Annotated in this window: 50 protein-coding genes (1 of these 50 running past the window's edge); 31 read left to right on the top strand and 19 right to left on the bottom strand. The window is 73.9% G+C overall.

All coding sequences use genetic code 11. From position 1 onward, the window contains the following. The 9 genes from IH00_RS0129400 to rfaE2 form a co-directional block, all read left to right on the top strand. A protein-coding gene (locus IH00_RS0129400; protein WP_031078885.1) for a glycosyltransferase family 2 protein crosses the window boundary here: on the top strand, positions 1 to 663 show its 3' portion. 204 nt of this gene lie to the left of the window's left edge; 663 of the gene's 867 nt are visible here — the last part of the coding sequence; its start codon lies beyond the left edge, outside the window; the stop codon is at positions 661 to 663. After that, positions 660 to 1,556, top strand: coding sequence for a glycosyltransferase family 2 protein (locus tag IH00_RS0129395; RefSeq protein WP_031078883.1), 897 nt, complete (start codon positions 660 to 662; stop codon positions 1,554 to 1,556). Before IH00_RS0129400 ends, IH00_RS0129395 begins: the two co-directional genes overlap by 4 nt. Before the next feature lie 22 nt (positions 1,557 to 1,578). Further along, a complete protein-coding gene (locus tag IH00_RS0129390; RefSeq protein ID WP_031078882.1) occupies positions 1,579 to 2,673 on the top strand; it encodes a carboxylate-amine ligase in 1,095 nt (364 codons plus the stop codon). A 161-nt stretch (positions 2,674 to 2,834) separates the two neighbouring features. Further along, positions 2,835 to 3,794: a UDP-glucuronic acid decarboxylase family protein gene (locus IH00_RS0129385; RefSeq protein ID WP_031078880.1), complete on the top strand. Its 960-nt coding sequence runs from the start codon at positions 2,835 to 2,837 to the stop codon at positions 3,792 to 3,794. 150 nt (positions 3,795 to 3,944) lie between these two features. Then, positions 3,945 to 5,621, top strand: coding sequence for a carbamoyltransferase family protein (locus IH00_RS0129380; RefSeq protein ID WP_031078878.1), 1,677 nt, complete (start codon positions 3,945 to 3,947; stop codon positions 5,619 to 5,621). 16 nt (positions 5,622 to 5,637) lie between these two features. Then, a complete protein-coding gene (locus IH00_RS0129375; protein WP_031078877.1) occupies positions 5,638 to 6,603 on the top strand; it encodes a glycosyltransferase in 966 nt (321 codons plus the stop codon). Beyond that, complete coding sequence (locus tag IH00_RS0129370; protein ID WP_052411712.1) at positions 6,600 to 7,865, top strand: glycosyltransferase; 1,266 nt, start codon at positions 6,600 to 6,602, stop codon at positions 7,863 to 7,865. Before IH00_RS0129375 ends, IH00_RS0129370 begins: the two co-directional genes overlap by 4 nt. Before the next feature lie 93 nt (positions 7,866 to 7,958). Continuing rightward, positions 7,959 to 8,618: a D-sedoheptulose-7-phosphate isomerase gene (locus IH00_RS0129365; RefSeq protein ID WP_031078872.1), complete on the top strand. Its 660-nt coding sequence runs from the start codon at positions 7,959 to 7,961 to the stop codon at positions 8,616 to 8,618. Then, positions 8,615 to 10,015: a D-glycero-beta-D-manno-heptose 1-phosphate adenylyltransferase gene (gene rfaE2 / locus IH00_RS0129360; protein ID WP_031078871.1), complete on the top strand. Its 1,401-nt coding sequence runs from the start codon at positions 8,615 to 8,617 to the stop codon at positions 10,013 to 10,015. The genes IH00_RS0129365 and rfaE2 overlap by 4 nt, the downstream gene beginning before the upstream one ends. A gap of 74 nt (positions 10,016 to 10,089) precedes the next feature. On the opposite strand, the gene IH00_RS0129355 is transcribed toward rfaE2, so the two are convergent. Beyond that, positions 10,090 to 11,349: an MFS transporter gene (locus IH00_RS0129355; protein ID WP_031078869.1), complete on the bottom strand. Its 1,260-nt coding sequence runs from the start codon at positions 11,347 to 11,349 to the stop codon at positions 10,090 to 10,092. Between the two features lie 433 nt (positions 11,350 to 11,782). Here IH00_RS0129355 and IH00_RS0129350 point away from each other — a divergent pair, with 433 nt between their 5' ends. Continuing rightward, positions 11,783 to 12,538, top strand: coding sequence for an SDR family oxidoreductase (locus IH00_RS0129350; RefSeq protein WP_031078867.1), 756 nt, complete (start codon positions 11,783 to 11,785; stop codon positions 12,536 to 12,538). A 27-nt stretch (positions 12,539 to 12,565) separates the two neighbouring features. Here IH00_RS0129350 and IH00_RS42925 read toward each other — a convergent pair whose 3' ends face one another. The 4 genes from IH00_RS42925 to IH00_RS0129330 form a co-directional block, all read right to left on the bottom strand. Continuing rightward, positions 12,566 to 12,709: a hypothetical protein gene (locus tag IH00_RS42925; RefSeq protein WP_158827967.1), complete on the bottom strand. Its 144-nt coding sequence runs from the start codon at positions 12,707 to 12,709 to the stop codon at positions 12,566 to 12,568. 98 nt (positions 12,710 to 12,807) lie between these two features. Further along, positions 12,808 to 13,146, bottom strand: a complete 339-nt coding sequence (locus IH00_RS0129340) for a DUF3140 domain-containing protein (RefSeq protein WP_031078866.1) — start codon at positions 13,144 to 13,146, stop codon at positions 12,808 to 12,810. Positions 13,147 to 13,206: 60 nt separating this feature from the next. Beyond that, a complete protein-coding gene (locus IH00_RS0129335; protein WP_031078863.1) occupies positions 13,207 to 15,657 on the bottom strand; it encodes a SpoIIE family protein phosphatase in 2,451 nt (816 codons plus the stop codon). Positions 15,658 to 15,716: 59 nt separating this feature from the next. Continuing rightward, the gene (locus tag IH00_RS0129330) at positions 15,717 to 18,146 is read right to left on the bottom strand and encodes a SpoIIE family protein phosphatase (protein ID WP_039947556.1); all 2,430 of its coding nucleotides are present in this window, start codon (positions 18,144 to 18,146) and stop codon (positions 15,717 to 15,719) included. 802 nt (positions 18,147 to 18,948) lie between these two features. Here IH00_RS0129330 and IH00_RS0129325 point away from each other — a divergent pair. Further along, a complete protein-coding gene (locus IH00_RS0129325; protein ID WP_031078860.1) occupies positions 18,949 to 19,902 on the top strand; it encodes a MurR/RpiR family transcriptional regulator in 954 nt (317 codons plus the stop codon). 323 nt (positions 19,903 to 20,225) lie between these two features. On the opposite strand, the gene IH00_RS0129320 is transcribed toward IH00_RS0129325, so the two are convergent. Further along, entirely contained in the window at positions 20,226 to 20,438 is a 213-nt protein-coding gene (locus IH00_RS0129320) for a DUF5133 domain-containing protein (RefSeq protein ID WP_031078858.1), read from the bottom strand. A gap of 240 nt (positions 20,439 to 20,678) precedes the next feature. On the opposite strand from IH00_RS0129320, the gene IH00_RS0129315 reads away from it, so the two are divergent. The 3 genes from IH00_RS0129315 to IH00_RS40670 all read left to right on the top strand — a co-directional run bounded on the left by IH00_RS0129315 (position 20,679) and on the right by IH00_RS40670 (position 22,635). Next, complete coding sequence (locus IH00_RS0129315) at positions 20,679 to 20,870, top strand: DUF2795 domain-containing protein (protein ID WP_031078851.1); 192 nt, start codon at positions 20,679 to 20,681, stop codon at positions 20,868 to 20,870. 257 nt (positions 20,871 to 21,127) lie between these two features. Next, positions 21,128 to 22,144, top strand: coding sequence for a glycosyltransferase family 2 protein (locus tag IH00_RS39085; RefSeq protein WP_078888019.1), 1,017 nt, complete (start codon positions 21,128 to 21,130; stop codon positions 22,142 to 22,144). Next, complete coding sequence (locus IH00_RS40670; RefSeq protein WP_031078849.1) at positions 22,141 to 22,635, top strand: GtrA family protein; 495 nt, start codon at positions 22,141 to 22,143, stop codon at positions 22,633 to 22,635. The genes IH00_RS39085 and IH00_RS40670 overlap by 4 nt, the downstream gene beginning before the upstream one ends. On the opposite strand, the gene IH00_RS0129300 is transcribed toward IH00_RS40670, so the two are convergent. The 4 genes from IH00_RS0129300 to IH00_RS0129285 form a co-directional block, all read right to left on the bottom strand. Then, on the bottom strand, positions 22,610 to 24,130 hold the full coding sequence (locus IH00_RS0129300; RefSeq protein ID WP_031078848.1) for a DUF6056 family protein: 1,521 nt from the start codon (positions 24,128 to 24,130) through the stop codon (positions 22,610 to 22,612). The genes IH00_RS40670 and IH00_RS0129300 overlap by 26 nt on opposite strands. 112 nt (positions 24,131 to 24,242) lie before the next feature. Further along, positions 24,243 to 25,091 carry an ATP-grasp domain-containing protein gene (locus IH00_RS0129295; protein ID WP_031078846.1) on the bottom strand — a complete coding sequence of 283 codons (849 nt, stop codon included), beginning with the start codon at positions 25,089 to 25,091 and terminating at the stop codon, positions 24,243 to 24,245. A gap of 78 nt (positions 25,092 to 25,169) precedes the next feature. Then, a complete protein-coding gene (locus IH00_RS0129290) occupies positions 25,170 to 25,895 on the bottom strand; it encodes a class I SAM-dependent methyltransferase (RefSeq protein ID WP_031078845.1) in 726 nt (241 codons plus the stop codon). Between the two features lie 28 nt (positions 25,896 to 25,923). After that, the gene (locus IH00_RS0129285; RefSeq protein ID WP_052411711.1) at positions 25,924 to 26,577 is read right to left on the bottom strand and encodes an NADPH-dependent FMN reductase; all 654 of its coding nucleotides are present in this window, start codon (positions 26,575 to 26,577) and stop codon (positions 25,924 to 25,926) included. A gap of 145 nt (positions 26,578 to 26,722) precedes the next feature. Here IH00_RS0129285 and IH00_RS0129280 point away from each other — a divergent pair, with 145 nt between their 5' ends. Continuing rightward, positions 26,723 to 27,577 carry a helix-turn-helix domain-containing protein gene (locus tag IH00_RS0129280; protein WP_031078840.1) on the top strand — a complete coding sequence of 285 codons (855 nt, stop codon included), beginning with the start codon at positions 26,723 to 26,725 and terminating at the stop codon, positions 27,575 to 27,577. A 67-nt stretch (positions 27,578 to 27,644) separates the two neighbouring features. Here the strand turns inward: IH00_RS0129280 and IH00_RS0129275 are convergent, their stop codons facing one another. Further along, a complete protein-coding gene (locus tag IH00_RS0129275) occupies positions 27,645 to 30,443 on the bottom strand; it encodes a SpoIIE family protein phosphatase (RefSeq protein WP_078888018.1) in 2,799 nt (932 codons plus the stop codon). A gap of 122 nt (positions 30,444 to 30,565) precedes the next feature. Between IH00_RS0129275 and IH00_RS0129270 the strand changes: the two genes are divergently transcribed. Then, positions 30,566 to 31,330: a carbonic anhydrase gene (locus IH00_RS0129270; protein ID WP_420710937.1), complete on the top strand. Its 765-nt coding sequence runs from the start codon at positions 30,566 to 30,568 to the stop codon at positions 31,328 to 31,330. A 31-nt stretch (positions 31,331 to 31,361) separates the two neighbouring features. Here IH00_RS0129270 and IH00_RS0129265 read toward each other — a convergent pair whose 3' ends face one another. After that, entirely contained in the window at positions 31,362 to 31,988 is a 627-nt protein-coding gene (locus IH00_RS0129265) for an alpha-ketoglutarate-dependent dioxygenase AlkB (RefSeq protein ID WP_031078835.1), read from the bottom strand. Positions 31,989 to 32,716: 728 nt separating this feature from the next. Here IH00_RS0129265 and IH00_RS0129260 point away from each other — a divergent pair. Further along, positions 32,717 to 33,787, top strand: a complete 1,071-nt coding sequence (locus IH00_RS0129260; protein WP_052411709.1) for a hypothetical protein — start codon at positions 32,717 to 32,719, stop codon at positions 33,785 to 33,787. Positions 33,788 to 33,852: 65 nt separating this feature from the next. On the opposite strand, the gene IH00_RS0129255 is transcribed toward IH00_RS0129260, so the two are convergent. The 3 genes from IH00_RS0129255 to IH00_RS0129245 form a co-directional block, all read right to left on the bottom strand. Beyond that, positions 33,853 to 35,025, bottom strand: coding sequence for a polyprenyl synthetase family protein (locus IH00_RS0129255; RefSeq protein ID WP_078888016.1), 1,173 nt, complete (start codon positions 35,023 to 35,025; stop codon positions 33,853 to 33,855). Further along, entirely contained in the window at positions 35,022 to 36,068 is a 1,047-nt protein-coding gene (locus IH00_RS0129250) for a tetratricopeptide repeat protein (protein WP_031078832.1), read from the bottom strand. Before IH00_RS0129250 ends, IH00_RS0129255 begins: the two co-directional genes overlap by 4 nt. A 347-nt stretch (positions 36,069 to 36,415) precedes the next feature. After that, positions 36,416 to 37,219 (bottom strand): class I SAM-dependent methyltransferase, encoded by an 804-nt coding sequence (locus tag IH00_RS0129245; RefSeq protein WP_234334994.1) that lies wholly within the window; start codon positions 37,217 to 37,219, stop codon positions 36,416 to 36,418. A 332-nt stretch (positions 37,220 to 37,551) separates the two neighbouring features. On the opposite strand from IH00_RS0129245, the gene IH00_RS0129240 reads away from it, so the two are divergent. Continuing rightward, entirely contained in the window at positions 37,552 to 38,913 is a 1,362-nt protein-coding gene (locus tag IH00_RS0129240) for an MFS transporter (RefSeq protein ID WP_078888015.1), read from the top strand. 16 nt (positions 38,914 to 38,929) lie between these two features. Continuing rightward, the gene (locus IH00_RS0129235) at positions 38,930 to 40,126 is read left to right on the top strand and encodes an anhydro-N-acetylmuramic acid kinase (protein WP_031078822.1); all 1,197 of its coding nucleotides are present in this window, start codon (positions 38,930 to 38,932) and stop codon (positions 40,124 to 40,126) included. Positions 40,127 to 40,132: 6 nt separating this feature from the next. Here the strand turns inward: IH00_RS0129235 and IH00_RS0129230 are convergent, their stop codons facing one another. Further along, positions 40,133 to 41,227 (bottom strand): S1 family peptidase, encoded by a 1,095-nt coding sequence (locus IH00_RS0129230; RefSeq protein WP_052411708.1) that lies wholly within the window; start codon positions 41,225 to 41,227, stop codon positions 40,133 to 40,135. A 221-nt stretch (positions 41,228 to 41,448) separates the two neighbouring features. Here IH00_RS0129230 and IH00_RS0129225 point away from each other — a divergent pair, with 221 nt between their 5' ends. From IH00_RS0129225 to IH00_RS0129180, 10 genes are all read left to right on the top strand, one after another. After that, positions 41,449 to 42,144, top strand: a complete 696-nt coding sequence (locus IH00_RS0129225) for an ester cyclase (RefSeq protein WP_031078818.1) — start codon at positions 41,449 to 41,451, stop codon at positions 42,142 to 42,144. Between the two features lie 160 nt (positions 42,145 to 42,304). Further along, complete coding sequence (locus tag IH00_RS0129220; RefSeq protein ID WP_031078817.1) at positions 42,305 to 42,652, top strand: tetratricopeptide repeat protein; 348 nt, start codon at positions 42,305 to 42,307, stop codon at positions 42,650 to 42,652. Between the two features lie 338 nt (positions 42,653 to 42,990). Continuing rightward, positions 42,991 to 44,475 carry a sensor histidine kinase gene (locus tag IH00_RS0129215; protein WP_031078815.1) on the top strand — a complete coding sequence of 495 codons (1,485 nt, stop codon included), beginning with the start codon at positions 42,991 to 42,993 and terminating at the stop codon, positions 44,473 to 44,475. Beyond that, positions 44,472 to 44,873: a roadblock/LC7 domain-containing protein gene (locus tag IH00_RS0129210; protein ID WP_031078813.1), complete on the top strand. Its 402-nt coding sequence runs from the start codon at positions 44,472 to 44,474 to the stop codon at positions 44,871 to 44,873. Before IH00_RS0129215 ends, IH00_RS0129210 begins: the two co-directional genes overlap by 4 nt. After that, positions 44,870 to 45,250 (top strand): DUF742 domain-containing protein, encoded by a 381-nt coding sequence (locus IH00_RS0129205; RefSeq protein WP_031078805.1) that lies wholly within the window; start codon positions 44,870 to 44,872, stop codon positions 45,248 to 45,250. The genes IH00_RS0129210 and IH00_RS0129205 overlap by 4 nt, the downstream gene beginning before the upstream one ends. Then, a complete protein-coding gene (locus tag IH00_RS0129200; protein ID WP_031078804.1) occupies positions 45,231 to 45,863 on the top strand; it encodes a GTP-binding protein in 633 nt (210 codons plus the stop codon). The genes IH00_RS0129205 and IH00_RS0129200 overlap by 20 nt, the downstream gene beginning before the upstream one ends. After that, positions 45,860 to 47,293 carry a cytochrome P450 gene (locus IH00_RS0129195; RefSeq protein ID WP_031078803.1) on the top strand — a complete coding sequence of 478 codons (1,434 nt, stop codon included), beginning with the start codon at positions 45,860 to 45,862 and terminating at the stop codon, positions 47,291 to 47,293. Before IH00_RS0129200 ends, IH00_RS0129195 begins: the two co-directional genes overlap by 4 nt. 158 nt (positions 47,294 to 47,451) lie before the next feature. Then, on the top strand, positions 47,452 to 48,537 hold the full coding sequence (locus tag IH00_RS0129190; protein WP_031078802.1) for a selina-4(15),7(11)-diene synthase: 1,086 nt from the start codon (positions 47,452 to 47,454) through the stop codon (positions 48,535 to 48,537). Beyond that, a complete protein-coding gene (locus tag IH00_RS0129185; RefSeq protein ID WP_234334993.1) occupies positions 48,534 to 49,880 on the top strand; it encodes a cytochrome P450 in 1,347 nt (448 codons plus the stop codon). The genes IH00_RS0129190 and IH00_RS0129185 overlap by 4 nt, the downstream gene beginning before the upstream one ends. A 248-nt stretch (positions 49,881 to 50,128) precedes the next feature. After that, a complete protein-coding gene (locus IH00_RS0129180; RefSeq protein WP_052411707.1) occupies positions 50,129 to 51,343 on the top strand; it encodes an extracellular catalytic domain type 1 short-chain-length polyhydroxyalkanoate depolymerase in 1,215 nt (404 codons plus the stop codon). Here IH00_RS0129180 and IH00_RS0129175 read toward each other — a convergent pair. Both IH00_RS0129175 and IH00_RS0129170 read right to left on the bottom strand, forming a co-directional pair. Further along, the gene (locus IH00_RS0129175) at positions 51,299 to 52,579 is read right to left on the bottom strand and encodes a cytochrome P450 (RefSeq protein ID WP_039947549.1); all 1,281 of its coding nucleotides are present in this window, start codon (positions 52,577 to 52,579) and stop codon (positions 51,299 to 51,301) included. The two genes, IH00_RS0129180 and IH00_RS0129175, sit on opposite strands and share 45 nt — an antisense overlap. Beyond that, positions 52,576 to 53,352 carry an alpha/beta fold hydrolase gene (locus IH00_RS0129170; protein WP_031078798.1) on the bottom strand — a complete coding sequence of 259 codons (777 nt, stop codon included), beginning with the start codon at positions 53,350 to 53,352 and terminating at the stop codon, positions 52,576 to 52,578. Before IH00_RS0129170 ends, IH00_RS0129175 begins: the two co-directional genes overlap by 4 nt. 198 nt (positions 53,353 to 53,550) lie before the next feature. On the opposite strand from IH00_RS0129170, the gene IH00_RS0129165 reads away from it, so the two are divergent. Continuing rightward, positions 53,551 to 55,098 (top strand): MFS transporter, encoded by a 1,548-nt coding sequence (locus IH00_RS0129165; RefSeq protein ID WP_199819830.1) that lies wholly within the window; start codon positions 53,551 to 53,553, stop codon positions 55,096 to 55,098. A 95-nt stretch (positions 55,099 to 55,193) separates the two neighbouring features. On the opposite strand, the gene IH00_RS0129160 is transcribed toward IH00_RS0129165, so the two are convergent. After that, complete coding sequence (locus tag IH00_RS0129160) at positions 55,194 to 55,790, bottom strand: type-2Aa cytolytic delta-endotoxin (protein WP_031078796.1); 597 nt, start codon at positions 55,788 to 55,790, stop codon at positions 55,194 to 55,196. Positions 55,791 to 55,952: 162 nt separating this feature from the next. On the opposite strand from IH00_RS0129160, the gene IH00_RS0129155 reads away from it, so the two are divergent. Then, positions 55,953 to 56,426 (top strand): Hsp70 family protein (locus IH00_RS0129155; RefSeq protein ID WP_158827965.1); only part of this gene is annotated, 474 nt, incomplete at its 3' end.

The following is a 56,426-nucleotide window of genomic DNA, read 5'->3' as shown; positions in this document are numbered from 1 at the left end:
CGCACCCTGGGGGTACGCCGCGCCCGCACCCCGTACGTGGCGTTCAGCGACGACGACTCCTGGTGGGAGCCGGGGTCGCTGGAGCGCGCCGCGGAGCTGCTGGACCGGCACGAGCGGCTCGGGCTGATCGCCGCCCGGATCAGCGTGGGCGCCGACGGCGCGCCGGACCCGCTGAACGGCCTGCTGGCACGTTCCCCGCTCGGCCGGACGCCCGATCTGCCCGGGCCCCAGGTGCTCGGCTTCCTGGCCTGCGCGGCGGTCGCGCGGCGCGCCGCGTACCTGGAGGCGGGCGGCTACCACCCGGTGCTGTTCTTCGGCGGTGAGGAGACCTGCCTGGCGTACGACCTGGCGGCGCGGGGCTGGGGCGTGTGCCACGTCCCGGACGTGGTGGCGGTGCACCGTCCGACGGGCGGGGTACGGGCCGGGCGGCCGGCGCGGCAGCGGCGCAACGCCGTGCTGACCGCGTGGCTGCGGCGCCCGCTGTCCGTCGCGCTGCGGCACACGGGCACCCTGGCCGCCGAGGCGCGGCAGGACCCGGAGGCGCGGGCTGCGCTGCGCGAGCTGCTCGCACGGCTGCCGGCCGCGCTGCGGGCGCGCAGGCCGCTGCCCGCGTCCGTGGAGGCCGCGGCCCGCCGCCTCGAACTCGAAGGAGCAGTGGCGTGACCGATCCCCGCACCACCGTCGTCGTCATCACCCACAACCGGCGTGAGGAGCTCCTGCGCACCCTCGACGAGCTGGCCCGGCTGCCGGAGCGTCCGCCCGTGATCGTCACCGACAACGCCTCCACGGACGGCACCGCCGACGCGGTCCGCGGCCGCCACCCGCGGGTCACCCTGCTCACCCCCGGCCGCAACCTCGGCGCCGTGGGCCGCAACCTCGCGGTGCGCCGCGCCCGCACCCCGTACATCGCCTTCTGCGACGACGACTCCTGGTGGGAGCCGGGGTCGCTGGAGCGCGCCGCGGACCTGCTGGACCGGCACGAGCGGCTGGCGGCGGTCACGGCCCGGATCCTGGTGGAGCCGGGCGGCCTGGAGGACCCGATCGTGGCCGAGCTGCGCGACTCCCCCATCCAGGGGCCCGACTGGCTCCCCGGCCCGGCGCTGGGCTCGTTCCTGGCCGCGGCGACGGTGATCCGCAGGGACGCGTTCCTGGACGCGGGCGGCTTCAGCCCACGGCTGTGGCTGGGCGGCGAGGAGGAACTGCTCGCCACCGACCTGGCCACGCGGGGCTGGTGGCTGGCCTACGTGGCGGAGCTGACCGCGCACCACGCGCCGTCGCCGACGCGTGACGCGACGCTGCGGCGGGTGCACGGGCTGCGCAACACGCTGTGGTTCTGCTGGCTGCGCCGCCCCTTCGGGCCCGCGCTGCGCCGAACGCTGGACCTGGCCCGCACCGTGCCGCACGACACGGCGTCGCTGCGGGCCTTCGGCCAGGCCGTCGCGGGGCTGCCGTGGGTGCTGCGGGAGCGGCGGGTGGTGCCGCCGGACGTGGAGGAACGGCTGGGAGCACTGACGCAGGCGCAGCGCGAGTCGACGGCGCGGCGTTATGTCGGCTGAGGGCACGGGTACCCGGCCCGGCATGATCACCATCGGGGTCGAGGAAGAGTATCTGCTGGTCGACCCGGACACCTGTCTGCCCGTCCCGCTCGGGGAACGGGTACGGGCGGCCGCCGGGCTCGAACCGATCCTGGACGACCAGGAGGTCCAGTCGGAGCTGCTGCAGGCCCAGGTGGAGGTCGCCACCCCGGTGTGCACGGACCTGGAGGAGGTCGGCGGGCACCTGCTGCGGCTGCGCCACGCGGTGGGCACCGCGGCGGAGAAGAACGGCTGCCGGATCGCCGCGTGCGGCACCGCGCCGTTCCGCGAGGCGGTGCCCGTACCGGTGACCGAGAAGGCCCGCTACCTCGCCATGCGCTCCCAGGCGCCGCAGCTCGTCGCCGAGCAGCTGGTCAACGGCATGCACGTGCACGCGGCGGTGCCCGACCGGGCGATGGGCGTCGCCGTGATGAACCGGGTCCGGGTGTGGCTGCCGGTGCTGGTGGCCATGTCGGCCAACTCTCCCCTGTGGGACGGCCACGACACGGGGTTCGCGAGCTGGCGCACGGTGATCTTCGGCCGGTGGGCGGTGAGCGGGCCGCCGCCGCAGTTCGCGGATCCGGGGGACCACGAGGCGCGGATCCGCAGGCTGCTGGACTCCGGGGTCATCACCGACACCGGTCAGCTGTACTGGCAGGCCCGGCTCTCCGACCGCTACCCGACGATCGAGGTGCGCTGCGCGGACGTGCAGCTGCGTGCCGACTCGGCGGTGATGTTCGCCGGGATCGTCCGCGCCATGATCGCCACGGCCATCCGGGAGGAGAAGGAGGGCGCGCCCGTCCCGCAGTGCCCGCCCGAGCTGCTCCAGGCGGCCAACTGGCACGCGGCACGGCACGGGCTGAGCGGCCTGCTGGTGGATCCCGAAGGGGTGTCCCGCAGGGCGGGCGACGTGCTGTGCCGGCTGCTCGACGCCCTGACACCCGCCCTGGACGAGACCGGCGACAGCCGTGAGGTGACCTCGCTCGTCCACCGGCTGCTCCAGGAGGGCACCCCGGCCGACCGGCAGCGCCGCGTCCTCGCCGAGGGCGGTCTGCCGGCCCTGACGGACCTCCTCGTCACGGAGACCGTCGCTCCCTGAAACCCGCTGGTCACAGGCTTACGGAGCCTGATCTCACCCTCCGTGAACCACTCGTACGGCCCATACCACCGCGCCCCGCGACCCCATTCGGCCGAGTCTGGTCGCAAGGCGCGGGGAGCCGGTCCGTCGTCGACGGTTCGCACACCTACGGAGGAGATGCGATGAACACCGCTTTCTCACGCAGCTGGGAACACGCCGTCGTCACCGGCGGCGCAGGCTTCGTCGGGTCGCACCTGTGCACCGCGCTGCTGGACTCGGGCGCGGCCGTCACGTGCGTCGACGACTTCAGCACCGGCCGGCCGGAGAACATAGCCGGCCTGCACGGCCGCCCCGGCTTCACCGTGATGGAGGCGAACGTCTCCGAGCCGTTCACCGTCGAGCGCGACCCCGACCTGGTGCTGCACTTCGCCTCCCCCGCGTCGCCCGCCGACTACCTGCGGCTCCCGCTGCACACGCTGGAGGCCGGCAGCCTCGGCACCCGGCACGCGCTGGCCCTCGCGCACCGCTCCGGCGCCCGCTTCCTCTTCGCGTCCACCTCCGAGGTGTACGGCGACCCGCAGCAGCACCCGCAGAACGAGCGGTACTGGGGCAACGTGAACCCGGTCGGGCCGCGCAGCGTCTACGACGAGGCCAAGCGGTTCTCGGAGGCGCTCACCACCGCCCAGGCCGAGGCGCACGGCACGGACACCGGCATCGTGCGGCTGTTCAACACCTACGGCCCGCGGATGCGCGGCCACGACGGCCGGGCCGTCCCCACCTTCGTGCGCCAGGCCCTGGCCGGCGAGCCGCTCACCGTCACCGGCGACGGCAACCAGACCCGGTCGCTGTGCTACGTCGACGACACCGTCCGCGGCATCCTCGCCGCCGCGGCGCACGGGCTGCGCGGCCCGGTGAACATCGGCAACCCGACCGAGATCACCATGCTCGAGCTGGCCCGGCTGGTCATCGAGCTGACCGGTTCGGCGTCCGAGATCCGCTTCATCGAGCGCCCGACGGACGACCCGGCCGTGCGCTGCCCGGACATCACGCTCGCCCGCGACAAGCTGCAGTGGGAGCCGCGCGTGGGCGCCGCGGAAGGGCTGCGGCGCACCATCGACTGGTTCCGCGCCCACAGCTCCTAGCGCCCCCCACGGCTTGCGGCCGCCCGACCGCCGGCCCCTCGTCGCCCGGTCCGCCTCACGTCCTCCGCGACGGCCACCGAATCCCCTCACCCGCCGTGCGCCCGCACTCCACGGGCCCGGACTCCCGACTCGCCGAAAGGCATGGGAACCATGCGCATTCTCGGAATCAACGCCCTCTTCCACGATCCCGCCGCCGCGCTGGTCATCGACGGACGGACCGTAGCCGCAGCGGAGGAGGAGCGGTTCTCCCGGCGCAAGCACGGGAAGCGCCCGCTGCCGTTCTCCGCCTGGGAGCTGCCCGAGAAGGCCGCGGCATGGTGCCTGGAGCGAGCGGGCCTGCGTCCCAAGGACCTCGACGCGGTGGCGTACTCCTTCGACCCCGAACTCTCCCTGCCGGCCGACCGGATGGGCCTGCACGACCCGTGGGACCACCTGCGGGTCACCTACGCCCGCGAAGCCCCCGGCTTCCTGAGGACGGCCCTGCCGGGCCTCGACCCGGACATCGTGCGGTTCGTGCCGCACCACATGGCGCACGCCGCCTCCGGCGCGTTCGCCGCCGAGGGCGCCGACACCTCGTCCGTGCTGGTCCTCGACGGCCGCGGCGAGCGGGCCTCGCACCTGGCGGCGCGGCGCGTGCACGACCGCCTGGAGCCGCTGTACGCGCAGGAGCTGCCGCACTCGCTGGGCCTGGTCTACGAGGAACTGACCGAACACCTCGGGTTCCTGCGCTCCTCCGACGAGTTCAAGGTGATGGCGCTCGCCTCGCACGGCCGGCCCCGGATGCTGCCCGAGCTGCGCCGGTACGTCTTCCCCACCGGCGACGGCGGCTTCCACGCGACCGGGGTGCCGTGGGCGGAGCTGTGCCCGCGGCGCCGGCCCGACGAGGCGTGGACCCAGGACCACGCGGACATCGCCGCCAGCGCGCAGGCCGTGCTGGAGGAGGTGCTGCTGGACCTGGTCCGCTGGCTGCAAGGCCAGACCCACGACCGGCTGCTCACGCTCGCCGGGGGTGTCGCGCTCAACTGCGTGGCGAACTCGCGCATAGCCCGCGAGGGACCGTTCGACCGGGTGTGGGTGCAGCCCGCGGCCGGTGACGCGGGCACCGCGCTGGGCGGCGCGCTGCTGCTGGCCGCGTCCGGCGGTGACGACCCCTCCCCGATGCCGGGCGCGGACCTGGGCCGGGACTGGTCGGACGCCGAGCTCGGCGCCTGGCTGAAGACGGCCGCGGTGCCGTTCGACCGGCCGGCCGACATCGCGCGGACCGTCGCGCAGTCGCTCGCCGACAACCAGATCGTCGCGTGGTTCCAGGGGCGTTCGGAGTACGGGCCCCGGGCGCTCGGTCACCGCTCGCTGCTGGCGCACCCGGGCCACGCCGGGAACCTGGAGCGGCTCAACGACGTCAAGGGCCGCGAGCAGTTCCGGCCGGTGGCCCCGATGGTGCTCGCCGAGCGGGCCGCGGACATCTTCACCGGTGTGCTGCCCAGCCCGTACATGCTCTTCGTGCACGACGTGGCGCCCGAGTGGCGCGACCGCATCCCGGCGGTGGTGCACGTCGACGGCACGGCCCGGATCCAGACGGTCGACCGGCAGGCCGAGCCGCTGGTGGCGCGGATGCTGAGCGATTTCGAGCGGCTGACCGGGCTGCCCGTGGTCGTCAACACCAGCCTCAACACCGCCGGGCGCCCGATGGTGGACGATCCGCGCGACGCCCTGGAGTGCTTCGGGTCCTCCCCCGTCGACCTGCTCGCCATCGGGCCGTACGCGGTCCGGCGCGGGGCGTTCTTCTCCCACGACGCCGACGACGCCGCACGGCGACCGGCGCGGTGAGCCGAGGAGCCGGCCGATGAACATCCTGCTGTGGCACGTGCACGGTTCCTGGACGACGGCGTTCGTCCAGGGACCCCACACCTACCTCGTCCCCGTGACACCGGACCGCGACGCCGACGGCCTGGGCCGGGCCCGTACCTTCGTCTGGCCCGACTCGGTGCGGGAGGTCACCCCCGAGGAACTGCGTGACGCCCCGGTCGACCTGGTGGTCCTCCAGCGGCCGCACGAACTCGGCCTGGCGGAAGGCTGGCTGGGCGGGCGGCGCCCGGGACGCGACGTACCGGCGGTGTACCTGGAGCACAACGCGCCCGACGGGAACGTCCCCGAGACCCGCCACCCCTGCGCCGACCGGGACGACCTGACCCTGGTCCACGTCACCCACTTCAACCGGTTGTTCTGGGACAACGGCTCGACGCGCACCGAGGTGATCGAGCACGGCATCGTCGACCCCGGCCACCAGTACACCGGCCGGGTGCCCCGGGCGGCCGTGGTGGTCAACGAGCCGGTGCGGCGAGGCCGTTACACCGGTACGGACCTGCTCACCGAGCTGTCCGCGGCCGCGCCGCTGGACGTCTTCGGGATGCGCACGGAGGGCCTCGCCGCCCATCTGGGTCTGTCCGAGGAGCGGTGCCGCACCGCCGACCTGCCGCAGCGCGACCTGCACGCGGCGATGGCGGAGCGCCGGGTGTACCTGCACCCGGTGCGCTGGACGTCGCTGGGGCTGTCGCTGCTGGAGGCCATGCACCTGGGCATGCCGGTGGTGGCGCTGGCCACCACGGAGGCGGTCGAGGCGGTGCCACCCGGCGCCGGGACGCTGTCCACCCGGCCCGAGGTGCTCGCCCGGGCCGCCCGCCACTACCTGCACGAGCCGGAGGCCGCTGCGCGGGACGGCGCGCGGGCCCGGCAGGCGGCTCTCGAACGGTACGGGCTCAAACGCTTCCTGGACGACTGGGAGCGCGTGATGACGGAGGTGCGCTCATGACATCGACATCGACGACCTCGCTCGACGACGGCACCGGTGCCACCGACCTCGCGATCGCGCTCGTCTCCGAGCACGCCAGTCCGCTGGCCGCGCTCGGCGGTGTGGACGCGGGCGGCCAGAACGTCCATGTCGCGCACCTGGCGGCGGCCCTCGCGGACCGCGGCCACCGGGTCACCGTCTTCACCCGGCGGGACACGCCGGACCTGCCGGACCGGGTGCCGCTGCGCCCCGGGGTGGAGGTGCACCACGTCCCCGCCGGCCCCCCGGAGCCCGTGCCCAAGGACGAACTGCCGCCGTACATGCCCGCGTTCGGCCGCTACATGGCCCGTGAGTGGCGCATCCGGCCGCCCGACGTGGTGCACTCGCACTTCTGGATGTCGGGCGTGGCCTCCCTGCAGGCGGCGCGGGGGCTGCGGCTGCCACTGCTGCACACGTACCACGCGCTCGGCACGGTGAAGCGGCGCCACCAGCAACAGGCCGACACCAGCCCGCCGGAGCGCATCGCCTGCGAGCGGGAGGTCGGCATGGGCTGCGACCGGGTGATCGCCACCTGCCACGACGAGGTCCTCGAACTGGCCCGGATGCGCATTCCCCCCGACAAGGTCGGAGTCGTGCCCTGCGGCGTCGACACCGATCTGTTCCGCCCCGAGGGGCCGGTCGCCGAGCGGGGCCCGGCGGTGCGCCACCGGCTGCTCCAGCTGGGCCGGCTGGTGCCCCGCAAGGGTGCCGCCGTGTCGGTCGAGGCCCTGTCCCGGCTGCCCGGCACCGAGCTCCTCATCGTCGGCGGCCCGCCGCCGCACCTGCTCGACGCGGACCCGGAGGTCCGCCGGCTGCGCGAGCTCGCCCGGGCGGCCGGGGTCGCCGACCGCGTCCGGTTCACCGGCGGGGTGGCCGGCGAGGACGTGCCGCCGCTGCTGCGCAGTGCGGACGTGGTGCTGTGCCCGGCGGACTACGAGCCGTTCGGCATCGTGCCGCTGGAGGCGATGGCGTGCGGCAGACCGGTCGTCGCCAGTGCGGTCGGCGGCCAGCTCGACACCGTCGACGACCCGGTCACCGGGCGGCTGGTGCCGCCGGGCGACCCCGAGGCGCTGGCCGCCGCCGTCGGTGAGCTGCTCGCCGACCCGCAGCGGCGGGCGGCGTGCGGCGAGGCCGGCCGCCGGCGGGTGCTGAGCCGGTACGGCTGGACCAGGGTCGCGGCCGCCACCGAGGCGGTGTACGGCGCGGTGCTCACCGCACGGACCGCCGTCACGGAGGTGGCCTGAGACTCCTCCGCCTTCCGCCCCCGGCCCCACTGAACCTTCGAAGGAGGTGCGGGACCGCCGCCGTCCGCTGGGACGCGCCGCGCCCGGAAGCCCATGACAGATCCCCTCGTTCCCCTCGCACTCGAGGCCGCGCAGCGCCACTGCCGGTCGCTGCAGGACGCGCTCGGCCGGTTCCGCCGGCAGAACCTGGACCGGATCGCTCAGTGGGGCGGCGAGCTCGCCGCCGTCCTGCCCGTGGGCGGCCGGCTGCTCGCCGCGGGCAACGGCGGCAGCGCCGCACAGGCCCAGCACCTCACCGCCGAACTGGTCGGGCGCTACAAGGACGAGCGCCCCGCCTACTCGGCGATCTCGCTGCACGCGGAGACGTCCAGCGTGACCGCCATCGGCAACGACTACGGGTTCGACCAGGTGTTCGCGCGGCAGGTCGCCGCCCACGGCCGCCCCGGTGACGTCCTGGTCCTGCTGTCCACCTCGGGCCGCAGCGCCAACCTGATCGCGGCGGCGGTCACGGGCCGGGCCGCCGGGCTGCGCGTGTGGGCGCTGACCGGCCCGCGGCCCAATGCGCTGGCCGAGGCGGCGGACGAGGCGCTGTGCGTCGAGGCCGACGCGACGGCGACCGTCCAGGAGACCCATCTCGTCGCCGTGCACCTGCTGTGCGCGTGCTTCGACGCGGCGGTGGCCGGGGCCACCGGCCGGCCCGCGCGGGCGGCGGGCGCGGCGGCGCCCGTCGCGGCCCATCGGAGGATGTCATGACCGGACGCAAGCCCCTCGTCGTCGTCGGCGACGTACTGCTCGACGAGGACATCGAAGGTGTCGCCACCCGTCTCTCGCCGGACGCGCCCGCGCCGGTCGTGGACGTCACCGGCGACCAGCGCCGCCCCGGCGGCGCGGGTCTGGCGGCGCTGCTCGCCACCCGTGGCGGCCGGGACGTGATGCTGGTCACCGCGCTCGGCGACGACCCGGCCAGTGAGGCGGTGCGCCGCACGCTGCGGGGCCGCGTCCGCGTGGTGGAGCTGCCGCTCAACGGCACGCTGCCGGTGAAGACGCGGGTCCTGGCCGGCGGCCGGCCCCTGGTGCGCATCGACCGCGGGGGCGGCGACCCGGGGGAACCCGACGGTGCGGTGCGCGACACGCTCGCCGGCGCGCACGCCGTGCTCGTCGCGGACTACGGCCGGCACACCGCGGGCGCGGTACGCGAGCACCTGGCCGCCGTCGCTCCCAAGGTGCCGGTGGTGTGGGACCCGCACCTGAAGGGCGACGCCCCGGTGCCGGGCTCCCGGATCGTGACGCCGAACGCCGCCGAGACGCGCGCGCTGTGCCGAGGCGACGACGAGTCCCTCCGGGCGTACGCCGAGCGGGGCGGGGAGCTGGCCGAGCGGTGGCGGGTGGCGACGGTGGCGGTGACGCTCGGCGAGCGCGGGGTGCTGCTGACGCGGCCGGGAGCCGGTACGCCGATGCTGGTCCCGGCTCCGTACCGGGCCCAGGGCGACCCGTGCGGCGCGGGTGACTGCTTCGCCGCCGCGACGGCCGCGGCGCTCGCGGACGGCGCGCTGCCCGAGGAGGCCGTGCAGCAGGCGGTCGCCGAGGCGGCGGCGTTCGTGGCGGCCGGCGGCTCGGGCAACCCCGGGCTGTGGCGCACCGCTCCGCCGGTCCGGGGCCGCGAGGCGCCGGAGACGGACGCCTTCGCCCTGGCGGACCGGGTCCGCGCGCAGGGCGGCACGGTGGTGGCCACCGGCGGCTGCTTCGACCTGCTGCACGCGGGCCACGTCGGGCTGCTGGAGAGCGCCCGTGGCATCGGCGACTGCCTGATCGTGTGCGTGAACTCCGACGAGTCGGTGGGCCGTCTGAAGGGCCCCGGTCGGCCGCTCAATCCGCTCGCGGACCGGGTGCGGGTCCTCGCGGGTCTCGGCAGCGTCGACGCGGTCGCGGTCTTCGACGGCGACACGCCCGTGGAGCTGCTGGGCCGGCTGCGCCCGGACGTGTGGGTCAAGGGCGGGGACTACTCGGCGGAGGACCTCCCGGAGGCGGACGTCCTGCGCATGTGGGGCGGCCAGGCGGTGGTCCTGCCGTACCTGGACGGCCGTTCCACCACCCTGCTGGCCCGCCGCGCGGCCGAGGCCGCGGCGCCCATCCGGCCTCCGGGCCGCTGAGGGCGGCGGCTGCCGCCGCGCCGCGCCCCGGCTCCCCGGGCGGGGGGGCGGGGGGCGGCAGCCGGTGCGGGAGGCTACGCCGCGGTGCTCAGGGCGGGGCGGTCCGTGAGAGCCGGGGCGGGGACGAGCACCGGCGCGGGGACGCGCCGGCGGTCCTGCAGGACGTAGCCCGCCGCGATCGCGCCCGCGATGACGAGACCGCCGGTGACGAGGGCGCCGCGGGCACCGGCGAGCTCCATGAGGAGGCCGAGCGCCGGGGGGCCCGCGAGGGACCACACGGTGCGGATGCTGCCCCACACGCCGAGGACGCGGCCGCGCAGGTGGGCGGGGGGATCGGTCTGGAGGACCGTCGTGCCGGCGGTGTCGGAGACCGACTCGGCGACGGCCATCGGCAGCACCAGCACCAGGAGGACCGCGAGGGACGGCGAGAGGCCCGCCGCCACCTGGAGCAGGGCGCCGGCGGCGGCCAGCAGGCCCACGACCCGGACGGACGGCTTGCGCAGCCGGGCTCCGACGACCGCTCCGACGATGCCGCCGATGGCGAGGACCGTGGAGACGGTGCCGAAGGCGCCGGCGCCGCCCGCGAGCGGGCCGGTGACCAGTACGGCCAGGGTGAGGCCGTAGTTCCGGCCGAAGACGGCGCTGATGCCGGTGATGCCCGCGAGGGCGACCAGCCGCGGACGGCGCGCGAAGAAGGCCAGGCCCTCCCGCACCGTCATGCCGTCCGCGCCGTCCGGCAGGGTCGCGGCGGCCGGGACGGCCGCGGGCGACGGCCCGGCGACCGCCGCCGGGACCGGGCGCAGGAACGGGATCACCGCGGTGACGAAGAGGAACGACAGACCGTTCGCGGCGTACGCGGCGGCCGTGCCGAAGACCCCGACGGCGAGTCCCGCGAGGCCGGCGCCCGCGAGGCGTCCGGCGTTGTGCACCAGGGAGCCGACACCGATCGCGGACGGTACGTCCTCGGGGCGGACCAGGTCGTTGCCGAGCAGCGCGCAGGCGGGGCCGTCGACGGTGGCGATGAGGCCCGTGACGGCGGCCAGCACCATCAGGACGCCCACGCTCAGCTGGTCGAACGCGACGAGGAACGCGGTGACGAAGGCGACGGCGCCCAGCAGGGACTGGCTGACGGCGGCGGTGAGCTTGCGGGGGAAGCGGTCGACGGCGGCGCCGCCCGCGAGGCTCATCAGGAGCCCGGGCGCGGCCTGCACCGAGAGGGAGAGGCCCGTCGCGGCGGCGGACCCGGTGATCTGGAGGACCAGCAGGTTCTGGACGGTGAGCTGCATCCACGTGCCGGCGTTCGAGACGAAGTTCGCCACGGACCACCAGCGCATGCTGCGGTACTTCAGCGAACGCCACGGGGAGCGGTCGGCGGGGACGGGGGCGGGCGCGGAAGGCGCGGGAGCCGTGGAAGGCGCGGAGGAAGGAGGCACGGTGAGGTACGGGGTGACGAGCCGGTGGACTCGGATGGCGGAATCGGCGGAAGGGGAGGCTTCCTGCTGCTCTGCAAGGGCCGGTCCACCGGATCTGTCTGCTGCTGCGCGCCTCTTCGGAGGCGGTCCCGCAGCGTCGACCATGGTGGCAGAAGTGGGGCGCGCGCCGGGTCGGGCGATGACCCCGCCCGACGGCACCGGGGACCGTCGTGTACCGCTTGACCTGCTGGTTCGCCCCTCCTGGTGTGCTTGCTCACAGTGACCGCCCGACGTGCCTTCCGTAGTGGCGCGGGCCACAGTGGAGGGCAGCGAGCAGCAGCACGAGGAGGCAGCCATGAGCGGCAGCGGAGAGCGGGTCGCCCTTCGGGGCAGGCAGGCGCTGGTGACCGGCGGCGCGCGCGGGCTGGGTGCGGCGATCACCCGGCGCCTGGCCGGTGCCGGGGCGTCCGTCCTGGTGGCGGACGTCCGCAAGGAGCAGGCGCGTGAGCTGTGCGAGGAACTCGACCGCAACGGCGCCCCGGGCGAGGCCCGGTTCGTGGAGCTGGACGTGCGGGACGCCACGGCGGTCGCGGACGTCTTCCGGGAGCTGGAGCAGGACGGGCAGGCCGTGGACATCCTGGTCAACAACGCCGCCGTGGACGTCTCCAAGCCCATCGAGCACCTCACCGCCGACGAGGTCACACGGGTGGTCGCCACGAACCTGCTGGGGCCGATGTACCTGTGCCTGGAGACCTACCGCCGCATGATCGCCCGGGGCGGTGGCCACATCGTGAACATCCTGTCCACCGCGTCGAACCGCACCTGGACCGAGGCGGGCCCGTACTCCTCGGCCAAGTCGGGTCTGCGGGCCTTCACGCACACGCTGTTCAAGGAGGCCCAGCGGGACTGCCCGGGCATCGGCGTCACCGGGATCATCGCGGGCGGCATGGAGACCCCGTTCATCCTGGAGCGCTTCCCGGACGCCGACGTCTCGCTGCTGCAGAGCCCGGACATCGTCGCCGACACGGTGCTGTACGCCCTGTCGGTGCCGGCGGGCAGTGCGGTGTCGGAGCTGGTGGTGGTGCCCCGCAGGGAGCCGTCCTGGCCGTGAGCCGGCGGGTCCTCGGCCCGGGTGCGCTCAGGCTCTCTCCGGCGGGCGCCCGATGCGCAGGACGGCCCGCTCGGCGGGGCCCTGCGTGGCCGGGATGCCGAACGCCCCCTCGTCCCCCAGGTGGGGCAGCGCCGCCTCGACCGTGACGCCCTCCTCGTACGGCTCGATCACCCGCGGGTTGATGGAGGAGGCCCATTCTCCTCGGGCCGCTCGGACGGCCGCTGGAGGGTCCGCGCAACGCCGGCGCCGGTGCCGGTGCCTGACGGACGCTAGACGGGCTTCAGCGGGTCGTGCCCAATGTCCATGAGGCCGTGGCGCCATCCCTCGCCGCCGGCCGTGGGTTCCAGGTCCGGGCCGCGCTGGGTGCGCACGATGCCGCAGACGCGCTCCATGACGGCGACGTCGTCCTCCGTCAGGTCCGTACGGCGCTTGCCGAGGATTTCCAGGACCCGGCGGCCGGTGGCCTTCCCGGCCCGGTCGGGGACCTCCTCGGTCTCCTCGCCGGCCGACGCGACGTTCAGCCACTCCTGGAGTTCGCGCGAGGTCATGTTGACGACGGTGTGGAACTCGTCCCACAGTTCGGCGCTGATCTGTCCGGACGCTGCCATGGCATACCTCCCGACGTTGCGGACGCCCCCCGGGTTTCCGGCCCGCGCGGGGGACAAACGTCACGGCGGGAGAGTCTGCTCGGCCCAGATCGTCTTGCCCGTGGCGGTGTAGCGCGTGCCCCACTGCTGGGTCATCTGCGCGACGAGGAACAGACCGCGGCCGCCCTCGTCGTCGCTGCCGGCGCGGCGCAGGTGGGGTGAGGTGTGGCCGGTGTCGGAGACCTCGCAGATGAGGGTGCGGTCGCGGATGAGCCGCAGCTGGACCGGCCCGGCGGCGTAGCGGATGGCGTTGGTGACGAGTTCGCTGACGACGAGCTCGGTGGTGAAGGCCACCTCGCCGTCGAGGCCCCAGGCGCCGACCTGCCCGGTGGCCAGGGAACGGGCGCGGCCCACCATCTCGGGGCTGTCGGCGAGCTCCCAGGTGGCGACCTGGTCGCGGTCGAGGAGGTGCGTACGGACGAGGAGGAGGGCGGCGTCGTCGTCGACGGGGCCGGGCAGCAGGGTGGCGACGGCCCGGTCGCACAGCTCGTCCAGGGGTCCCTGGTGGTCGGCGAGCACCGCGCGCAGCGCGTCGAGCTCGGTGTCGCGGTCCCGGCCGCGGCCCTGCACGAGGCCGTCGGTGTACAGGGCTAGGAGGCTGCCTTCGGGGAGGGTGATCTCCGCGCCCTCGAAGGGCAGTCCGCCGAGGCCGAGGGGCGGGCCCGCGGGCAGGTCGGGGTGGCTGACGGAACCGGTGTCCGGGTCGACGACGGCGGGCAGCGGGTGACCCGCGCGGGCCATGCTGCACCGGCCGGTGACGGGGTCGTAGACGGCGTACAGGCAGGTGACGCCGAGGGCGGCGTCGTCGGGCACCGGGTCGGCCTCCGTGTCGCCGGCGGGCGCGCCCTCGGCGCTCGCGGCGACGGCGGTCCGTTCCTGGGCCGTCTGGGTGATCAGGTCGTCGAGCCGGGTGAGGAGCTCGTCGGGCGGGAGGTCGAGCTGGGCGAGGACGTGGACGCTGGTGCGGAGCCTTCCCATGGTGGCGGCGGCGCGCAGCCCGTGGCCGACCACGTCGCCGACGACGAGACCGACGCGCTTCCCGGACAGGGCGATGACGTCGAACCAGTCGCCGCCGACGCCGGTCTTGATGTCGGCCGGCAGGTAGCGGTGGGCGATCTCGACGCCGGACAGCCGGGGCAGGTTCCGCGGCAGCAGGCTTCGCTGGAGCATGAGGGCGGCGGTGTGCTCCCGGGTGTAGCGGCGGGCATTGTCGATGCAGATGGCGGCGCGGGCGACGAGTTCGTCGGCGACGGGCAGGTCCGCGGCGCCGAACGGGTCGGGGTGGTGGTCCCGGACGAAGGTGACGACACCGAGGGCGGGGCCCTTGGTGCGCAGCGGCACCACGAGCCGGGAGGAGGCCGGGTCCGCGTCGGGCGGGCTGTCGAGCACGGGGCGGCCGGTGGCGAGGGAGCGCGCCTGGGGCGAGTCGGGCGGGTAGTCCACGGGCCGGCGGGGGGCGGCCCCGGGTGCCGGGGCGCCGTCCACGGGTCCGTCCCACACGCGCACGACGCGGCGGGCGGGTGCGGTGCCGGGGGCCGGCTGGTCCCCTTCGAGGACCGCGTCCAGGAGGTCGACGGTGACGGCGTCCGCGAACTGCGGCACCGCCACCGCGGAGAGCTCCTGCGCGGTGCGGACCATGTCGAGGGTGGTGCCGACGCGTCCGCCCGCCCGTACGAGCAGGTCGAGGCGCTGCTGGGCGAGGTAGCGGTCGGTGATGTCGACGGTCTCCTCGCACACGCCGAGCGTGACGCCGTCCGCGTCCTGGAGGCGGTAGTACGAGCACGACCAGACGTGGTCGTGGAGGGGGTCGATGGGCGGCCGGCCCCGGTAGTGGAGCTCGATGACGGGTTCGCCGGTGGTGAGGACCCGCTGCATGGTCTCCTCCAGCGTGGACGGGTAGCCGGCGGAGAGGACCTCGCCGTCCTCGACCATCTCGTCGGGCCCCAGGCCCGCGTACTGGCTGGTGCCCATCTCCTGGAACAGGGCGTGGTTCGTCCACACGACCCGCAGTGCGGTGTCGTAGATGGCCAGCCCGACGGGCGACTGGGTGGCGAGCCCGCGCAGCATCGACTGCAGGGCCTCCCAGTGCTCGGTCTCGTCGGCGTCGGCCAGTGCCAGGAGCCGGGCGGGGCGGGCGTCGGCGCCGGGTCCCTCGCTGATGTGGAAGAGCGGCAGCGTCGCGGACGTGACCCGGATGATGCGGCCGTCCCAGTGGCGCATGTGCAGGATCCGGCGGCGGGCGCCCGAGGCGCCGGGCAGCCGGGCGGCTCTGTGGTAGGTACCGGCCCGGTCCACCACGAAGGTGCCGAGGGGGCGGCCCACGGCCTCGTGCGCCGGGTAGCCCAGCAGCGCATGGGCCGCCGGGCTCCAGCCGACGACCGTGTCGTCGGCGTCCAGGACGGCCGTCGCCGCTCTCGTGACGTCGAGGGGGCCCCGGAAGTCGGCACCCTCGGCCGCGTTCACCGCGCTCATGGCACCTGCCTTCGTCGTCTCCTGATGATCGCCCGGTCGTGCGGGGGCCACAACCGCGCTCACCGCGCACGGGGCGCGGCGCCCGGTTCCGGGCGCGCGGCGAGCAGCAGCGCGATGTCGTCGGGACGGTCGGTGGCGGCCGTGGCCTCGTGGATGAGCCGGTCCGCCGCGTCGGCCAGGGAGGCGCGGCCGACGGCGGCGAGGGCGCCGCGGAGTCGTTCGATGCCGAGGTCGATGTCGGTTCCCGGCCGTTCCACCAGCCCGTCGGTGAACAGGGCGAGGACGGCGCGGGGCGGCAGGCGGAACTCGCTGACCGGGAACGGGGCGTCGGGGTCGATGCCGAGGACGACGCCGCCGGCCAGGTCCAGGACCTCGGTCCGGCCGTCGGGATGCCGCAGCAGGGGCTGCGGGTGCCCGGCGCGGACGGCCCTGACCACGCCGGTCGCGGGATCGAGGTCGACGTAGCAGCAGCTGGCGAACTGCCCGGGGTCGAGGTCGATCAGCAGGCTGTTGGTGCCGCTCATCACCTCCTCGGGGTCGTGCCCGCTGAGCGCGAAGGCGCGGACGGCGCTGCGCAGCTGGCCCATGGTGGCCGCGGCGGAGACCCCGTGGCCCTGGACGTCGCCGATGACCAGGGCGATCGCGCGCCCGGTGTCGATGACGTCGTACCAGTCGCCGCCGACCTCCATGCCCTGGGTGCCCGGCAGGTAGCGGCCGACGGTCTCGACGCCGCGCAGGCGGGGCAGCCGGTGGGGCAGCAGTGCGTCCTGCAGGCCGCGGGCGAGGGCGGCCTCGGAGTCGTAGCGCTGGGCCCGCTGGAGGGCCTGCGCGATCAGTCCGGCGAGGGCGGTGAGGACGGTGCGCTCCTCGGGGCTGAAGCCGCGCGGCTGGTCGAAGCCGAGGATGCAGGAGCCGATGGGGCGGCCGGAGGCGATCAGGGGGAGGAAGGCGCGGGCGCCGACGTGGGCGTCCAGGGGGATGCCGGGGTAGGCGTCCGCGAGGTGCTGCATGGACTCGAAGAAGATGGGCCGGCCGGACGTGAGGGTCTCGACGCCGGGCAGCCGGGCGTCGAGTGGGACGCCGTCGAAGCGGTCCAGGAAGCCCTGCGGGAAGCCGGTCTCCCAGGCGAGGCGGAGGTTCCGTTCGTCCAGGAGGTAGATGGCGAGCTGGCGGCCGCCGAAGGCGGGCAGCAGTTCCTCGGTGACCACCGCGGAGACCTGGCGGATGGTGACCGCCTCGGTGAGTGCGATGGCGAGGGCGACGGGCCGGTAGAGCACGGAGGCCTGGTCGGCCAGCGAGCCGAGGCCGGCGGCCGGGCCGCCGCCGGGTGCGGTGACCGGGCCGGGCGTGAGCACGGGCGGTTCCTCGGCGGCGAGGACGATGGTCAGCCCGTCGTGGCCCGGGTGGAGGGAGACGGACAGCCGGCTGCCGGTGGGGACGTGGGCCAGGAAGTGGACGGGGTCGTCCGAGAGCAGCGCGGCCCGGAAGTGCTCCTCGTGGGCGGGGTGGCCGAGCCACGGCAGGGCCTCGTACAGGGAGCTTCCGACGAGCTCCTCGCGGGGGCGGCCGAGCAGGGCCCCGGCCGTGCGGCTGGCGAAGGTGACCCGGCCGAGCCGGTCGGCCGAGACCATGCCGCGCGGCAGGCGGTCGGCCGCGGCGGCGGCGACGGGGCCGTTGCCGGGGTCGACGAGGGAGCCGGACAGCCGCCGGCGGCCGTGTGCGGTCAGTTCGAGGAGGCAGGGCCGTCCGTCGGGCCCGCGCACCCAGATCCGGCGGGGCACCGGCTGCCCGGACTCCGCCGCCTGACCGGCCAGCACGCGCAGTCCGTGGGCGTCCTCCGGCGCCAGCAGGGCCATCAGCTCCTCGGCGGTGCGGAGGAAGACTCCTTCGGGCGGGCCGCCCGGCCCGGCGCCCAGGAGGATGGTGCGCAGTTCCTCGTCCCCGGTGACGGCCCCGCTGTCGAGGTCCCACTCCAGGTGGCCGACGCGCACCGGTGGCGTGCCGGTCGCGGGGAGCTGTACGCAGTCGGGCTCGCGGTCCCAGGTGACGGGGACCTCCCGCGCGGCGAGGTGCGCGAGGCGGCCGGCGAGGCGCTGCGCGATGTGGGCCATCCGGTCGAGGTCGGCCGCCCCGACACGGCGCCCCGCAGCGGCCGGGCGCAGCACCACCAGCACGCCGAAGCGGTCGCTGCCGTGGGTGACGGGGGTGTACAGGGAGCCGAAGGGGAACGGCAGGCCGGCCATCAGCTGCGGGAAGCGGCGCATGGCGTCCTCGGCGTCGGCGAGGGCGACGGTCCGGCCGGAGCGGTAGGCCTCGGCGATGGGGAAGGGGCGGTTCACGTGCATGCGCCACCAGGGCCGGAACAGCGGTCCGGGCAGGCCGCTCAGGACGGCCAGCCGCAGCAGTCCGGGGGTCCCGGAGCGCAGGTAGGCCCCTCCGGCGAACCCACCGACCGCCTCGACGGCGCTCACGGCGGCCTGCGCGAGCACGGCGCCGAGCTCGTCGGAGCCGGCCGGCTTTCCCCCGGCTCCACGAGGGGTCGCCCCGCCGCCCACAGCCGTCCCGCCGCCCGCAGGCGTCCTGTCCGCAGGCGTCCCGCCGGCCGACGGCTCGTCGGAGCCGGGCCCGCCCGGCACACCGGCCCCGTGCCCGTCGCCACCGGACACCGCACCCGCCCCCGCACCTGCCCCCGCTCCCGGACCCGCTCCAGGGGCGACGGGCGCGCGGGCGTCGCGCGGCCGACCGGGCGGGCCGTCCTCGGCAGCGGCGGGTCCGCTGTTCCCGGGCCGGGCCGCCGGCCGGTCGTGCGCGACCGGGTCGACGGGACCGCGGCCGCCCGTCACCGGCTCGTGGGACACCCGCCCCTGGGGCGCCCGGAAGTCCGGAGCCGCGGACGGCGCGGAAGGCGCGGAAGGGCGGCCGGCGGACGCGGCGCCGGTCGCGCGGGGCGCGGGGTACGAGGGCGCGGGCGGCCCGCCGCCGTCCCGGGTCCCGGCCTCACCGACGCGCTCGCCGGTGGCCGCCCGGCGGTCCGCCGGGCGGGGATCGCTGTGCGGTCCGTCTGGCATTGTCGTCCCCCCTCACTCGGCGGGATCCGGCCGGAGGCGCCGCGCCCCGCGCCTGCCGGGACGGACGGGACACCCCCAGGATGCTCCCCGCCGGACCGGTCGCGCACATCGGTGGGCGTCACGGCGCCGTCCGGTGCCGCTCACGACGCCGCTCACGACGCCCTCGGCGGCTGCGGACGGTGAAGTATGTTGAGGACGATCGGGACTGGAAGGAGGCACGCCGGTGCCATCAGGGCAGCAGGCACGCGCACAGGCGGCCGCGATCCGGCGGGGCCTGGAGGCTCCTCCGGGGCAGGGTGGCGGTGAGGACGGACCGGGCGCGCAGCCGACGCCCTCCGACCGGGTGCTGGCGCTCTTCGGCGGCCACCGCCTCTCCCCCGCGCAGCGCCGCATCGCGCAGTACATGATCGACCACCTCACCGAGGCGGCGTTCCTGTCGATCACGGATCTGGCGGAGCGCGTGGGCGTCAGCCAGCCCTCGGTGACCCGGTTCGCCACCTCCCTCGGCTACAGCGGCTTCCCCGCGCTGCGCGAGGCGCTCCAGCCCATCGCGCTCAGCGCGGTCGCCGGGGTACCGGACGCCGGCGAGGAGGTCCGGCGCAACGAGTTGCAGGCGGCCGTCGACGCGGAGATCGAGAACCTGGAGGCGCTGCGCCGGCTCGTGGCGGACCCGGGACAGATCCTCGACATCGGGCGGGAGCTGGCCGGCTCGGTGCCGCTGACGGTGCTGGGCCTGCGGATCTCGGTGTCGCTGGCGGAGTACTTCGCCTACGCCGCGCGCCGTATCCATCCCGACGTACGGCTGGTGACCCGCGGCGGCAGCGTCGCCTACGACGCGCTGCTGCAGTCGCGGGAGGCGGGCGGTACGTGGGTGCTGGCGTTCGCGATGCCGCGGCACGCCAACGAGACGCTGGCGGCGCTGCGGACGGCGCGGCGCACCGGGCTCCGGGTGGCGCTGATCACCGATCTGACGCTGGGGCCGCTGGTGGAGGAGGCGGATGTGACGCTCACCGCGGGGACGGGATCACGCCTGGTCTTCGATTCGTACGCGGCGCCGGGTGTGCTGTCGGCGTCCGTGCTGCAGGCGATGGCCGATGCCAATCCGGAGCGGACGCAATTGCGCCTGGAAGGGTACGAACAGGCCGCGGAACAGCACAGTTTCTTCCTGGACGACTGACCCCCGCCGACGTCGGAGCGACGCCTCGCCGGGGGTGTTTTCACGCCACCGGCCCGCATGAAATTTTTCATGCACTTGCTTACTCGACGGTAAATATATTTACTTCTCGAACGACCGGGGGCCCGCCGGATGACAGTCATGGCAGGCACCCCCGGCACACCCCTCAAAGCCCTGCCAGCAGGGCCTTGAAACAGAACACGGCCCGATCGGCGCTCCCTCCTCGCGCCGGTCGGGGGGTGTTCCCACCGGGCACTCCGTCTCCCCTCGGATGCCCGTGGCGGCCCCGGTCAACCCCTGGACCGGGGCCGCCTCAATTCGACCGGTCAGGTACTTGCGGCCGCGGCGGCAAGTCGGGCCCGGGCGGCAGCCAGCGCCTGATCGAGCTGGCGCGTTCCTGTCGTCACGCAGAGCGTGTACGTCACGTCCTCGAGCCGGCGTTTGAGGTCGGGGGCGATGGACAGCCCCTGAGCGGCGGTGCACAGGGATTCGTAACGGGCCACGAGTTCCTGAAGCACTGCGGGATGCGCCAACAGCATGAACGTACCTGCCTTTCCACGCCACAAAGCACACGGTGGGAGGGATGCCGGTACCGGCCTCCCGAGGCCGGCTGCGCCAGTCCCCTGCCGGGACGCCATCCCCGCACTTGGATGTGCCCGCGCGCTCCGCTCCTCAACCGACATTGTGATGCAACCGTGACGGATCCGCGCAGCATGGACACAGCAGGTGATCATCCGTTTTCCGGTGATGTTTCCTAAGACGTGGGGTATTCGTCGCATATGAACGTGAACCCCATTGAAATGCAGAAGGCTCTCGGCGGTGTGCACTACCCCGCGTCGAAGCAGGACATCGTCGGCACGGCGCAGAAGCACAAGGCCGGCCGGGACGTCATGGAGGCGCTCAAGTCGCTGCCGGAGAAGGAGTACGACTCGCCGGCCGCCATCAACAGAGAGGTGAGCAAGGATTCCTGAGCCGAACCGGACCGTCCGCCCCGCCGCCCGCCACGGGACCGCGGGGCGGAGCCGTGTCCGGGGGTCACCCGAGTGGACGGCGTGGGACTGTGCCGCGCCCTTCCGCGCGCTCCACTGGGGAGGAACGTGGCGGCGCATGTGCCGAAGTCCTCCGCACGGCAAGGCAACCCCGACCGGCCGATCACCATCCTCCATGTGCGGTGGGCACCGATCGTGCGTCCGCCGCCCCGCACACCGGTGCATGGAGTGAGTAGGCAATGGTCCATATTTCGGTCGTCGTCCCGTGCTTCGACGAGAGCGAGGTGATCGAGGCGTTCCACGCCGCCCTGACCGCGGCGCTCGAACCGGCCGGCGCCACCTTCGAGGTCTGTTACGTCGACGACGGCAGCGGCGACGGGACGATGGACCGGCTGCGCGGGCTGGCGGCGACGGACCCGCGGGTGCGCTACACCTCCTTCAGCCGCAACTTCGGCAAGGAGTCGGCCATGCTGGCCGGCCTGCGCATGTCCCGGGGCGACGCCGTGGTCCTCATGGACGCCGACCTCCAGCACCCGCCGGAGCTCGTCCCCCGCATGCTGGAACTGCACCGGCACGGCTACGACCAGGTCATCGCCCAGCGCGACCGCACGGGCGAGGGCGCCGTGCGCAGCTCGCTCAGCCGCGCCTACTACCGTCTGGTGCGCCGCTTCATGGACGTCGAGGTCGTGGACGGGGCGGGCGACTTCCGCCTGCTGTCGCGCCGCGCGGTCGACGCGGTGCTGTCCCTGCCGGAGAGCAACCGCTTCTCCAAGGGCCTGTTCTCCTGGATCGGCTTCGACACCGTCAGCTTCACGTACCAGAACGTCGAACGGGCCGCGGGGCGGTCGAAGTGGGGCGGCCGACGACTGCTCAACTACGGCATCGACGGGCTGCTCTCCTTCAACAGCCGCCCGCTGCGGCTGGCGATCCACACCGGCCTGTGGCTCTTCCTCTCGGCCTTCGCGTACGCGCTGTGGATCATCGCCAACGTCATCCTGGACGGCGTCGACACCCCGGGTTACGCCACGCTCATCACCGCCATCGTGGCGCTCAGCGGCGTCCAGCTCGCCACCCTCGGCGTCATCGGCGAGTACGTGGGCCGGATCTACCACGAGTCCAAGCGGCGGCCCCATTACGTCGTCCGCGAGACGAACGAGCCCGCCGGAGCCCGTACCGCCCCCGGCACCGTGGACCGTGCCGCCGTCCGCACCACGCCCCGGCTGGAAGCCGCCGGACGCACCCGGCCGGAGTCGTGAAGCACCGTCCGGCCGGCCGGGCGGTGCCGCGCCCGCCGAGCGCGGCCGGCCTGCGCCAGTTCGCGACCTTCGCGGCGATCGGCCTGGCCAACACGGCGGTCTACTACGCCGTGTACGCCTTGCTGAACATCTGGCTGCCCTATCTGGCGGCGCACGCCGTGGGGTACGCGGTGAGCGTCGTCGGCTCGTTCCTGCTCAACTCGTACATCACCCTGCGCACCCGGCCCACCTGGCGGGCCTTCGCGCGCTATCCCCTTTCCGGGGCCGTGAACGTCGTCGGCAGCGGCGTCCTGCTCCACCTCGCCGTGAGCCGGCTCGGCATGAACGAGAACCTCGCCGCGCTCGCGGCCGGCGTCGCCGTCACGCCGCTGTCGTTCCTGCTGGCCCGATGGGCCATCACCTCCGGGGCGGCCGCGACCCGTCGGTCGGGTTCCCGGCCGCCGCGGGCGGAGGAAGCGGCTCAGGTCACGGAAGGCGCGTCCCGTAAGTGACCTTCTCCAGGTCGTAGTAGTCGGCGACGCACTGCGCGGGCCACACGTTGCGCCCGTTGTTGCCGAACGGCTCCAGCATCCTGCCGACGGGCAGCGGCTTGTACGGGGCCGTGGTGGCGCCGCCGGCGGCCTGCTCGCGCAGCCAGCGGTCCTGGCGGTCCCACTTCTGGGCCCGTGCCTTCATGTCGTGGCCCAGGTCGTACAGCGGGGCGACCAGGCCCAGGACGGACACCGCGCACACGGCCGCGGCGAGCGCCGTCACCAGACGGTTGCGGCTGCCCGCCGGGGCGGTGCGCACCCGCAGCGCGCGGCCCGTCAGCGCGCCGAGGCCGGTGAGCAGCGCGACGTACACCAGCAGCCAGTCGTTCCAGGTCCGCTCGGTGCGCACCACGCGCTCGCCGAAGGCCGGGTAGGTGATGGCGGTGCACAGGTAGCCGCAGGCGAGGAAGGTGAGCGTGCCGAGTGCGGCGAGCAGCAGCGGGCGGCACGGCATCAGCACCGGCCGGTGGCCCGCCCGGCGGCGCGCCAGCAGCCCCAGCAGCACTCCGGCCGCGACCGCGCCCACGTACTCCCAGGTCGTGAAGACGGTCTCCAGGATGCGCAGGTACGCGCGCAGCGACCCGATGAGCGATTCGGGGGCGAGCATGGAGACGGTCTCGGCGTCGTACCGCCGGCGGCGGTTGCGCGAGCCGGGGGAGGTCACGAGCAGCAGCGTGCCGATGGCGACGCCCGCCATACCGGTCACCGCCCAGACGCGGACCAGGGACCGCACCCGCGTGGTGAACAGCAGGTTCGCGCACAGGAGGGCGACGGCGAGCACCACGAGCGCGACGACGGACGCCTCCTCGGAGAGCGTGCCCATGAAGACGCCCGCGACCAGGACCACCGCCAGGGCGGCGATCCTGCCCCGGCGGCCGCGGGCGCGCATCAGCGGCACGGCCGCCGCGCACGCCAGCACGGGGGCCAGCGTGTGCGATACGGAGGCGGCCGGCCAGAAGAAGGTCTTGTAGGTGTTGGGCGTGGCGAAGAGGAACATCGCCGTGATCATCGAGGCGACGAGCAGCGGCACGCCGCGCGGTACCTGCCGGCCGGTGGCACGCAGGGCGTGGACGGTGACGGCCCACAGCAGCACCAGCATCAGGACGCCGCTGATCACGGCGTACCACTGGTGGCCGGCCACGGGGAACTCGGCGTACAGCCCGACGAGCAGGCCGTTGGCGATCCGCCCGTTGTCGGTGGAGTAGAACTTGTCGACGAGTCCCCAGATGCCGCCGTCCCGTACGACGGGCAGGAAGCACCACTCGTCGGCGCTCGGCCGGACGTAGCGGCCCAGGTACGAGGCCGCGGCCAGGAGGCCCAGCGGCAGCAGCGCCAGGCCCGTCGTCCAGATGGTGGTCCACGACCGGCGCGGTCCTCCCCCGTCCTTCCCCGGGCCCGCCCCCGGGCCGTCGCCCGGATCCCGGGGGATGGTGACACTCGTTGCGCCGACGGACATGCTCTGTTCACTGCCTCTCGGAAAACCACTGGTCCGACACCCAAGAGGGGATTTCTCGCGGTGCCGTTTCCATTCGCCCGGACGTATTGCCGGATCGCAACCTCAGGGGCGCTCAGGCGGCCGAGGTTGCGCCGAGGAGGCGGTGCAGGGACGCGGTCATCCGCGTGACGAAGGAGTCGCGGGTCCGCTCGTCGAGGAGGTCGAGGGAGAGGTAGGGGTTGAGGTCCTCCAGCTCGACCAGGAGGAGTTCGCCGCCGGGGGCACGGCAGGCGTCGACCCGCTGGATGCCGTGGTCGATGGCGTTCCAGTCGACGAACCACTGGGCGAAGGCAAGGTCGGCGGCCGTGGGTTCGTACGGGGCGAGGTCCCAGCGCCGGTCGGGGCGGGGGGCGAAGAGGGCGTACTGGAAGGTGCGGTCGATGAAGTAGAACGACACCTCGTAGCGGAAGTCGACGCGGGGCTGGACGAGGACGTCGCCGCCGGCGGCGAGGCGGGACAGCCGGTCGGGGGTGACGAACTCCAGGCCTATCGAGTCCGCGCCGGTCCTGGGCTTGACGACGTAGGTGTCCGCCCGGGGCAGGCGGTGGAGGTCCTCCGGGCGGTCGACGGTGGGGATGACCGGGTGTCCCGCGGCGCTCAGGTCGAGCAGGTACTGCTTGCCGGCCATGTCGCCCTTGCCGGTGAGCTGGTTGTACACGGGGACACCGGCGGCGAGGGCGCGGGCGCGGAAGTCGTCGTACGCGGCGCGGTAGTGCAGCACCGGGCCGCTGTTGCGGACGACGACGGCGTCGAAGGAGGCCATGAGGGCGGCCGCGTCGGCCGGGTGGCACAGGGCGAGGTCGAAGGTGTCGCGCAGCCGGGACGTGAGGAAGATGTCCTCGTCGCAGTAGCGCCGCCCGCGGGCCTGGTAGGCGAGGTCGGTGACGTACAGCAGCCGGGGCCGGGGCGCGGTGGCGGACACGTTTCTCCTGGGGGTGGGCGGCCCGACGGGGTCGGTCGGGGCGAGCTCCCGCGGGGCGGGGGCGCGGCGCCGCCCAACCTACCGGCGTGCCACCACCAGCCGGCAGCGGGGAGCGCCGTCGGGGCGGGTGCCGAGCGCCGGGAGCGCCGTCGTACCGGCCGTGAAGCCGGCGCGGGCCAGGTCGTCGAGGACGTCCGGGAGGCGGAAGGTGCGGTAGTACATGATGAAGCGCGGCCGCCACAGGAGGTTGCGCACCCGCATCACGGTGTCGAAGCCCCACAGGGCCCAGTAGGGCAGTGAACCGACCGGTGGCGGGGCGGGGACGGGGAAGGCGAACAGTCCGCCCGGCCGCAGCGCCGTGTGCACCTGACGGAAGAGGACCGGGCGCTCGCGGGGCAGGAAGTGCCCGAAGGCACCGAAGCTGACGGCCAGGTCGAAACCCTCCCGGAACGGCAGCGCGCGGGCGTCGGCCCGTACCCAGTGCGGCACCGGCCCTTCGGCGGTGCGCGGGTGGGCGGCGCGGGCCCGGGCGAGCATCCCGGCGCTGAAGTCGACACCCGTGACCTGTTCGCGGCACACCTCCCGCAGCACGCGCAGGCCCGCCCCGGTGCCGCAGCACACGTCGAGGCCGGCGCGGAACGGCCCGAACGGCCGCAGCGCGTCGGTGACCGCGTCGAGCAGCCGGTCGGGGGTGCGGAAGGGCGTCCGGTCGAACGAGGGGGCCAGCAGGTCGTAGCCGCGCTCGGTGGAGGAGAGCGCCTGGACGGCGAGTTCGCGGAGGGTCGGGCCCTTGGCTGTGAACATCGCCGTCCAGCGTATCGGCAGGCGGGGGCTACCGGCCGGCGTAGGGGCGCTCGCGGCGGGCGTCGCGCAGGACCCGGCCCCACCAGTCGAGCTGGTCGAGCATGGCCTTCGCGGCGGTGGCGTGCTCCTCGGGGTCCGTGAGCCGGCCGTCCGCGTCGAACAGCAGGTAGTAGCGGGGGAAGCTGACGTAGTCGCGGACGGTGTGGGCGTGCAGCTCGCCGAAGACCTGCCGCAGCTGCTCGATGGCGAGGAGCCCGCCGCTGGCGCCGCTGTATCCGACGAAGCCGATGGGCTTGGCGCGCCACTCGGTGCAGTGCCAGTCGATGGCGGCCTTGAGGGAGGCCGGGAAGCTGCGGTTGTAGTCGGGGGTGACCACGACGACGGCGTCCGCCGCCGCGATGCGCCGCGTCAGCCCGGCCATTCCGGCGGGGCGGGGCAGGTCCGGGTCCATCGCGGGCGGTACGGGAGGCAGCGCGAGCGGCAGCTCGACGTCGGCCAGGTCGACGACGTCGACCTCGAACCCGCCGTGCTGCTCGGCCTGCTCGGCGAACCAGCGGGTGACGACGGGGCCGAAGCGGCCTTCCCTGACGCTGCCGACGACGACCGCGAGGCGCAGGGGGCGGGAGGAGCCCGCGGTGGGGGCGGAGGACGTGGCGGAGGGCGTGGCGGAGGACGAGGACATGTCGGGGCTCCTTGGGAGTGGTCACGGGCGACCGTGCGGTCACGTCCTCCAACCTGTCGTGGCAGCGGCGCGGCGGGGAGGCCGGGCCGGAGCTGGTAGGGAGAGGGCCACCCTCCGGGCCGCCGGGGTTGCTACCTTCGGCCGGATGAGCGACAACGAACTGGGACTCTTCCTGCGGACGCGCCGCGAGGCGGTCACCCCCGCCCAGGTCGGCCTGCCGACCGGCCCGCGCCGTCGTACGCCGGGGCTGCGCCGGGCGGAACTGGCCATGCTGGCCGGGGTGAGCGTGGAGTACGTGACGCGCCTGGAGCAGGGCCGTGACCGGCGCCCGTCGGTGCAGATCGTGGTCGCGCTGGCGGACGCGCTGCGGCTGACGGCGAGCGAGCGGGTGCACCTGCACCGGCTGACCAAGGGCGCCGACGGCACGTTCATGTGCGCGGGCGCGGCGGCGCCGGAGCGTACGGTCCGGCCGGGCCTGCGGGTGCTGCTGGAGCGGCTGGAGCCGGCCCCGGCCGTACTGCTGAACCGGATCGGCGACGCACTGGCCTGGACTGCCGGGTACGAGCGGCTGGCCGGACCCGCGGGCCTGCTCGACGGCGACCCGCCGAACCTCACCCGGTTCGTCTTCACCGACGAGCGGGCCCCCGGCGTCTTCCCCGACCGGGACCGGGTCGCCGACGAGCAGGTGGCCGCGCTCAAGCAGGGGCCGTTCCGGGCCGATCCCCATGTCGCGGCGTTCGCCGACGAGCTGACCTTCACGGCCGGGGCCGACTTCGCCGACCGGGTGCGCACGCTGCCGGGGCTCCCGGCGGCCACGGGGGTCACCCGGCTGGCGCACCCGGAGGCGGGGATGCTGCGCCTGGCGTACGAGACGCTGGAGTTGCCCGGCGACGTCGACCTGAGGCTGGTCGTCCACCTCCCCGCCGACGACGCCACTGCCGCGGCACTGGACCGGCTGACCGGCCGGCGTCCGGGCGCCCTGCGGGCGGTGTCCGGCTGAGACGGTCCCGGAGGTCACCGGGGTCACCAGGGTCACCGGGAGGGGGCCCGGGAGCGGGGTGTCGCCCCTAGATCGGGTCGGCGTCGAGGATGTCGAGGAACAGCGCGCCCTCGGCGGCCGTCTCCCGGGTCGGGTCGGGAGGTGGCTGTTCCGCCCAGATGACCTTGCCCTGAGGGGTGTAGCGGGTGCCCCAGCGTTCGGAGAGCTGGGCGACGAGGAAGAGGCCGCGGCCTCCCTCGTCGGTCGTGGCGGCGTACCGCAGGTGCGGGGAGGTGCTGCTGGTGTCGGAGACCTCGCAGGTCAGGCCGCGGTCGTGGAGGAGGCGGACGCGGACCGGCGGGGCGCCGTAGCGGATGGCGTTGGTGATGAGCTCGCTGAGGACGAGCTCGGTGGTGAAGGCCAGGTCGGACAGGCCCCACTCGTCGAGCTGACGTACGGCGGCGGCGCGCACCTTGGCGACGGCTCCGGGGTGGAAGGGGACGTCCCAGTCGACGACCCGGTCGGGGCCGAGGGCGCGGGTACGGGCGATCAGCAGGGCCACGTCGTCCTTGGGGTGGGCCGGCAGCAGTGCTTCGCAGACGGCGCGGCAGCTCTCGTCGGGAGTCCGGTCCGGTGCCGAGAGGGCCTGGCGGAGCAGTTCCAGGCCGACGTCGATGTCGCGGGTGCGGTCCTCGATCAGCCCGTCGGTGTAGAAGACGAGCTGGCTGCCCTCGGCGAGTTCCAGCTCGGCGGTCTCGAACGGGATGCCGCCCAGGCCCAGGGGCGGGCCGGCGGGCAGGTCGGGGAACTCCACCAGCCCGTCGGGGTGGACCAGCGCGGGCAGCGGGTGCCCCGCGCGGGCCATGACGCAGCGGCGCGAGACCGGGTCGTACACGGCGTAGAGGCAGGTGGCGCCGGTCATGCCGGCGTCCGGCGGGTCGCCGGCGGGCCGCCCGGTGACGGGGTCGCTCTCGTCCTGGTCGATGCGGCCGACCAGGTCGTCGAGGCGGCCGAGGATCTCGTCGGGCGGCAGGTCGAGGGTGGAGAAGTTGTGCACGGCGGTGCGCAGCCGGCCCATCGTCGCGGCGGCGTGCAGGCCGTGCCCGACGACGTCCCCGACGACCAGGGCGACGCGGCTGCCGGGCAGCGGGATGACGTCGAACCAGTCGCCGCCGACGCCGGACTGGGCGGGCAGGTAGCGGTGGGCGACGTCGAGCGCGCTGTGCTCGGGCAGCGCGCGCGGCAGCAGGCTGCGCTGGAGCGTCACGGCCATGGCGTGTTCGCGGGTGTAGCGGCGGGCGTTGTCGATGCAGACCGCCGCCCGGGTGACGAGCTCCTCGGCGAGTGCGAGATCCTCCTCCTCGAACGGCTCGGGCTTCTCGGAGCGCCAGAAGTTGGCGACGCCCAGCACCACTCCCCTGGCCTTGAGGGGCACCGCGATGAGCGAGTGGATGCCGTACTCGACGATCCGGCCGGCCCGCTCGGGGTCCTGGGCCTGCCACCCGGGTGCCTGGGACAGGTGGGGGACGAGTTCGGCGCGGCCGCTGCCGAAGCCGCGGGCCTGCGGCGTGGACGGCAGGAAGCCGATCATCCTGCCGCGCGGGTAGAGGGGGTGGTCGTGGCGGATGCCGGCGACGGCGGTGCGGCGCATGTCGGCGCCGGTGCCGGTGGGCTCCTCGCCGCGCAGTACGGCGTCGGCCAGGTCGACGGTGACGAAGTCGGCGAACCGGGGGACGGCCACCTCGGCGAGTTCCTCGGCGGTGCGGACCACGTCGAGGCTGGTGCCGATGCCGACGCCGGCATCGTAGAGGAGGTTGAGGCGCTTGCGGGCGCCCTCGGCACGGCCGGTGAGGGCGCGCAGTTCGGTGGTGTCGCGGATGGTGGCGACGGTGCCGGCGGGGCCGCCGTCGCGGTCGGTGGGGCGCTGGTTGACGGCGAGCAACCGGTCGGCGGCGAGGACGACCTCGTCGGTGGCGACGCGGCCGGAGGCCAGCAGCTCGGCGATGCCGGGGTCGAGTCCCGGCAGCTCGCCGATCTGGCGGCCCTCGGCGTCGACGGGCAGTTGCAGGAGGCGGCGGGCCTCGTCGTTGGCCAGGAGGAGGCGTCCGTCGCCGCCGACGATGACGACGCCCTCGCGGACGGCGTGGAGGACGGCGTCGTGGTGTTCGTACACCCGGGTCATCTCGGCGGGGCCGAGGCCGTGGGTCTGGCGGCGCAGCCGTCCGGCCACCAGGGCCGTCCCGGCGGTGGCCAGGCCCAGGCCGGCCGCACTGGTGGCGAGGATGACGGGGAGCTGGCGATTGACCACGCCGGTGACGTTCTTGACCTGGAGTCCGGCGGAGACGAGGCCGATGATCCGCCCGTCGTCGGAGTCCCGGATCGGCACTATGGCCTGGACCTCGTCACCGAGGGGGCCGTTGACGTTCTCGGTGTGGACGCGGCCTTCGAGGGAGGGCTCGATGGTGCCGACGAAGCGGCCGCCGATCCGCTCGGGCTGGGGGTGGGTGTAGCGGATTCCCTGGGTGTCCATGATGACGATGAAGTCGACACCGGCCGCCTTGCGGGCGGCTTCGGTGAGGGGCTGGAGCACGCGGGACGGATCGGGCGAGGCCAGTACCTCATCGATGCCGGGGGCGTGGGCGAACGATTGGGCGACCGCGACGGAACGGTTGCGCGCCTCGCGGTCGCTGTCGCTGCGCGACTGGAGGAGCAGCGCGAGGACCGCGCCGAGGACGAGCAGTACGACAAGCGCCACCTGCAGGACGAAGACCTGCCCGGCGACACTCCGCGGACGCCTTTCGGCCAGTGACCGAACCGAGGCACCACGGAATCGGTCGCGAACGTTGACCACGCTCCTTTCTAACACCGCAGACCCGGCCGCGACCATGCGTGACCGTCGGTCGCCGGCCGGACACGGAACGCCAGCGGAGTCCAGGATTCGCCCAACACCGACCCAACGATGATCAAAATCGAACAGAACGGATCATGGTCAGGCGTACGTTCCCGGGCGTGACCTCGACTCCAGGAGACATATCCACACGGCCGGCCGATGCCGTGACCACGGCCGGAACGCGCCGGCGGAGCCTGCTGCGGGCGGCGTTCGGCGGCACCGCGGCCCTCACCACCGGCCTCGTCGCCGGCGCCCCGTCCGCGGCCGCGCGGACCGGGGGAGGCGCCCGCGGGAAGCGGCCCGCCACCCCCGCCGCGGCGCTGCGCGCCCTGGCGCACGGCAACGAACGGTGGCGGGCCCTGCACCAGACCCATCCCCACGAGGCCAGGGCCGACCGGGTGGCGGCCGTATCCGGCCAGCACCCGTTCGCCGTCGTCCTGGGCTGCATCGACTCGCGCGTCCCGCCGGAGCTCGTCTTCGACCAGGGACTGGGGGACCTGATGACCGTCCGCTCCGCGGGCGAGGTGCTCGACGAGGCCGTGCTCGGCAGCATCGCCTACGGCGTGCTGGAGCTCGGCATCCCGCTCGTCATGGTGCTCGGCCACCAGTCCTGCGGGGCGGTCGGCGCGGCGGTGCACGCCGATGAGACCGGTGAGGAGCTGCCCGCGCACATCGCGTACGTCGCGGAGCAGATCCGGCCCGCGATCGACCGCGGCCGGAGCGGGCCTGCCCGCGTCGACGCGACGATCACGGCGCAGGTACGGCTCGTGACGTCCCGGCTCGCCGCCGAGCCCGACCTGGCGGCCCGGGTGGAGACGGGCGCGCTCGCCGTCGTCGGCGCCCGGTACGAGCTGGCGAGCCAGCTGGTCCACCGCGTCGCCTGACCCGGCGGCCGGGGCGCCGGCCGGCGGGGGCTCAGCGCACTCCCCGGGGCCGGAACTGGACACTGATCCGCGGTCCGACGTCCTTCGTGGTCTTGGGGACGGCGTGCTCCCAGGTCCGCTGGCACGACCCGCCCATCACGACCAGGTCGCCGTGGCCGAGAGGCAGTCGCATGGGCGCGCCGCCGCCGCGGGGCCGCAGCGCGAGGTGCCGCGGTTCGCCGACCGAGAGGATGGCGACCATGGTGTCCTCCCGCGCGCCCCGGCCGATGCGGTCGCCGTGCCAGGCGACGCTGTCGCGGCCGTCGCGGTAGTAGCACAGCCCCGCCGTGGCGAACGGCTCTCCCAGCTCGGCGCCGTAGTGGGCGGACAGGGCGGCGCGGGCCTCCTGGAGCACCGGATGCGGCAGGGGGTCGTCGGCGCCGTAGAAGGCGAGGAGCCGTGGCACGGCGACCTCGTGGTCGTACATGTGCCGGCGCTCGGCCCGCCAGGGCACGGTGGAGACCAGTTCGCCGAAGAGGGCGTCCGCTCCCGACAGCCAGCCGGGAAGCAGGTCGATCCACGCCCCTGCGCCGAGGACGGTCCGCCGGACGCCGGTGAGCGGGCCGAGCCGGATGTCGTCGCTCTGGTCGAAGAGCGAGCTCTGGAGGTGCTGTGCCATGCCCTCCAGCGTAGACCGGCATCGAACACATGAGCTATTCATGATCAGGGCGGCAGGCCTGCCAGCAGCCTGTACGCCGTGGCGGCGAACGCGTCGCCCGGCCGCTGTTGCGGCGGGTGGAGGCGGCGGCCGGGGCCGTCGCCGTGGCGGGGCGGAAGCCCGGGAACGCCTGCTGCCCGCCGGCCGCGCCGGCGTGGAAGCACATCGGCCCGTGGTCGGTGGGGTGCCGGAACCAGGTGAGGGCGTGCACGCGCCGTGGGCCGAGGCCGCGCTGCAGGACGGTCGCGCGGGACGGGCGGGGGCGGCGCCGTACCGCCGCAGCGGACCGTGCGGCGGCCGTGGCGCGACAGGGCGAAGACGGCGTCGGGGACCTCGACGGCGCGGACTGCCTCGTCGAGCCGGCCCTCCGGCTCGACCCGCTCGCCGGTGGTGGGGCCCGCCGGCGGCCGGTGCGGCGTGGCGCTTCAGCCGGCGCGCCCTTCAGGCCCCGTGGCGCGCCGTCGAACCAGGTGGCGCCCATGTGCGCCACGTACACGCCGCTGTCAACCAAGTGACGTGGCCTTCGGCCACCCGCACGCCCAAGGCGGGATCGCCGCCCCCTGAATCGGCGCGGTCGCGGCATACCCCCTTCCGCTGCTCCCGGATGGCGCAATGGGGCCAAATGCCCCTTAGATGGTCCAACGACACGGTGTGTGCCTCACCGAACGTTCGGCGAATGGAGCCGCGCCATGACCACCGACCATCCGGCAACACCCCCCTCCCCTCCCCCGCCCGAGGCCGGCGAAGAGCAGGTCGGACAGCCCGCGGAAGGGACCGACGAGCCGATACGCACCCTGCTGTGGACCGCGGCCACCTATCGGCCGCTGGAAGAGGTCGCCGCACTGGTGAGCCTGCTCAAGCGGACCAAGGAGGTGTCCAGCCCGGGCGACGAGGCGCTGCGTGCCGCCGCCGTGGCCCGGCCGCTGGAGGAGGTCCGGCAACTGGTCGCCATGCTGGGGGAGCCCCCGCATCACCTCGACGAGGCCGACACGACGCTGCGCGCCGCTGCCGTCGGCAGACCCATCGAGGAGGTCGCCCAGCTGGTCGACATCCTCTGCACCGAGGACGGCGGGGGCCGGCCCCGGTCCGCCGCCACCGCCGGGGACATTGCGCGGGATGCGGCCCCGGCACCCGCGGGCGACAGCCCGGCGGGCGCGGCGAAGGCCGCCGACGGCAGGACCACCACCCTCCGGGCGGGCGACAAGAGGGTCTTCCTCCGCAAGCCCGGCGACAGGAAGGCCGAGGGCGGGGAGTCCTCCGGCCGGAAGGACGACGCCAGGAGGGCCGAGGAGCGCAAGCGGCCGGCGGCCGCGGCCGCCCGGGTCCACGCCGGCACTCCGGGCGACGCCGACGCCATCGCCCCCGGCCTGCGTTCCGTCCTGCGCTGGCCCGCCGCCTTCGTGCTCCTCGTCTGCGGCCTGGTCCACCTGCCCTCCGACCTCCCCGGCCTGCGGTCCGCCGACAGCACCGGCCTGCTGGCGGTCGGCGTGACCGCGCTCTGCCTGGGAGTCGGTGCCTGGCTCACCCTGCGCGACACGGTACGGATCTGGGCGGCCGCGGCCGCGACCGGAGTCGGCATCGTCGCGCTGCACGCCACGGCCGGCGTCGGTGACACGGACCTGCTGACCAGCAGCCTCGGCGGTCCGTACGCGTGGGCGAGTGCCGTGGCGGTGGTGTGTGCCGCGCTCGCCGCGGGACTCGCCGCATCGGCCCTGCTGCGCTGGCTGCGGGCCCTCGACCCGACGGCGGACAGCTGCTGACGGTCGGGCCGACGGCCGACACCGGCCGCACGGCCGACGCCCGGCGGTGCATCGGCCGACGACTTTCAGCTGACGCGCCCGACGGCGAACGGCAGCAGGGCGAGCAGTTCCGCGGCCGGAGCCGGCGCCAGGGGGACGCTGTTCAGCGCCTCCGCGGCGAGGTCCAGGCGGCGCCGCGCCTCCGCCAGCGCGGCCTCCCGTCCCCCCGCCTCCGCCACCAGGGCGGCCAGCTCCCGCAGCACGGCGTCGCCCGGCTCCCCGCCTCCCGGCCCCATGGCCGTGAGGCGCGTGGCGAGCCGGGCGGCCGCGGGGTGAGGCGCCGCCAGGGCCATGAGCACCGGGAGGGTCTTCTTGCGGCGGCGCAGGTCACCGTGGGCGGGCTTGCCCGTGACCGCGGGGTCTCCCCACAGTCCGAGCACGTCGTCGGCGGCCTGGAAGGCCACGCCCAGATGGCGCCCGGCCACGGACAGGGCGTCCACGACCGGCGCGGGCGCCCCGGCCAGCAGCGCTCCGAGCGCCGACGCGCAGCCCAGCAGCGCGCCGGTCTTCCGCTCGGCCATCCGCAGGTACGCTCCGACCTCCACGGCACCGGGCCCGGTCCACGGCCGGCTCTCGAAGAGGAGGTCCTCGGCCTGGCCCTCGACGAGGTCGGCCATGTCCCGGGAGAGCCGGCGCACGGCCGCCGCGCCGTGCGGGGCAGGTGCTCCGGCGAGAACCTCGAAGGCGAGGGCGAAGAGCGCGTCCCCGGCGAGCACCGCGGGGCCGGTGCCGTACGCCTTCCAGACGGCCGGGCGCTGTCTGCGCGTGTCGTCGCCGTCCATGATGTCGTCGTGCACCAGGGAGAAGGTGTGCACGAGTTCGACGGCGACGGCGCCGTCGACCGCGAGGTCACCGGGGGCTCCGGCGGCCTCGGCGCACAGGATCGCGAGCGCCTGGCGCAACCCCTTGCCCGCCGCGCCGGCACGGGGTTCCCCGCCGACCTCGCACCAGCCGAACGCATAGCCGGCCATCTCCGCGGGCCAGCTGTGCAGTCCCCCGACGCGCTCCCGCAGGGCGGGCTCGACCAGCGCGCGGCAGCGGGCCAGCGTCTGCGCGGGGGCCGTGGTCGCGGCACCGGGGGTGACGGGGTCCGTGGCGACACGGTTCGTGGTCGCTGCGGTCGTGTTCGCGGTCGTCGCGGCGGTCGTGGTGGCCGTGTTCGCGGTCGTCGCGGTGTGCGCGGTCACGGGCCGGGTCATCGGGCGGTCACCGGTGTCGTGTCGAGGCCCAGCTCCGCGCGGGCCCGGTCCACCATGGCGCGGGCGTGGTGGAGGCCCAGACGGTCCAGTACGCCGCGCAGGTCGGCGAGTTCGGCGGCCGTGTGCGCCGGGTCGGCACCGAGCCGCGCCCGGGCCTTGGCGGCACCGAGGCGGGAGAGGGCCTCGCCGCGCGGCTCGCCCATCTCGCGGAACTCGGCCAGGGCGAGGTCGTAGGTCTCGCGCGCCTCCTCGTACCGTCCCGCCCGGTAGAACACGTTGGCGCGCATCTTGTGGTTGTAGGCCAGCGCGCTCGACAGGTTCATCTCGCGGCAGGTCGCCTCGGCGCGGGCGAGCAGGTCCAGGGCGCGCTCCGGATCGCCGTCCCGTACGGAGACGATGTCCGCCAGGCCGCGCAGGGCCCAGGCGTGGCCGCGGCGGTCGTCGGCGCGCTCGGCGATCCCGGCGGCCTCCTCGAAGAGGGCGTAGGCACTGTCGTAGCGGCCGGTGTTGCGGTGGATCTGCGCGATGCCCTCCAGCGCCCAGACGGTGTGCCGGGCCTCGCCGCGGCGGCGGGCCTCGGCGAGCAGTTCGTCGTGGAGGGCCTCCACGGCGGCGTAGTCGCCCTGGATGCGGCCGGTTTCGGCAAGTCCGGCGAGGGAGTAGCCGTGGGCGACGACATCGCCGCCGCGCTTGCCGGTGTCGGCCGCGTACCGCAGGAGCCGGAAGGCGAGCGCCAGGGCACCGCGCTGGCGGGCGAGGGTGCCGCCGCTCCACAGGGCCCAGGCCATGCCGGAGAGGTCACCGGCCGAACGGGCCGTGCGGTAACCGCTCTTCCACGCCCGGTCGGCGGCCCGGACGTCGCCGAGCCGGCGGTGGGCCTCGGCGACGGCGAGGGCGGCGCGGGCCGTCTCGCGGGCGTCACCGGCGCGCTGGGCGGCGGCCAGCTGCTCGGTCGCGGCGGCGAGGACGTCGGTGAGCGAGGAGTTGACGGACAGGGCGCTGAGGGCCCCTTGGTACTCGGGCGCGAGGGCCTTGCTGAACATGGCTGTGCTCTCTTCGTACGGTCGTCTCTTTCAGCTGGCAGCGCGCGCGTGTCGGGAGAGAAGAGGGACAGCAGTGGCCAGAGGTTCCACTTCCCGTGGTCTTTTGTCATCCGCCCGGGCCGCACTCCCCCGCCGGTCGCGCGGTGTGCCCGCATCGACGCTCCGCGAACCCACCTGCTTCGCGGGCTTACTGGCGGAAGGTCAGGCTCTGCCGACACGGCACCTGTTGGTGCGCCGGCGCCTGCGGTCCGGGCCCACCGGTGGCGCTCCGGGCGCGGGCGGGAATGGAGGGGCCGGCCGGTGAGGGGCCGGAGCGGGGAGCCGCCCGGCGAACGGGACGCGCTCCTTCACCCGGGGCCGCCCGGCTGAGCGCGCTCCGGCCGGAGCAGCACCATGCCCGTGTCCCCGTGGTCCGGCAGGCCGGGGTCCTTGTCGACACGTGCGAGGTGCAGGTCGGCGGTGTGCGGGCCGAAGACCTCCCGCAGCGTCGTGGAGTCCACCGGGAAGGCCGGCCACTCCAGCCCGGCGCCGATCCGGTAGCTGGGCATGTTCTCCATGAAGGCCGCGACCAGGTGTCCGCCGGGCCGTACGGCGCGGATGAAGAGGCCGCAGAGTTCGGCGAACTCGTCCGCGTCCTCGGTGACGCTCTCGGCGACGAAATTCATCGACGCGAGGTCGTAGGCGCCCTCGGGCACGGCGGTCGCGTCGGCGTGGAGGACGCGGACCCGGGACAGCGCCTCGGTGAGGGAGACCGGCAGCCGGGGGTCGAGCTCGCGGCACAGGTCGTAGAAGGTCCGCCAGCTCTCGTCGGGTCGTTCCAGCTGGCCCGCGAGGTAGGCGACGTTGCCGGCCCCCGGCTCCAGCGCGTCGATGACACGGACGACGGCGGCGGCCGGCATCAGCGGGTAGAGGTTCGGCCCCGCCCCGAACTCCAGGGACCGGCCGACGCTTCCGGCGGCGAACTGCCGGTAGAAGGCGGAGTGGTGGCGGATGACCGTGGCGTCCGAGCTGTGCATACGCCGGTAGTTCTCGGTCAGGTAGGCGGTGACGGGCCACCGGTCCCAGTCCGCGTCGGCGTTGAACCGGTGCTCGTGTCCGTCGTCGTCGTGCCCCTCGGGGGCCGGCGGGCCCGGGTTCCTGTCCGCGCTCATGTCCGCCACCCGGCCGTCGTCCCCGCTCCCGCGACTGTCATGTTCTCCACCATCAGAGACTGCGTGCGGCAGCTGGAGCGTCCGTCGGGGCGGAGCCACTTCTCACGACGGGTGATCGTCTCCACGCCGACCTGCCGGTGGTCTCGCCTCCAGAGGACCCGAATACGCCATACGGGCTGCCTTTACACCGTATATGCACCTTTGTGCCTGCGCATCGCGAGCGCCGGACCGTCCTGCCGCCGACGTGCGGTGCCGCACCGTCCGAAGGTGCTCCGCACCGCGCCGGTGAAAGTAATTGACAGCGAACGGCTGTGATGATGTAACGAACTTTCATGGAGAGCCGGCGGACGACCACCTCCTCACCGCCCGGAGGGACCGGCGGAGCGGCAGCCGTGCCGCCGCGGTCGCGCGGTTCACTGGTGGCGGGCTCGGTCGGCAACTTCATCGAGTGGTACGAGTTCGGCGTCTACGGCTGGTTCGCCACGATCATCGCCGCCCGGTTCTTCGACCCCGCGGGCACCGGCGGCGCCGAGGCCCTGGTCAAGACGTACGCGTCCTTCGCGCTGGCGTTCTTCTTCCGCCCGGTGGGAGCGGCGCTGTTCGGCCGGATCGGCGACCGGGCCGGCCGGCGGCCGACGCTGATCCTCGTCATCCTGCTGATGACGGGCGCGACCACCCTGATCGGCCTGCTGCCCACGTACGCGACGCTGGGCGCCGCCGCACCGTGGATGCTCACCCTGCTGCGCGCCGTCCAAGGGCTCTCCGCGGGCGGCGAGTTCGGGGGCGCCGTCTCGGTGATGACCGAATGCGCCCCACCGGGCAGGCGCGGCCTGTACGGGGCGTGGCAGTCGTTCACCGTGGCGCTGGGACTGCTCGGCGGAGCCGGGGTGGCCGCCCTGCTGGCCACGATCCTGACGCAGGACCAGCTGGAGGGCTGGGGGTGGCGGGTGCCGTTCCTGCTGACGCTGCCCATGGGGCTGGGCGCCCTGTGGCTGCGGCTGCGCCTCGAGGAGACGCCGTCGTTCCGGCGGCAGGAGGCGGCCCGGTCCGTAGCCGCCGCGCCGCGGAAGGCGCCCCATCCCGTCACCGCCGCGCCCGGAGAGGCGGCGCGCGCGATCGTGCTCGCGGCCGGCCGGCTGATGGGCTGGTCGGCGGCCGGCTACACCTTCCTCGTCGTCCTCCCGTCATACCTCCAGAGCAGCCTGAACGCCTCCTTCCGGCAGGCGCTGGTGGCCACCGTCCTGGGCAATCTGGGCTTCGCGGCCACGATCCTCCCGGCGGGTGCGCTCAGCGACCGCGTGGGCCGGCGCGCGGTGATGGTGGCCGGTGCGGCGCTCGCCGTCCTCCTCGCCTTCCCACTGCTGGGCGTGTTGCGGGACCCCTCCACCGGGGCGGTCGCCAAGGGCCTCGCGGTGTTCGCCGCGGGCGCGGTCGTCGGCCTGATGGCGGGGCCGGGGCCGGCGATGCTCGCGGAGATGTTCCCCACGCACGTCCGGTACACCGGGCTGGGCCTGGCGTACGCGCTGTCCAACGCGGTGTTCTCCGGCTGCGCGGGCCTGATCGTCACCTGGACGATCGAACGGACCGGCAGCGTCGACGTCCCCGCGTACTACGTGGCCGCCACGTGCGCCGTGAGCGCGCTCGCCCTGGCCACCCTGCCCGGCGACGGCCACCGCCACGCCCTGCGCGACTGAGGAGGAGAGCAGCACCGTGCGGATCATCGGCATGATGTCGGGCACGTCGTACGACGCGGTCGACGCGGCGGCCGCGGACCTCACGTTCGACGGGGACAGCGTCGTCCTGCGCCCGCTCGGCATGGTCAGTGCCCGGTACGACGACGGTCTGCGGTGCGCCCTGGCCGCCGCACTGCCTCCGGCGGCCACCACCCTGAAGGACGTCTGCCTGCTGGACACCTGTATCGGGCAGGCGTTCGCGGAACTCGCCGTACGGGCGGACCGTGAGCTGTGCGGGGGCCGCGCCGAGCTGGTCGTCTCCCACGGGCAGACCGTCCACCACTGGACCGAGGGCGGGCGGGTACGCGGCACCCTCCAGCTCGGCGAGCCGGCCTGGATCGCCGAGGCGACCGGCCGTCCCGTCGTCTCGGGCCTGCGCACCCGGGACGTCGCCGCCGGCGGGCAGGGCGCGCCGCTGGTGAGCATCGTGGACGTGCTGTGGCTGCGCGGGCGCCCTGGCGTGCCCGTCGCGCTGAACCTCGGCGGCATCGCCAACATCACGGCGGCCGCCGGCCCGGCCGGGGCGCCGCCGCTCGCCTTCGACACCGGTCCGGCCAACGCGCTGGTCGACGCGGCCGTGCACCACTTCACGGGCGGCAGGCTGGCCTACGACGCCGACGGCGCCCTGGCGGCGCGCGGCAGGGTCGACGCGGAGCTGCTGCGGCGGCTGCTGGACGAGCCGTACTACACGGCCCCGCCGCCCAAGACGACCGGCAAGGAGGTGTTCCACCTGCCCTACCTGCTGGCGGCGCTGGAGGGGCGGGACGCCCTGCGTCCGGCGGACGTGGTGGCCACCCTCACCGAACTGACCGCCCGTACCGTCGCGGACGCGGTCCGCTCCGTCGGGGCGACCGAGGTCTTCGCCTCGGGGGGTGGCACCCGCAATCCGGTGCTGATGGACCGGTTGCGGTCGGCGCTCGGCGGTGTTCCGCTGCGCGGCTCCGGCGAGCTGGGGCTGCCGTCGGCGGCCAAGGAGGCGTACGCCTTTGCGGTTCTCGGTTTCCTGACCGCCCACGGACTGGCCGGTACGGTACCGGCATGCACCGGTGCCCGGCATGCGACCCTGCTGGGCTCGATCACCCCGGGCCGGCACGCTCTGCGGTTGCCGGAGCCCGCCCCGACCGTGCCCGTACGGCTGCGGCTGACGCCGCCCCCGCCGTACGGGCACGGGTGAGCACGGTCAGGGGATGCGGGCGCCGACCGCGTCCAGCGCGGTCGTCACGGGCTGGAAGAACGTCTCGCCACCCACGTCGCAGTTGCCGCTGCCGCCCGAGGTGAGACCTATGGCGGCCCCGTCACGAGTGAACAACGCGCCTCCGCTGTCCCCCGGTTCGGCGCAGACATCGGTCTGGATCAGACCGGTGACCGTGCCCTCCGGGTAGTTCACCGTGGCGTTGAGGCCGGTGACCTGCCCGTCCCTGAGGCCGGTGGTGCTGCCCATCCGGAACACCTGCTGGCCGACTGCGGCCTCGGCCGCGCCGCGGATCGGTACCGTCTGACCGCCGCCCACGTCGACGACGTCGGGGGCGTCGGCGCCGGGGTCGTCGTACGTGACGAGGGCGAAGTCGCCCTCGCCCGGGAAGGTGGCGGCCTGGACGGTGCCCAGCTCCGCGCCGTTCTCGTCGGTCCACCGGTCGGCGGCGACACCGCAGTGGCCGGCGGTCAGGAAGCCGCGCCCGCCGTCCTGGGTGGTGACGTTGAAGCCGAGGGAACAGCGGGAGCCGCCGCCGAAGATGGCGTCGCCGCCGTCGGCGAAGGGCTTGAACTCGCCCTTGGACTTCTGGATGCGCGCGACACCGTCACCGAGGGCCTCCACGGCCGTCTCCAGCCGGTCCCACCTCTGGCCGGTGACCGTGCGGTCGGCCGTGACGAGCACCTGGTTGGTGCGGGGGTCGACGGCCCAGGCCGTGCCCGGGATGGCGGCCCGGCGGGAGAGCGTGCCCGTGGCGGACTTCAGGGTGGCGGTGCTGTTGCGCACGGCGCGGGGCACCGCGCCGGCCTGTGCGACCGCGGCCTCGGCGTCGTCGTCGCCCCCGGCGACGTTGACGACGAGCTGCTGCTTGCCGGCGTCGTAGTACGCCCCGCCGTACGCGTCACCGAGCCGGTCGCCGAGCTTCTCGGCGACGCCTGCGGCGGAGGCGGCGGTCATCTTCTGGGCGACGACCGGTCCGGAGCCGGCTGGGGACTGCGAGGCATTGGCGTTGGGCAGCAGGATCGCCGCGGCGACGATGCCGGTGGCTCCGGCTCCTGCGAGGACTGCTTTTCGCTTGGTCATGCGCCTGTGGGTCAACTCGGTGGCTCCTGCGGGTCGTTCGGACTCCGGCGGCCGACGGCGGCCGGGGGGACGCGTCCGCCCCTTCGTACGGACGGCGGGCCCGTCGCGTTCAGCGGCCGCGGACCGGGCCGTGACGGAACGCCCGCACCATCGAGTCGAACATCCATCTCATATCGGGCATATTCTGAAATTGCTCCAGCGTTCGAGCAGTAGGAGGGACCATGTCATTCGTCCAGGTCATCGACCTCAAGACGGACCGGGTCGATGAACTACGCGGGTTGATGGACCAGTGGATCCAAGCGACCGAGGGTAAGCGGACGGCCACGCATTCGATCGTCGGACGGGACCGCTCCGACAGCACCCATGTGGTGGAGATCGTGGAGTTCCCGTCGTACGAGGAGGCGATGAAGAACTCGAACCTGCCCGAGACCAACCGGATCTACGAGCAGCTGATGGCGCTCTGCGACGGCGAACCGTCGTTCACGGACCTGGACGTCGTCGGCGACCAGCAGCTCAACAAGCTCATGGTGCAGCGCTTCGTCGATGACGTGATCAACGGAGGGAACGTCGACGCGGCGGACTCCCTGTGCAGCGCCGACTACCGCGAGCACGACCCCTCGCTGTCGTCGTACGACGTGGACCTGGAGGCCGCCAAGGCCGAGAACCGGGAGATCATGGAGGCGTTCCGGCCGACGTGCACCATCGAGAGCCTCGTCGCCGAAGGCGACCTGGTCTGCCTGCGGATGTCGTACACCGGCCGCCACGTGGGCGAGTACCGCGGCCTGGAGGCCACCGGCCGCGATGTCTCCGGCACGGGCCACGCGACGTTCCGCTGCAAGGACGGCAAGATCGCCGAGAGCTGGTGGAACATCGACGATCTCGGGCTGATGCAGCAACTGGGGGCCCTCGAGGGCTAGGAGATCCCCGCACGGCCCCGTCCGCCCGGCGATCGGAGCGGACTCGACCGGAGCGGACTCGACCGACGTCGCGGTCCGGCACCCTCGCACACGAGCCACACCGGTCAACAGTGGAATTTTCAACCGGAGTGGCTCGTCGACGGCGCCGAGGAGGTCAGGAGTGCACGCGACGTACTACGACCACGGGTCCCCGGCCGAGCGCTGGGAGCGGGCGCGGCTGTTCTTCGACGCCAAGGACCACACGGCCGCCGCGCGCGTCCTGCGCGCGCTGGTCGACGAAGCGCCGGAGCAGACGGGACCGAGGCTGCTGCTGGCGCGCTCCTCCTACCACTCGGCCCAGCTGCGCAGCGCCGAGACCGAGCTGCGCGCCATCGTGGAGAGCGATCCCGTCGAGCACTACGCCCGGCTCATGCCGGGGCGCACGCTCCAGCGGCAAGGACGGCACGAAGAAGCCGAAACGCATCTGCGCGTCGCGGCTGCCCTGGCGGGCGATTTCGACCGGCTCTGATGCGCCGGCCGCGCCGGGGAACCGGGATGCCGGGCCGCCGCCGATCCCGGACGGCGGCCCGGCACCCGGGCGCCCGGTCGCTCGCGCAGCCTGCCGACCGCTCCGAGCGGGCCACTCCCGCCACCTGCCCGGCGCCGTGCCGACGGCCTCCTGCCCCGCCCTCGCAGGCCGATCCCCGGACGTACGACAGCCGGGGGCGGAGGTACTCAGTCCACTTCGATGGGACCGAACAGATCTCGCCAATGCGGTGACCCGCCGTCAATCCCCTTGACTTCAACGGGCTATGCTCCCGCCCGTCGTCATATGATCTTTCTCGTTCGATGGGTTTGATGGTGCTGATGGTCCGTGAGACATCGTCGCCCGGAAGTGGAAGCCCGCGGTCCGCGGCCTCTTTCGTGTGGCTCCTGCCCGCCGCTCTGACCGCCGTCGCCGCCGGTGTCACGGTGGCCGTGGTGTCCGCTCCCGCGCGCGTCCCGGTCGGCGTCATCGGGGCCCTGGCCGCCCTCGCGCTCGCCGTGACAGGCGCGGCGGCCGCCCGCCGGGGGCGGGTGATCGAGGAACTGCGGCGCACCGTCGCCGCCCGCGACACCGCCCTGGCCCGGCGGCACGCCGAGACCGCGCATCTGGCCGGAACGTTGCTGCCGGACGCCATCGAGCGGCTGCGGCGCGGTGAATTCCCCGAGGACGTACTGGGTTCGCTCACCGCGCCCGACGAGCACCAGGCGGTCGTGCGCGTGGTCGTCGACGCGGTCGTCGCCGAGGAGGACCTGCGCGAGTCCGCGCAGCGCGCCTTCGTGAACATCGCCCGACGGGTCCAGGCCATCGTGCACCAACAGGCGCAGGAACTGCGGGAGATGGAGGACCGCCACGGCAACAGCCCGGAGGTCTTCGGCGATCTGCTCCGCATCGACCACGGCACCGCGCTGATCGGGCGGCTCGCCGACTCCATCGCGGTCCTCGGAGGCGCCCGCCCGGGCCGCCAGTGGAGCCGCGCCGTCCCGCTGTACAGCGTGCTGCGCGGCGCCATGTCCCGCATCCTCGACTACCAGCGCGTCGAACTGCACTCGGTCACCGAGGTCGCCGTCACCGGCCCGGCCGTCGAACCGCTGATCCACGCCCTCGCCGAGCTCCTCGACAACGCCACGCGCTACTCGCCGCCGCAGACCAAGGTCCATCTGACCGCCGTCGACGTGCAGTCGGGCATCGCGGTGGAGATCGAGGACGGCGGTGTCTCCATGAGCGAGGAGGCCCGCAAGCGCGCCGAGCGCATGCTCCGCCAGGCCCAGCAGGGCATCGACCTGAACGACCTGGGCGAGACCCCGCGCCTCGGGCTCGCCGTGGTGGGCCGGCTGGCGCAGGCGTACGGCTTCCAGGTCTCGCTGCGCCCGTCCGCGTACGGCGGTGTCCGGGCCGTCGTGGTCGTGCCCCAGGAGCTGATCACCACCGTCGCCTCGGCCAGCGGCCTCGCCCACGGCATCGGTGCGTCCTCCGTGCCCCGTGCGACCGTCCCGGCCGCGGAGGCCCTCCCGGGCCCGGCCGCCGACCCGGCGCCGCGTTCGGCCACCGGCCCGGTCGCGGACGACCACGCGCCGGTCGTGACCGAGCGAACGCCCAACGGGCTGCCCCAGCGCCGCCGCAAGAAGCCGGTGACACCGCCGGCCGCGGCGGCCGCCGCACCCTCCGCGCCGGCCGCGCCGGCGCCCACCGCCGCTCCGGACGCGGAGCCCTCACCTCAGGTGCAGCCCGGAATGTGGCTGGCCGCCTTCCAGAGCGGCCTGACCGGGGAGCCGAACGACGCAAGCAAGGGGAACACTCAGCCATGATCAAGCAGCAGGCCAATATGGACTGGATGCTCAAGGACCTCGCGGAAGGCGTGCCGCAGACCAGGCACGTTGTCGTGCTCTCCGCCGACGGTCTGCGCATGGCCCAGTACGGCACGGACGACGACACCGCGGACCGGCTGGCCGCCGCCTGCGCCGGACTGCAGTCGCTGGCAGGCGCCGTCGCCACCGAACTCCCCGGCAGCGACGGCCGGATGCGGCTGGTGGTCATAGAGATGAACGGCGGCTTCTTCTACCTGATGGCGGCCGGCACCGGCGCGTACCTGGCCGTGCTCGCCGGGGAAGGCGTCGACGCCGGGCTGATGGGCCAGCGCATGCGCGATCTCGTCCTGCGGATCGGAGAGCACCTGAGCAGCCCGCCGCGCCGGGACGCCGAGTGAGCGACGCGGGCAACGGGGGCGGCGGGACCGGCGCGCACTGGGAGGAGAGCAGCCCCGAGCGGCTGTACGTCATCACGGGCGGACGCAGTGGTACGTCGGCGCCCGCCGCGCTCGACCTGGTCACGCTGATCGTGGCCAGGTCGGGCGTCAAACCCGGGATGCAGCCGGAGCACGCGGCGATCGTCCAGCTGTGCCAGGCGCCGCTGTCGGTCGCCGAGATCTCCGCGTACCTCGGTCTCCCGGTCAGTGTCGTCACCGTCCTGCTGGGCGATCTCCTCGCCGACAACCGGGTCATCGCCCGCGCACCCGTCCCACCCGCCCGACTCCCCGACCGCGCGTTGATTGAGGCAGTGATCGATGGACTTCAGAAGCTCTGAGCCGGCCGGCGCGCTCGCGCGCGGGCCGCGGAGCGAGGACGTGCTGCCGGCGACGGCCACCACCGCGGTCAAGGTGGTGATCGTGGGCGGCTTCGGCGTCGGCAAGACGACGCTCGTCGGCTCCGTCAGCGAGATCCGGCCGCTGACGACCGAGGAGACGATGACCCAGGCCGGGGTCGGCGTGGACGACACCGCCGGGATAGGCGGCAAGACCTCGACGACCGTCGCCATGGACTTCGGCCGCATCAGCATCAACGAGCAGCTGGTGCTGTACCTGTTCGGCACCCCCGGGCAGGAGCGCTTCTGGTTCCTGTGGCGCGGCCTGTTCGAAGGCGCGCTGGGCGCGGTCGTACTGGTCGACACGCGCCGCCTGGAAGTCAGCTTCGACGTGATCGGGCGACTGGAGGAGCGCGGCGTGCCGTTCGTGGTGGCCGTCAACTCCTTCCCGGACGCCCCGGCGTACCCGGTGGAGGAGCTGCGCGGCGCGCTCGACCTGCCGCCGTCGGTGCCGATCGTGCCGTGCGACGCGCGGGAGCGCAGCTCCGGCAAGGACGTCCTGATGACGTTGATGCGCTACCTCCAGACCATTGCCACGACGCAGGAGGCGTCATGACGACTTCCGACACCGGCGCGTTCCCCGCCCCCGTGCCGCCCCCCGGGTGCCCTGCCCACGGCATGGCGCCCGATGCGCTGCGGAGGCTGTACGGTCCGACCGCCGAGGCCGACCCCGGGGCGCTGTACGAAGCCCTCCGCAAGGAACACGGTGCGGTGGCGCCCGTGCTGCTGCACGGGGACCTGCCGGCGTGGCTGGTGCTGGGTCACCGGGAGATCCTCGAAGTCACACGCTCCCCCTCACGCTTCACCCGTGACTCCCGGCACTGGAACATGTTCCGGGAGGGGAAGGTCGCCCCGGACTCACCGCTGCGTCCCATGGTGGAGTGGCAGCCCAACTGCATCTTCGTCGACGGCGAGGAGCACCGGCGGTTGCGGGCGGCTGTGACGGACAGTCTCGAGCAGTTCGACCGCCGCGGGATCCGGCGCTATGTGATCCGGTACACCGACCAGCTCGTGGACGGTTTCGCCGCGAACGGTGAGGCGGATCTGATCGGCGACTTCGCGGAGAAGTTGCCGATGCTGGTGATGACCCAGCTCCTGGGCATGCCCGAGGAGTACGGGGCACGGCTGGTGGACGCCGCGCTGGACCTGATGAAGGGTACGGAAACCGCCCTCGCGAGCAACGACTTCGTCGTGGCGACGCTGCGGACCCTGACCGAGCGGAAGAAGGCCGATCCCGGGCGCGATCTGGCGACCAGGCTCCTCGGTCATGAGGCCGCGCTCACCGACGACGAGGTGATCGAGCATCTGCGGCTCGTGCTCGTGGCCGCGAACGAGACGACGGTCAATCTCATCGCCAACACGCTCCGGCTGGTGCTGACGGACCGTCGCTTCCGCGCGAACCTGGCCGGCGGCCACATGACGCTGCCCAACGCGCTGGAGCAGGTGCTGTGGGACGATCCGCCGCTGTCGGCGATCCCGGGCCGCTGGGCCACCGGTGACACGGTCCTCGGAGGCAAGCAGATCAAGGCGGGCGACCTCATCATGCTGGGCCTGGCGGCGGGGAACGTCGATCCCGAGGTCCGGCCGGACCTGGAGGCCCCGTTGCACGGGAACCGCGGCCACGTGTCCTTCTGCAGCGGTCCGCACGAATGTCCGGGTCAGGAGATCGGCCGCGCGATCGCGGACACCGGGATCGACACGCTCCTGGCCAGGCTGCCCGACGTGCGGCTCGCCGTTGCCGAGGACGAGCTGCGCTGGCGCGCCGCATGGCTGTCCAAGCGCCTGGAGTCGCTGCCCGTACATTTCACGCCACCGCGTACGGCCGGCGACGGGGACGTGAGGAAGCCCGCGGCCTTCGCCTCGACGGCGCCGGGTCCGCTTCCGGAGGCGGTGCCCGTCGCCGCCCCGGCGGCCGTGGGACCGGCGGAGCCGGGGCGTCCGACCCGTACCCCGTGGTGGAGGTCCCTCTTTCGTTCCGGCCGCTGACTTCGCCGCCGAGCCGAATAGGTCAGCAATTGTCCTATTGGATCAACGGAATCCGGTCACTACTATGCGCCATAGTTGATCACTCTGGGGTGAACGAGACGCGTGTGACGCCAGTGTCGCCGGTCCACGCGTCGCCCCGTGACAAGAGGGAGGCCGTAGTGGGCCCCGGGCTCATAGTTCCGCCGATCTACTCCCCCATTCCCCCGGCGATCCATCCGCGCCACGCACAGATCGACGTACAGACGGCTGCCTGGGCAGAAACGTTTCGCATCGGGTCCGAGCAGTTGCGCGGACGGCTCGTACGGCAGGACATCGGTACGTTCTGCGCCCGGATCCTCCCCGAGGGCCGTGAGGAGGTCGTCTCGCTCCTCGCGGACTTCGTCCTGTGGCTCTTCGGCGTGGACGACGGGCACTGCGAGGAAGGCGCACTGGGTCACCGACCGGGCGACCTGGCGGGAGAGCTGCACCGTCTGCTGCGGGTCGCCCAGAACCCGGAAGCCCGCATGCTGCTGGACGACCCGCTCGCCGCCGGTCTGCGCGACCTGCGGCTGCGCGTCAACCGGTACGGGACCCCGGGGCAGGCCGCCCGCTGGGTGGACGCGCTGCGCGAGTACTTCTTCTCCGTGGTCTGGGAGGCGTCCCACCGCCGCGCGGGCACCGTCCCGGACCTGAACGACTACACGCTCATGCGCCTGTACGACGGCGCGACGTCGGTGGTGCTGCCGCTGCTGGAGATGGGTCACGGCTACGAGCTCCAGCCGCACGAGCGGGACCGTACCGCGGTGCGGGCCGCGGCCGAGATGGCGTCCTTCATCATCACCTGGGACAACGACATCTTCTCGTACCACAAGGAGAAGAACGGGACGGGCTACTACCTCAACGCGCTGCGGGTGCTGGAGAAGCACGAAGGGCTCACCCCCGAGCAGGCGCTGACGACCGCGATCGCCCAGCGCGACCGGGTCATGTGCCTGTTCCTGCGCGTGTCCGAGTACCTCTCCGGGCAGGGCAGCCCCCAGTTGCGGCAGTACCTGGCGAGCCTGGCCCACTTCATCCGCGGTGCCCAGGACTGGGGCATCAGCTCCGTGCGGTACACCACGCCTGACAACCCGGCGAACATGCCGTCGGCGTTCTCCTCCGAACCCACCGACGCCGGCACCGAACCCCTGGCCATCCCGTCGATCGCCTGGTGGTGGAACCTGCTCCCCGCCACCGCCTCCCGCCCCCAGCAAAGGATTCTCCAGTGACGGTCGCTGTGCAGTCGGTCCCCCGGGCCCCCGGGGCGGTGCCCCTCATCGGGCACACCCTGAAGCTCTGGCGGGACCCGCTCCGCTTCCTCGCCTCCCTGCGGGGAAGCGGCGAGCTGGTCCGGGTCGACCTCGGAACCATGCCCGTGTACGTCGCGACCAGCGCGCGGATGGTGAACGAAGTGACCGTCAGACAAGCAAGGAGCTTCGAGAAGGGGCGGCTCTTCGACCGGGTGCGCCCCCTCGTCGGCAACGGCCTGGCGAACTCGGGCGGCGAGACGCACCGCGCGCACCGGCGGCTGATGCAGCCGATGTTCCACCAGCAGCGCCTGGGCGGCTACGCCGAGATCATGAGCAACCGCGCTCAGGCCCTCGCCGACTCCTGGACGCCGGGACAGCGGATCGTCCTCGACGAGGTGCTCGGCGCATACGCGATCGAGACGCTGGCGGAGACGATGTTCTCCGCGGACCTCGGACGGTCCGCCGTCGAGGCCGTGCGCAGGAACTTCCCCGTCATCCTGAAGAACATGCTGATACGGGCCGCGTCCCCGAAGTTCCTGGACCGGCTGCCGATTCGCCCCAACCGGGAATTCGACGCCGCCACGGCACGCATGCTCCCGGTCATCGACGAAGTGATCGCCGGCACGCGGAGGTCGGGGCGGACGGACCGGCCGGACCTGCTCTCGGTCCTCCTGGCCGCGCGGGACGCGGACACCGGGCAGTCGCTCACCGACATCGAGGTGCGCGACCAGATCATGACCATCCTCTTCGCCGGCACCGAGACCACGGCCTCCACCCTCTCCTGGGCCTTCCACGAACTGGCCCGGCACCCCGAGGTGGAGCGGCAACTGGTGGCCGAGATCGACCGGGTCGTCGGCAGCCGTCCGGTGACCATGGAGGACGTCCCCCGTCTGACGGCGATCCGGCGGGTGCTCGACGAAGTCATCCGGCTCTACGGCGTCACCCTCCTGATGCGGCGCGCGACGGCCGACGTGGAACTCGGCGGCTTCACGGTGCCCGCCGGATCCGAGGTCGCCTTCAGCCTCTACGCCCTGCACCGCGATCCCGGCCTGTTCGAGGATCCCGACCGCTTCGACCCCGACCGGTGGCTGCCCGAACGCCGTGCCGCGCTGGGCCGGGAGGAGTTCGTGCCGTTCGGCTCCGGCAACCGCAAGTGCATCGGTGACGCCTTCGCATGGACGGAGGCCACCATCGTCCTGGCGACGGTCCTGCGCCGCTGGAAGCTCCGCCCCCAGGCCGGGCAGCCCGCCCCCCGGGCGGCCGCGTCCGCGATGGCCCACCCCGACCGCGTCCCCATGACGGTGCTCCCCCGCGACGCCTGAACGGCCGGCCCGTCCGGGCCTGCGCGCCGCCGGTGCGCGGGGGCTGTGCCTTGCCCCCCGCGCACGGCCCTAACAGCCACCCCCGTGCCGCGCAACCCCCCGGTGCGGGGTTTGCGGTGCGGGGAGTGTGGGGCCGCGGGCCATAGGGAGCGCGGGCGGGGCGGCGTACCGTTCCGGTCACCCCGGCGGCCGCGTCCGGCCGCGACAGCGGCCGCCCGGGGCATCCCCACGCCATACGAGGAGCCGCCATGCCGTACCCCCTCCCCCGCCTGCGGGCCGCCCTGACCGTGCTCGTCATGGCGGTCGCCGCCGTACTGTCCTCGCCGCCTCCCGCCGCGCACGCCGCCGTCGCGCTCACGCGCGTCACCGGGTTCGGCAGCAACCCGGGGCAGCTGTCCATGTACGTCCATCGCCCCGCATCACTGCCGGCCTCCCCGCCCGTGGTGGTCGCCCTCCACGGCTGCACGCAGAGCGCCCAGGTGTACGCCGACCACTCGGGCCTGCCCGACATGGCGGCCCGCGCCGGATTCCTGCTGGTGCTCGCCGAGCAGCAGGCCTCCAACAACCTCAACAAGTGCTTCAACTGGTTCCGGACGCCGGACAGTCGGCGCGGTCAGGGTGAGGCCGCGTCGATCCGGCAGATGGTGGCGCACGCCGTCGCGTCGTTCGGCGCCGACCCCCGGCGGGTGTACGTCACGGGGCTGTCGGCCGGCGGTGCCATGACGTCCGTGATGCTCGCCGCGTACCCGGACGTCTTCACCGCCGGCGCCGTCGTCGCGGGCGTCCCGTACGACTGCGCCCGGGACGTCGCGTCCGCGTACTCCTGCATGAACCCGGGGGTGGACCTGAGCCCGGCCCAGTGGGCGCAGCGCGTGCGGGACGCCCATCCGGCGTGGACGGGGCCGTGGCCGCGGGTGGCCGTGTGGCAGGGCGACCGCGACACCACGGTGGTGCCCCGCAACGCCGACGAACTGCGCGACCAGTGGACCGCCGTGCACGGGCTCTCCCCCACACCCACCCGCACCTCCGTCATCGGTCCCGACTCCACGCGCCACGAGGAGTACGCGGCTGCCGACGGCACGGTCGCCGTCGAGGTGAACCGGGTGCCGGCCATCGGCCACGGCACGCCCGTCGACCCGGGGACCGGGCCCGCGCAGTGCGGCTCGACCGCCGCCGCGTACTTCCTCGACTCCATCTGCTCCAGCCACTGGATCGCGGCGTTCTTCGGGCTGACGGAACCCGGCGGCGGCCAGGCGCCGCCCGGCCCCGGGGACGGCACCGCCTCCTGCTGGACCGGCAGCAACTACCACCACGTCCAGGCCGGCCGCGCCACCACGAGCGGCGGCTCCGTCCTGGCCAAGGGCTCGCAGCAGAGCATGGGGCCGTACAACACGTTCGTCGTCCGCACCCTGAAGGAGTCACCGGCCGGGTACTTCACCGTCGCCGACGGCGCCTGCCCCTGAGGTCAGGTGCAGCGGCAGCGACTTCAGCCCGTTGATGAAGTTGGAGACCAGCCGCCGGGGCGGGGCGGCCACGGTGTACGGGGGAAGGACGCGCAGCGCCTCCTCGTGCAGGACGCGCAGCTGGAGGCGGGCGAAGTGCGCCCCGAGGCAGATGTGCGGGCCGTCGCCGAAGGCCACGTGCGGATTGGGGGAACGGCCCGGGTCCAGCCGGTGCGGGTCGTCGAAGACCCGCTCGTCGTGGTTGGCGGAGGCGTGGAAGACGACGACCTTGTCCCCGGCGCGGACGGACTGCCCGGCCAGTACGCAGTCCTCCGTGGCCGTGCGGCGGATGTGGAGGACGGGCGGGTGCACCCGCAGCAGCTCCTCCACGGCGGCGTCGAGGCGGAACGCTCCGGCGCGCAGCAGCAGCTGCGGGCCGGGGTGTTCGGCAAGGGCGAGGAAGCCGCCGGGGGCGGCGCTGCGGACGGTGTCGTTCCCGGCGACCGTCATCAGGAAGAAGAACATCTCCAGCTCTCCCTCCGACAGGTCCGCGTGCGCGAGGGAGGTGATGACGTCGTCCCCGGGGTGGGCGCGCTTGTACGCCGCGAGCTCCTGGGCGTAGGCGAACATCTCCCGCAGCATCGCGGGCGACCGCGGGTCGAGGGGCGTGCCGTCCGGCCCGAGGACCGGTGGTTCGTCGGGGTCCTGGTAGGCGATGACCCGCTCGGTCCAGGCGAGCAGCAGCCCGCGGTCGCTCTTCGGTACGCCGAGGAGGTCGGTGAGGTTGAGCAGGGCGTAGTCGTCGGTGACGGTGCGGACGAGGTCGACCGTGCCGTCGCCGCATCGGGCGGTGGCGTACGCGGTGCGCAGCAGCTCACGGGCGCGGGTCCGTACCGCGTCCGTGAAGCGGTCGGTCCGCCCGGGTGTGAAGGCGCGGCTGACCAGCCGCCGCAGCCTGCCGTGCGCGGGCGGGTCCTGGTTGAGCATCATGCGGCGGATGAACGGCAGGTCGGCCGGGTCCGGGTCACGGATCTGGGTGGCGCCGAGATGCGAGGAGAACGTCCGGGTGTCCTTGAGGACGCGTACGACGTCGTGGTGGCGGGTCACGGCCCAGAATCCGGGCCCCGCGGGCCAGCCCAGCACCGCGTACTCGTCCTGCCAGGCCACCGGCGTGCGGTCGCGCAGGGCACGGTAGGTGTCGTGCGGGACGCCGCGCCCGTACAGGCGGGGGTCGAAGACGTCGGTGTCCGGTGTCACGCGGGTCCGTCCGCGCGCAGGAAGTCCTCGACGGTGCGGACGAGTTCGAGCGGGGTCTCGTCCATGGCGTAGTGGCCGGCCCGGGGCAGCTCGGTGAGCAGGCCGTTCGGGTAGCGCCCCAGCCAGCTGCGGCGCATGAGGTCCGCGCCGAGCGCCGGGTCGAGCGCGCCGGTGACGGCCAGGGCGGGTACGCCGAGGCCGTCGACCTCGGCGTGGAAGTCCTCGCCGGCCCACGAGTCGAGCCAGGCGCGGACCGCCTTGGGGTCGCTGCGCTCCAGGGAGCGGCGCACCATGCGGTCGAGCCAGGCGTCGGGGCGGGCGCCGCCGGTGGTGAGGTCGATGATGATGCGGCGGTTCTCGGGGCGTTCGGCCGCTCCGGCGAACAGTTCCCACTGCTCCGGCGGCATCGGCAGGCCCTCGGCGGGCACCGGGGAGACGCCGACGAGCCTGCGGACCCGGCCGGGAGCGGCGGCGAGGACCCGCTGGGCGACGCTGCCGCCCATGGAGTGCCCGACCAGCGAGAAGCGGTCCCAGCCGAGCCGGTGGGCGAGGGCGAGCAGATCGCCGGCGGCCTCGCGGGTGGTGTACGCGCCGTGGGCGTCCTTGGCCTCCCCGTAACCGCGCAGGTCCACGACGGCGTAGGTGAAGGAGCCGAGGTCGAGGTCGGGCAGGACGGGCGCGTAGGCGTCGCGGTCGGCGAGCCAGCCGTGGACGGCGAACACCCGGTGGGGCCCGTCGCCGAGCAGCCGGTGGGGCAGGACGAAGGGGGCCATCGGGCACGCTCCGATCGGGAGAGGACGGGCACCACCTTGACCGGTGCCGCGCCGCCCCACAAGGGCGCGAACGGGGCGCTCGCGGAGGCCGCTTGATCGACTGGTGACGCTCCGGTACCCGGCTTACGGTCGAATGGTGGACGGCGGGGCCCTTGACGCTCCGGAACCGTTCACCGACCTCCGGTGAGGGCCCTGTCCATGACCACACCTCAGCCGACTCCCGCACCCGGCACCACCGCGCCCGAACGGGGCGGCGGCAAGGGGATCGCGCTCCTGGTGATCGCCTCGTGCCAGTTGATGGTGGTCCTCGACATCACCATCGTGAACATCGCGCTGCCGCACATCCAGAGCGACCTGAATTTCTCGACCACCAATCTCTCGTGGGTGGTCAACGCCTACACGCTCACCTTCGGCGGGCTGCTGCTCCTCGGTGGCCGCGCGGGCGACATCCTCGGCCGGCGACGGGTGTTCATCTTCGGCGTGCTGCTGTTCGTGCTGGCCTCGCTGCTCGGCGGACTGGCCCAGACCTCCTGGCAGTTGCTGGCGGCGCGGGCGCTGCAGGGTGTCGGCGGTGCCATCGCCTCCCCGACGTCGCTCGCCCTGATCAGCACGACGTTCGAGGAAGGGCCGGAGCGCAACCGTGCGTTCGGCGTGTTCGCCGCGGTGTCGGCGGGCGGCGGTGCGATCGGGCTCCTGGCGGGCGGCATGCTGGTCTCCTGGCTCGACTGGCGCTGGGTGTTCTTCGTCAACGTGCCGATCGGGCTGCTCATCGCCCTGGCGGCACCGCGCTGGATCCGGGAGTCCGAACGCCATCCGGGCAACTTCGACGTCATCGGGGCGCTCAGCTCGACGCTCGGCATGGTGCTGCTCGTGTACGGATTCATCCGGGCCGCGCAGGAAGGGTGGGGGGACCCGCTGACGGTGGCGTCGTTCGGGGCCGCCGTGGTGATCCTGGCGCTGTTCGTGTTCGTGGAGCGCCGCTCGCGGCAGCCCATCACGCCGCTGCACATGTTCGCCGACCGCAACCGGGCGGGCACGTACGGCATCATGCTGTGCCTGGCCGCCGCGATCTTCGGGATGTTCTTCTTCCTGACGCTCTTCGTGCAGAACGTCCTCGGCTTCAGCCCGCTGGCGGCGGGCCTGGCGTTCCTTCCGGTGAGCGCGATCATCGCGGTCGGCGCGGGTCTGGCGTCGCAGTTGCTGCCGAAGTACGGGCCGAAACCGTTCATGGTGGTGGGCGCGCTGCTGGCCGCGGTGGGGCTGGCTTGGCTGACGCTGACCGACGTGAACTCCACGTACCTGGGCAGCATCCTCGGTCCGATGCTCGTCTTCGGCATGGGCATGGGGATGCAGTTCGTCTCGCTGACGCTGATGGCACTGTCGAACGTGCCCACCCAGGAGTCGGGCGCGGCGTCCGGGCTGCTCAACGTGATGCAGCAGGTGGGTGGTTCCCTGGGCCTGTCCATCCTGGTGACCGTCTTCGGTACGGCGAACCGCAACGAGGCGGAGAACCAGGTGCGGGCGTACCTCTCGCAGGCGACACCGGCGGAGCGGCTGCGGTTCCAGCAGACCCGGGAACTGCCGCCGCCGTGGGCCGACCAGGTCCTCACGTCCGGGGTCTCGGCGGCGTTCATCGTGGCCGCCGTCTTCGCGGCGGTCGCCGCGGTCATCGCCCTGGTGGTCATCCAGGTGCGCCCGTCGGACCTCGAGCGCCTCAAGGGCGGTCTGGGGCCGGGCCCGTTGTGAGGCGGCGGGCCGCAGGGGCGGTTCCCCGCCGGTCCGCCCCGTGCGCGGGGCGGGCCGGCGGGGAGCGTCATGCCCCGGGCCGCGCGGGGCCCACGTCAGCCGGTGTCCCCCAACGGCTGCCGTACGGCGATGGCGTTGACGCGCAGATGGCACCGGGCGGTGTCCTCGGCGCTCAGCGACCGGGCCTTCTCCCCGTCCACCCCGAGCGTCGCGTCGAGGCACAGGGCGACGGCGTACAGGTGACCGTCGGTCTCCTCGTCCTGCAGGGCGAGGAGGAGGTTGTAGTAGTAGCTGGTGCGCTCCGCGGTGTCCTCGTAGAACGACAGGTGCGTGCCTTCCTGCCGGCCCAGACCGACGAACGCGCCGGTGAGCGCCTCCTCGGCCTTGCGCCAGAAGCGGGGGTTGGTGAAGGGCCGGGACAGCGCCTGGCGCACCGCCTCCGTCAGGGACAGCACCATGACGCTGACGGGGGCGGTTTCCTGGAGGCCCCAGCCGCGGATGATCCGGACGGTGGAGCCGTCGGGGATGGCGGCGGCGGCCCTGCTGATCTCACCGAAGTCGAAGTTCACCGTCGCCGGGGCGATCGCGTGCTGGAACTTTCCCTCGATGCCCCGGGCCCGGGACAGGTGGGCCGGCCCCACCTCGAAGACCGGCAGGAAGGTCGTCTTCTCGGCAGCGGGCTGTTCGGCCATGGCTGCTCCTCGTGTGTCGGAAGGGGTCGCGCCGCAGCCGCACAGTATGCCGGTAGCCCGGACGTCCATGATCAGTGGCCCGGCCGCCGCGGAGACCGCAGCACCCTTGACAGGGCGTATTGAGGCGTTTTATCCAGATCGTGGAGGAGGAGGTGCGCTCCCATGGCCCGTGCAGTGGGTATCGACCTCGGTACGACGAACTCCGTCGTCAGCGTCCTGGAAGCGGGTGAGCCGACCGTCATCACCAACACCGAGGGCGCCCGGACCACGCCGTCCGTCGTCGCCTTCGCCAAGAACGGCGAGGTGCTGGTCGGCGAGGTCGCCAAGCGCCAGGCCGTGACGAACGTCGACCGGACCGCCCGCTCGGTCAAGCGCCACATGGGCGACGCCGGCTGGCGCTTCCCCGAGACCGGGGACATCGACGGCAGGCGTTACACCGCGCAGGAGGTCTCCGCGCGCGTCCTGCAGAAGCTGAAGCGGGACGCCGAGGCGTACCTCGGCGAGGACGTGTCCGACGCGGTCATCACCGTCCCCGCGTACTTCAACGACGCGCAGCGGACCGCCACGCAGGAGGCGGGCCGGATCGCCGGCCTGAACGTCCTGCGCATCATCAACGAGCCGACGGCCGCGGCCCTG

The organism is Streptomyces sp. NRRL S-118 (assembly GCF_000716335.1).
GTDB lineage: Bacteria > Actinomycetota > Actinomycetes > Streptomycetales > Streptomycetaceae > Streptomyces.
The sequence above is the reverse complement of the archived record's forward strand: the minus strand, read 5'-3'. Positions and strand labels throughout refer to the sequence as shown.

Bases quoted from the DNA above. Each gene is read 5' to 3' on its own strand.
- IH00_RS0129390 (WP_031078882.1), top strand. From the start codon at position 1,579: ATGATCACCATCGGGGTCGAGGAAGAGTATCTGCTGGTCGACCCGGAC.
- IH00_RS0129385 (WP_031078880.1), top strand. From the start codon at position 2,835: ATGAACACCGCTTTCTCACGCAGCTGGGAACACGCCGTCGTCACCGGC.
- IH00_RS0129380 (WP_031078878.1), top strand. From the start codon at position 3,945: ATGCGCATTCTCGGAATCAACGCCCTCTTCCACGATCCCGCCGCCGCG.
- IH00_RS0129375 (WP_031078877.1), top strand. From the start codon at position 5,638: ATGAACATCCTGCTGTGGCACGTGCACGGTTCCTGGACGACGGCGTTC.
- IH00_RS0129370 (WP_052411712.1), top strand. From the start codon at position 6,600: ATGACATCGACATCGACGACCTCGCTCGACGACGGCACCGGTGCCACC.
- IH00_RS0129365 (WP_031078872.1), top strand. From the start codon at position 7,959: ATGACAGATCCCCTCGTTCCCCTCGCACTCGAGGCCGCGCAGCGCCAC.
- rfaE2 (WP_031078871.1), top strand. From the start codon at position 8,615: ATGACCGGACGCAAGCCCCTCGTCGTCGTCGGCGACGTACTGCTCGAC.
- IH00_RS0129355 (WP_031078869.1), bottom strand. From the start codon at position 11,349: ATGCGCTGGTGGTCCGTGGCGAACTTCGTCTCGAACGCCGGCACGTGG.
- IH00_RS0129350 (WP_031078867.1), top strand. From the start codon at position 11,783: ATGAGCGGCAGCGGAGAGCGGGTCGCCCTTCGGGGCAGGCAGGCGCTG.
- IH00_RS0129340 (WP_031078866.1), bottom strand. From the start codon at position 13,146: ATGGCAGCGTCCGGACAGATCAGCGCCGAACTGTGGGACGAGTTCCAC.
- IH00_RS0129335 (WP_031078863.1), bottom strand. From the start codon at position 15,657: ATGAGCGCGGTGAACGCGGCCGAGGGTGCCGACTTCCGGGGCCCCCTC.
- IH00_RS0129320 (WP_031078858.1), bottom strand. From the start codon at position 20,438: ATGCTGTTGGCGCATCCCGCAGTGCTTCAGGAACTCGTGGCCCGTTAC.
- IH00_RS0129315 (WP_031078851.1), top strand. From the start codon at position 20,679: ATGAACGTGAACCCCATTGAAATGCAGAAGGCTCTCGGCGGTGTGCAC.
- IH00_RS39085 (WP_078888019.1), top strand. From the start codon at position 21,128: ATGGTCCATATTTCGGTCGTCGTCCCGTGCTTCGACGAGAGCGAGGTG.
- IH00_RS0129300 (WP_031078848.1), bottom strand. From the start codon at position 24,130: ATGTCCGTCGGCGCAACGAGTGTCACCATCCCCCGGGATCCGGGCGAC.
- IH00_RS0129290 (WP_031078845.1), bottom strand. From the start codon at position 25,895: ATGTTCACAGCCAAGGGCCCGACCCTCCGCGAACTCGCCGTCCAGGCG.
- IH00_RS0129285 (WP_052411711.1), bottom strand. From the start codon at position 26,577: ATGTCCTCGTCCTCCGCCACGCCCTCCGCCACGTCCTCCGCCCCCACC.
- IH00_RS0129280 (WP_031078840.1), top strand. From the start codon at position 26,723: ATGAGCGACAACGAACTGGGACTCTTCCTGCGGACGCGCCGCGAGGCG.
- IH00_RS0129275 (WP_078888018.1), bottom strand. From the start codon at position 30,443: ATGGTCGCGGCCGGGTCTGCGGTGTTAGAAAGGAGCGTGGTCAACGTT.
- IH00_RS0129265 (WP_031078835.1), bottom strand. From the start codon at position 31,988: ATGGCACAGCACCTCCAGAGCTCGCTCTTCGACCAGAGCGACGACATC.
- IH00_RS0129260 (WP_052411709.1), top strand. From the start codon at position 32,717: ATGACCACCGACCATCCGGCAACACCCCCCTCCCCTCCCCCGCCCGAG.
- IH00_RS0129255 (WP_078888016.1), bottom strand. From the start codon at position 35,025: ATGACCCGGCCCGTGACCGCGCACACCGCGACGACCGCGAACACGGCC.
- IH00_RS0129250 (WP_031078832.1), bottom strand. From the start codon at position 36,068: ATGTTCAGCAAGGCCCTCGCGCCCGAGTACCAAGGGGCCCTCAGCGCC.
- IH00_RS0129245 (WP_234334994.1), bottom strand. From the start codon at position 37,219: ATGAGCGCGGACAGGAACCCGGGCCCGCCGGCCCCCGAGGGGCACGAC.
- IH00_RS0129240 (WP_078888015.1), top strand. From the start codon at position 37,552: ATGGAGAGCCGGCGGACGACCACCTCCTCACCGCCCGGAGGGACCGGC.
- IH00_RS0129230 (WP_052411708.1), bottom strand. From the start codon at position 41,227: ATGACCAAGCGAAAAGCAGTCCTCGCAGGAGCCGGAGCCACCGGCATC.
- IH00_RS0129225 (WP_031078818.1), top strand. From the start codon at position 41,449: ATGTCATTCGTCCAGGTCATCGACCTCAAGACGGACCGGGTCGATGAA.
- IH00_RS0129215 (WP_031078815.1), top strand. From the start codon at position 42,991: ATGGTCCGTGAGACATCGTCGCCCGGAAGTGGAAGCCCGCGGTCCGCG.
- IH00_RS0129210 (WP_031078813.1), top strand. From the start codon at position 44,472: ATGATCAAGCAGCAGGCCAATATGGACTGGATGCTCAAGGACCTCGCG.
- IH00_RS0129200 (WP_031078804.1), top strand. From the start codon at position 45,231: ATGGACTTCAGAAGCTCTGAGCCGGCCGGCGCGCTCGCGCGCGGGCCG.
- IH00_RS0129195 (WP_031078803.1), top strand. From the start codon at position 45,860: ATGACGACTTCCGACACCGGCGCGTTCCCCGCCCCCGTGCCGCCCCCC.
- IH00_RS0129180 (WP_052411707.1), top strand. From the start codon at position 50,129: ATGCCGTACCCCCTCCCCCGCCTGCGGGCCGCCCTGACCGTGCTCGTC.
- IH00_RS0129170 (WP_031078798.1), bottom strand. From the start codon at position 53,352: ATGGCCCCCTTCGTCCTGCCCCACCGGCTGCTCGGCGACGGGCCCCAC.
- IH00_RS0129165 (WP_199819830.1), top strand. From the start codon at position 53,551: ATGACCACACCTCAGCCGACTCCCGCACCCGGCACCACCGCGCCCGAA.
- IH00_RS0129160 (WP_031078796.1), bottom strand. From the start codon at position 55,790: ATGGCCGAACAGCCCGCTGCCGAGAAGACGACCTTCCTGCCGGTCTTC.